The organism is Amycolatopsis sp. NPDC004747 (assembly GCF_053601335.1).
The window spans coordinates 110,298-167,968 of record NZ_JBSGBQ010000011.1; the positions used below are offsets into that span (position 1 = coordinate 110,298).

Here is a 57,671-nt window from a genome sequence, read left to right on the forward strand (position 1 = left end):
GCGTGCGCGGTACGACCGTGTCATCGGCCGCGGCGATCAGGGCCGTGATCGCCGGATCCCAGCCGGCCAGGAGCTCGATCACGCGCGCCCGGGCGGCGGGCGGGTCGTCGAAGTCGATCCCGCCGGCGGCGAACCAGTCCTCGCCCGTGTTGTAGAAGCTGACGCCGATGCGGACGCTGCCGTCACCGTTGCGTTGGGCGGACAGGGATTTACCCTCGCCGAAGACCCAGTAGTTGCCGCGGCCGACCATGGCCGCGAGGTCCGGGTGGGCGCGGTCGATGTCGGAGATCGCGAGTTCGACGGCGTTCTGGCCGAGGTGGGCCGGGCGGGCGTCGGTGAGCAGGGCGCGGACCCGGGAGTTCGCGCCGTCGGCGCCGACCAGCAGGTCGTACCGCGCGCTGCCGCCGTCCGCGAAATGCAGGACGCCCTCTTCGGCGCGCTCGAACGCTCGCCCCCAGCGGACCGTTCCGGAGGGGAGCGAGCCGAGCAGCAGGTCGCGCAGGTCGGTGCGGTCGATCTCCGGCCGCGCCATCGGCGCGTCCTCGGGCGTGTCCTCCTGCAGCAGGAGGGTGCCGTCCGGCTCCAGGAGGCGCATGTCCTGCCCTTCGCGACGGGCCATCGACAGGAACTCCTCGAGCAGGCCGGCCTCGCGCAGCGCCCGCTGCCCGGAATGGATGTCGAGCATGCCGCCCTGGCGGCGGGCGCCGCGCGAAGCGTCGCGCTCGTACACCACGGCCTCGATGCCCTTCACGTGCAGGACCCGGGCAAGCGCCAGCCCGCCCATGCCGGCTCCCACGATGGCGATGCGCATGCTTCCCCTTCCGATACGCCGTACGTCTCGATACACTGTATCGCAGCAGCCGATGTATTGTCACCCCATGTTGGTGTGGGAGCGGCCGGAGCCCGAAACCCGGCCGGCGCCGGCCCCGCTGAGCCGGGACCTGATCGTCCGGACCGCGGTCGAGTTGGCCGATCAAGCCGGCCTGGAAGCCGTTTCGCTGCGCAAGATCGCCGCCGCGCTGGACGTCGGGCCGATGCGGCTGTACGGCTACATCGACACCAAGGACGAGCTGCTCGACCTGATGGTCGACGCGGTCCACGCCGAGATCCGGCCGGCCGGGTCCGGGTGGCGGGAAGTGCTGACCTCGGCGGCCGAAGCCACCCGGCAGGCCGTGCACCGGCACGAGTGGTTCGCCGACCTGGCGGGCGGACGGCCCCAGCTCGGCCCGAACGCGCTGGCCAGGGGCGAGGCGGTGCTGGCCGCGCTGGACGGCGTCGACGTGGACGTGGTGATGCCGATGGTCGCCGCCGTCGACTCCTACGTGATCGGCGCGGTCCGCCGCGAGATCGCCGAGCGGCGGGCCGAACGCGCCAGCGGGATGGACCAGCGGCAGTGGCAGGCCACCCTGGGGCCCTACCTGGTGCGGATGTTCGCCACCGGCCGCTTCCCCGCGCTGGAGACGGTCGTGCGCGACGCCGCCCACCTCGACGCCGACGAGACCTTCCGCATCGGCCTGAACTTCCTGCTCGACGGCATCGGAGCGGGCATCGGCGCCGGGTAGCTACGCCCCGGCCAGCAGGGCGACCATGCCGCGCGGGGCGTCGTCGCCGAACATGATCGCGTAGATGTCTTCGTCCGCCGCCTCCGCGGCCGCCCGCGCGAACATGGCTTCCTCGTATTCGGCGAGCGCCCGCTCCACGTCGCCGGGGTGGGCCGCGAGCGCCTCGCCGAGTTCGGCGCCGTCCAGCATGGCCAGGTTGGCGCCTTCGCCGTTCGGGGGCATCAGGTGGGCCGCGTCGCCGAGCAGCGTCACCCCCGGGACGCGGTCCCAGCGGTGCCCGGCCGGCAGCGTGCAGAGCCGGCGCAGCACCGGCGGCGTGTCGCTTTCGGTGATCAGGGCGGTCAGCTCGGGCGCCCAGCCGTCGAACTCTTCGGCGACCCGGGCCGTCACGGTCTCGGGGCCGGCCCCTTCGAGCCAGTCCTGCGGTTTGAACAGCTGCGCGTACGTGTGCAGGGTCCCGCCGCCTTCGCGGTGCGCGACGAGGCCCTTCCCCGGCGCCAACGCGTAAAGCGCCCCCGCGCCGACGGCCTTCGCCGCGGCGGGATGCCGGGTGTCGCCGTCGAAGAGGAAGGTCTCGGCGACCGTGACGCCGACGTACTCCGGAGTGGCACCGGAAAGCAGCGGGCGGACCTTCGACCAGGCGCCGTCCGCGCCGACCAGCAGGCTCGTGACGAAGCTGCCGCCGTCGGCCAGGCGCACCTCGTGGCGGCCGTCGCCGAGTGCGCGCGCCCCGGCGACCTTGTGTCCCCAGTGGACGGTGCCGGGCGGCAGCGAGCCGAGCAGCAGCTGCCGCAGCTCGCCGCGCTGCACTTCGGGGCGTTCGCCGGTGCCGTCGTCAGGCCGGTCGAGCAGCACGGTGCCGCCCGAGTCGACGACGCGGGAGGACTCGCGGCCGGGCAGGACCAGCTCCCGGAACCCCTCGGTCAGCCCGGCCGCTTCGAGCGCCCGCTGGCCGTTCCAGGGGTGGATGTCGAGCATCCCGCCCTGCCGGCGCGCGGCCGGGGACGCTTCGGCCTCGTAGACCTCGACCGGAATGCCGTGCCGGTGCAGGACGCGGGCCAGGACGAGCCCGCCGAGGCCGGCTCCGATGATCGTGACAGTCATGGTCACCTCCGATTGGATTGCCGTTCCAATCGCCACCGTAGCACGAGTTTGGATCGCCGTTCCAACCATGCGATGATCGGCCCATGGCGAAACGGCGCACGGACGGGCTGTCCAAGGAAGTGATCGTGCAGGCGGCGGCCGCGATCCTGGACGACGGCGGCGAAGCCGCATTGACCTTCCGCGCGCTCACCGCGCGCCTCTCGACCGGCTACGGCGCCATCTACCACCACGTCGCGAACAAGAGCGACCTCCTCGCGGCGGCGACCGACGCCGTCATCGCGCGCGTCGTAGACGGCGCCACGGCCGGCGCCACGGCCGGCGCCACGGACGGCGGCGAGCCGCGGGAAGCCCTGCGCACCGTGTCACTGGGCCTGTTCGACGCGATCGACGCTCACCCCTGGGTCGGCGCCCAGCTGTCCCGGGAACCCTGGCGGCCCGCGCTGATGGAGATCTACGAGCGCATCGGGAGGCTGCTCGAAGCGCTCGAGGTCCCCGCGGAAGCCCTGTTCGACGCCGCGGGCGCGCTGGTCAACTACGTCCTCGGCGTCGCCGGTCAGAACGCCGCGAACGCCCGGCTGCTCGCCGCCGACGAGGCGGACCGCTCGGCGTTCCTCGCCACCGTGTCGGCGAAATGGGCTGCCCTCGACCCGGACGAGTACCCGTTCGTCCACAAGGCCGCGGCGCACCTGCGGGAGCACGACGACCGCGAGCAGTTCCTCGCGGGCGTCGACATCTTCCTGGCCGGGATCGCGACCCTGCGTTAACGGACGGCCGTGGGCGCCCAGGCCGCGAGCTCCGCGCGGACCGCCGCCAGCTGGGCCGCGGTCGGCGCCGACGCCGGTTCCGCGATCAGCGCGTAGTGCAGGCCGGGGGTGGCCGGGAGACGCAGGCGGTCGCCCACCCGGGTGACCGAAGCGACGTCCGTGACCACCGTCGGGGTCAGCCCCGCCGGGACGTGCAGCTCGGTCGGCGCCCCCGCGTCCGTCCCCTGCCACACCAGAACGCCGTAGCGCCCGGCGCCGGTCAGTGCCGCCGTCGCCGGCATCGTCGACGGGATCCGGTTCCACGTCAGCGTCTGGCTGCCGTCGCGCGAGCGGTCCTCGTAGGTGAACGCCAGCGTGTGCCCGGCCACCGCGGCCGGGTAGAGGCGGTCGAGCAGCCGCGCGTCCTGGCGGAGCTGGACGGTTCCGTCGTCCGCCGTGCGGGCCGAGGAGAAGTCCTCGCCGTTCCAGGCGTCGCCGTCGGTCTTGACCTTGTCCGGGTTGTCGTTCATCAGCTCGTGGTGGCGGCCGCTGTAGATGTCCCACTGCCACTGCGTCGCCGACAGCACCGGGCCCGACTGCGCCGGGGTGCGCCACCAGTTCGCGCCGGACACCCGCGAGTCGAGGGCCTGGTACATCGCCTTGTCCACGGTCGGGGTCTTGTCCGAGGTGTACCCGGTCATCGGGTGCCCGAACTCGGTGACGATCGCCGTCGTGCCCAGTGCGGCCGCGCGGTCCCGGACCGTGCCGAAGGCGCCGCTGTACTGGCCGTCGCCCGCCTTGCCCGGCATGAACACCCCGGACTGGGCGAGCTGGTCGTAGAAGTGCGTGTTGAACACGTACCGCGGGCCCATGACGCCGGTGTCCTGGAAGCCGCCGGGGTGGAGCTGGAAGGAGATGTTGGCGTTCCAGAACATGTTCGGCTCGACGAACGCGGGCTTGTCCTGCCAGCCGGCGGAATCCATCGCGTCGCGGAAGCGCTCGAAGAACGGCCACAGCACGTTCTGCTCCCACGCCTTGCTGTCCTGGCCCTGGTCGTACCGCCCGGCGAAGGGCTCGTTGTACGGGTCCATCCCGGCGATGCCCGCGAACTGGGCGGCACTGAGGTTCCCCTTCAGGTACGCCATCGTCTGCACGGCCTGGCCGACGAACTCGTCCTGGACGCCGCGGGCGTTGTGCCAGAAGTCCTTCGTGGCGTCCTGGACCGCGCCGTTCTGGGTGATGTTCTGGCCCCAGTGCGCGCAGATGCCGCAGCTTTCCGCGGGGTAGCCGCCGAGGTCGACGACCCACTTCGGCGCGCCGTCGCCGGTGTACCAGCTGCCGCGGTTGAACAGGTAGCGGGAGAACAGGTCCTGGTGGAAGTCCGGCAGCACGGTGAAACCCTCGTCCAGGAACGCCTTCATCTGGTCGGCCAGCGCGCCCAGGTACTGCGTGTTCACCGGCCCGCGCACCGGCTGCGTCCCGGCCCACGCGATCGGGATCCGCACGGCGTTCGCGCCGGTGAGCGCCCGCATCGACTGGGCCGAGCGGCGCGCGTCGGCCGCGTTGGCGAAGGGCAGGAAACCGTTTTCAGCGAGCTTCGTCTCGCCCGAGACGTTGAAGCCGCGCAACACCACTTCGCGGCCGTACTCGTCGACGAAAGCCGAACCGCGCACGGTCAGCCGGTGCGCGGGAACGCCTTCGGCACCGGCGGAGGCGACGACGCCGGAGGTCATCGCCACGGCGGTGAGCAAAGCCACGAGCATGCGCATGATGGCGGCCCCAAACATGAAGGAGTTTCGCAAAAAGCTAGCCACCGGGGCGCGGGCCCGTCAAGGGCCGGGGTGAACAATCCGTCGAAAGTGCGCAGTCACCGGCGGTTGTTTGTCACGAACGGGAAATCGAGTCGATCAAGCGAACCGGATTCGTGTTCCGGCCGTATCTCCCGGTAGGACGGTGGACGACGGAGGGACAGCGACGTGACGCGCGAAGGGACACTGATCGGTGACCGGTACCGGCTGCTCGGCCCCGCGGGGTCGGGGACGCCGGTCTGGCACGCCCAGGACGAGCGGCTCGACCGGCTCGTCGCCGTCAAGCCGCTGTTCGACGAGCCGCCCGTGGCGCCCACCATCCCCGCGCCGCGGGCGGCCATCTGCGACGTCGTCGACGAGGACAGCACCACCTACCTCGTGCTCGAGTACCCCGGATCGCGGACGCTGACCGAGCTGCTCGGCGAGCACGGTTCGCTCGCACCCGGGCTCGTCGCCCGGTTCGGCGCGCAGCTGGCCGCCTCGCTGGCCGCGGCGCACGACGAAGGCGTCCTGCACGCCGCCGTCGACCCGGATCACGTCGTCGTCTCCGCCGCGGGGCACGCCGCGATCGCGAGCGGCGGACGGCCCCTGCGCGCCTTCCTCGCCCCCGAGGTGCTCGACGGCGGCTTCCCCGACTTCCCCGCCGAGGTGTACTCCCTCGGCGCCACCCTCTACGCCGCCGTGGGCAGTGAAACGTGCAGTGAGATGGGCGGTGGAGCGGGTACTGCGCAGCGCCACCCGCTCACCGAAGCCGTGCTGCCGCTGCTCCACCCCGATCCCAACGCCCGGCCCACCATGGCCGTGGCCGAAGAGCTGCTGAACAGCGTGACGCCCCGCCGTCCGGGGGTGCCGGACCGCGGGGCGCCGAGGGGCGCCGCCGGCGACTACCGCTGCGTGTAGACGAAGCCCACCTTGTCGACCTCGTTGCCGGTCCGCCCGTGGAAGCCGGCGATCTGCCAGCCGTCCGGGGCGGTCCGGGTCACGCAGTCGCCGGTCGTCGAGCCGCCGGCGAGGACGCGGCCGAGGTTGGTGGCGAACCGGGCCGAGAAGATCCGGGTCGTGCCGCTGTACTTGCCCTGGCACAGGGTCGCCGTCGTGACGTACTCGCCGGTGCCGAGGGTCAGCGACGCCGCCGTCCCGCCCGTGCCGCCGTGGGTCAGCGTGGTCCCGTTCTCCAGGGTCAGCCCGACCTGGTCGACGCGGTTGCCGCCGCGCAGGGAAAGCGTGCGCACCCGGGCGCCCGCGGGCACCGCGGGGACGTCGGTGAAGTAGTCGCCGTGCGGGCCGCCGTACTGCTCCGACAGCTGCAGCGCCGGGTTGCGGGTCCAGGTGAACCGCACGGTGATCGGGTCGTGGTCGGACAGCATCTTGCCCGAGGCGTCGTCGAGGAACTTGGCGTGCTCGTTGTTGTAGAAGGTCGCGTCGAGCGAGACGAGCTTGCTGCCGCGGTAGAGCACCTTGTCGACGACCTCGCAGTCGTTGGTGGGCGCCTGCTGGTTGCACACGAGGTCGGGGCTGCCCGGCGCCGGCGCGACACCGCCGCGCACGAGCTTCACCCACGCGTCGGTCAGGCCGTTGTCCGCCCCGAACTGGGCGATCGTGTCGGCCGCGCGGGTGTAGCGCGTGTTGGTGTCGCCCATGACGACCACCGCATTGCCCGCCGAGTGCGAGCGGATGAAGGCGGTCAGCTGCGCCAGGTTCGACGCGCGCGAGGCCTCGTCGCCGTCGTTCGTCCCGGCGTTGGTGTGGGCGTTGTAGAAGTCGACGTACACGCCTTCGGCCAGCCGCACCCGCATGAAGGTGAAGCCCTTCGGGGTCAGGCAGTCGCCGGAGTCGAGCTGGCAGGACGTCCAGCGGACGCGCTCGAAGTCGTCGACGTCGTAGGGCAGCGAGGACAGCGTGTTCAGCCCGCTGCCGATGCCCGCGCCGCCGCTGGTGGGCGTGCGGTACGGGTGGTTGTCGGCGGCGTAGAGCTTCGCGTGGTAGTTGAAGTCCTCCTCGACGTGCACGACGTCGTACGGGCCGAGCCGCTGCCCGATCGCCGTCGTCGCGGGGTCACGCGGGGTCGGTGCGCTCGAGATGCTCTCGGGCAGGCCGGCGACGTTGTAGGCCAGGACCGAGAAGCTGCCGCCGCCGGCGTCGGCGTGCGCGGCGGCCGGACTGACCACTGTGGACACCGTGACGGCGAGGGCCAACGCGGCGATGCGTTTTCTCACTGGTACTCCCGCAGGATTCGGACGGACAAACCGGTGGGCGTGTATCGCGGAACCACCCGGTACCCCGGGCGGTCGGTCCGGACGGCGGCGAACCGCCCGCGCAGCCGCCGCGCGCAGAGCACGTCGACCTCGTGCCACGGGCAGGAGCCGTCGATCCGCAGCTCCAGGACGCTGCCGCGCTCCAGGGTGGCCTCGCCGCGCACGACCAGCGCCGGTCCGGCGGCGACGGACAGCGTGCCGCCGGTCTGGTGGTAGCCGCCGATCCGGAGCCCGGACGCGCGCAGGGTGCCGCCGGCGAGTTCGACGTCGCCGGTGCCCAGTGCGCCCGGCGTCGCGGCGACCAGGGTGCCCGCCTCGACGCGGGTGCCGCCGCGGTAGCTGTTGGCCCCGGCGAGCGTCAGGGTCCCGGTGCCCGCCTTGACGAGGCCGCCGTCGCCGCCGATGTCGTTGCGCCAGCTGTCGTTCGCGCCGAACCCGCCGCGCGCGGCGTCCATCGTGACCCGGACGCTCGTGTCGAACGCGCCGAAGCCGTCGGCCGCCGCGAAGAGGTTCAGCCGTCCCCAGAGCTCGGGGCCGTCGAGCAGCGGGTGCCCGCCCGGGAACGCCGTCGTGCGCAGGACTTCCCGCCGCTGCGCGGCATCCAGGTACGGCAGGCGGGTCTCGAGGAGCACCTCGGCGCCCTTGGGGACGCGCATCGCGGTGCGCGCGCCGCGGTCCGGCAGGCCGTAGGTCGCCCCGCGCGCGACCATCGCGGCGTTGGCCCGGCGGTCGCCGTATTCGTCGGCGCCGGTGTGGGCGCGGGCGAACAGCGTGTCCGGCGTCGTGCCGGTCTTCGCGGTGAAGTACTTCAGGGCCTGTTCGCGCGCTGCCGCCTTGAGCGGAGCGTTCTCCGGGTCGGCGAGCGTCGCCGCGGTGAGCGCGGTGGCCAGGGTGCGGCCGCCGATCACGTCCACCGGCGAGTGCATCCCGGCGACGATCCGCGTGTCGGACAGGTCGTAGGCCCGCGCCACCAGCTCCTGGAACCGCTCCGGGACCGCGTAGGCCAGCGCGAGGCAGGCCAGGTGGAACGCGTTGGTGTGGCCGCTGGGGAAGCCGCCGTCTTCGGCCGGGGTGGTGCTGCGCTGCCGCAGCAGCTGCGGCGCGACGACCACGTCGGACCGGTAGACCGGGAACCCGAGCGCGTCGACCCGGCCGGTGTCCTCGACCCGGCTGTCCGCGGTCAGCCGCCACGGCCGCGGGTACTGGTAGGCGTTCTTGCTCGGGTTGCCCGAGGCCCAGGTGCCGCGGACGGTGTCCACGAGCGTGGCCACCAGGCCGAGCTCCGAGTCGTGCGCACCGGCGCCGAGCGCCGAGCCCGCCGGGGCGTTCGCCGGGACGGCGTCGTCGATCTTCGCCGCCGGCGTGCCCTCGGGCGCGGAGGTGATGCTCGTGACGGCTTTGGCGCCGCTGCGGTAGAGCTCGGCGAGCGGGCCGAGGCCGCCGATGGCGGCGTAGGACTGGTGCTGGCGGTCGTGGACGAACGCCCGCTTGGCTTCGGCGTCGGTGCGGGCGCGGGTGACGGTGACGCAGTGGCGGACGTTCGCGCGCAGCACCGCCGCGTCGAGCACGACGCCACTGTCCCATGTGGACCCGGTGCGCCAGAGCGCCTGCATCCCGCTCAGGATCCGCACCGCCGCGTTGGTCTCCGCGGTGTGGTTGGCCGGAACGTTGGTGCGGTAGGAGTCGACGAACGCCGCCGTCTCCTCCGCCCATGCGGGCACGCCGAGCACGGCGGGCAGGGCGGCGACGGTGGGGACGAGTGCGGACCAGCGCAGGAAGGTCCGCCGGTCCAAGGGCGCGAGGCTCACTGGGTTCTCCTGTTGAGGCGCCGGAAAAGCGCACGGGGAATCGCTGCGGGAATGATCAGCGCCGGGCCGATCCGGGTCAAGGAGCGTCCGGAGTAATTCGCCCGGCAGTAACCTGATCTTTTGCGGAGGTACCGCGAATTCGACGAATTCACTCGATCCGGACTTCGACGGCGGGGCTGTACCCGAGCCGGCCGTGCGCGGCCACCCGGACCAAGACCCACCAGTGCGCCCCGCGCCGGGCCGTGTGCCCGGCGCGGACGGTGATCGGCACCACCGCTTTCTCACCCGCGGCGAGCCGGAACGGCTGGGCCCGCGGGCCGATCGTCACCTCGGTGCCCCAGGTGCCGAACGGGCTGATCGCCGCGATTCCGCCCCGGATCTCGCTCTGGGCCAGGTTTTCCAGCGTCACCGGCAGCTCGGCCTGCCCGCCCGGTGCCACGACGACCGCCTCCGCGAGGCCGACCGCGACCAGGTCGTCACCCGGCAGTGGGGTCCCGACCAGGATTTCGGCGGTGTCTTCGAGGAGCTGCCCGCGATCGTCGGTGATCCGGGCGGCGAGCAGGTACCGGCCGGGCGATTCCGGCCCCCGCGCCTCGACCGTGGTTTTCGCGTACTCCCCCGGCTCGAGGTCGTAACCGAGGTCCGGGGTCCGTTCCGTGCGCCACCCCGGTGGCAGCTCGAGCTCGACGCGGCCGCGGGCCGGGCGCCCGCTGCAGCTGACCGTGACGTCGAACCGGACCCGCCCGTCGGCCGGGCTCAGCCGGGTCGGCGTCACGTGCACGCTCACCGGCAGGTTGCCCACCGGCGCCGGGCCTTCGTTGTGCAGCCAGTACCGCGTGTGGACCGGCTGCACCGGTTCCGTGGCGACGTCCCGGCCGGTTCCCAGGCGGGCGACGGGTTCCAGCCGGAGGGTCGCCACGTCCGCGGCACCCAGTTCGACGCGCGCGCGTCCGTCGTCGACGGCGAGCGGCTCGCCGCGTTCTTCGAGCGGATCGGTGCGCCAAGCCGAACGGATTCCCCCGTGCACCGCGATCGACGCCGTGGCCGGAGCCCCGGTCGATTCGTACACCCGCAGCGTGAGCGCGTCCGCGGGAAGGACCGGCGAGCCCGAGGCCAGGGGGTTGCCCGCGGGTTTCGCCGCGGTCAGCACGACTTCGGCCGGGTCGACGGCGATCAGGCCCAGGGTGGCCGGGAGCGTGCCCGCGGCAGACGGCACCGGGCGGGCCCGGAGCGGGTGCGCGGCTTCCTGGGCGCGACGCGGGAAGCCGGCGTCGCGCCAGTCCCCTTCCCCGGCGACGATCGCGAAGTCGAACGTGTGGGTCCAGTGCTGCCAAGCGAAACTGGAGCCATCGGGCGCGGTCCGGCGCTCACCGTCGATCCACACGCCGCTGGGCCAGCCGCTGCACGAGCGCATCAGCGACAGGTGCAGGGTGCCGCCCGGATCGACGACGAACCCGGGGGTGCCGTGGTTGACGACCGCGACGGAGTAGCTGTCGGCCGGTTCGGCGGTCCCGGCCGTCCCGTCGGGAACCCGCACGTCGAGGGTGGCTTCCGCGCGCAGTTCGGCGATGGCGGCCCGGATGTCGTCGATGATCACGACGGGCAGGTCCCGGGGGCCGCGCAGGTCGGCGTCGGGGATCCAGGCTTCGCGCCGGGTCCGGGTGGCCGGGACGAACACGCGGCCGTGGCGTTCGAGGGTGTCCCGGTAGCGGGGCTCGGCGGCGAGGACTTCGGCGGCGTACGGGTTGTCCGCGCCGACGACGATCCGGACGTCGGGCAGGTTCGAGTCGGCGTCGAGTGCGCCGTAACGCGGACCGCCGGGGCGGGTGCAGGTCGCCGTCACGCCCTTCGCGGCCAGCGCCGCCACCAACCCCCGGACCTCCAGCCCGGGCGTGAGGGGTTCGACCACTTCGGCGACGCCGATCGCGTGCAGGACACGGGTGCCGTCGTCGTGGCCGAGCGCGATGCGGGCGGTCGCCGACAGCCCGGCCCAGGTGTGGGCCGGCGTGTCGAGCGTCCAGAGGTGTTCGGCCGCGTCGACGTCCGGGAAGCCGAACGAGCGGCCGATCGCGCCGAAGCCGACCTCGGCCACCGGAAGCGCGCCGGGGACGGCGAAGCCGAAACCGGCCCGCAGGAGCCGGTCCTGCCCCAGCGACCCGTCGACGTGCGCGCGGACGTCCACTCGGGACACTCCGCGCCACAGCGTCGTGCGCTGGGTGATCCGCAGGTCGTCCAGCGTCGTGGTGGCGACGAGCCGCTCCCCCACCGGGCTGGTCTCGACGACCACCTCGGCCGCACCCGGGCCGTGGCCGGGTCCCTTCGGCAGCAGGTGCCACGGACCTTCGCCCCACACCGGGTGCTCGGCGTGCTCGTCCTGCACGACCAGCGCGGCGGCGAGCCCGCCGTCCCGCAGCAGTTCCCGGTCGCTGCGCCGGTCGCGGACGCGCTTGAGCGCACCGCCGCGCGCCGGGTCGGCTTCGACCTCGAAGACGTCGTTCTCGATCGACGGCGGCCCCGGCCGGACCGTCCAGCCGGGCGGCACGGTGTCCGCGTCGAGCACCCGGTAGACCCGGTAGCCCAGCGCAGGCACGGCCGTGGCCAGGAACGTCAGCGTGATCTCCGCCAGGGAACCGTCAAGGTCCCGCACTACGGCGTCGGTGACGGCGGGGACCGGACGGCCGTCCGGATCGACCACCCGTGCGCCGGTGGTCCCCGGAGCCACGGTCACCGACGTGATCGCGTCCCGGGGCCAGGACAGCGTGTTGAGCACGAAGACGGCCACGCCGTCCCCGGCCGTGTCGGCGTGGTGGGCCAGCTCGGCGATCGCGCCGTCGAGGACCTCGCCGCCGCGGTCGGCCGCTTCGCGCCAGCCGGTGAGCAGGTCGAGGTAGACCTGGTCGGACTCGGTGCCGGTGACGGCGTCGTGGTGGGCGCCGTAGACCAGCTGCCGCCAGGCCTTGTCGAGAGCTTCGTGGGGGTACGGCGCCCCGAGCAGGGTGGCGAGGGTGGCCGCCCGCTCGCCGTCGAGCACCGCCACCTCGGCCGCGCGCTGGGCCTGCTTGGTGTCGATGTAGGAGACGTCCTTGCCGGTGTAGACCGGGTTCATGTCCCGGGTCTGCACGCTGATCGCCGTGCCGCGCGCCGCCGCGTCCGCGCGGACCGCGGCGAAGAAGTCGCGAGGCAGGCCGACGACGAACCGCGGCCAGGCGTACCGGGCGTTCCAGGCGCGGTGGATCTCGGTGCAGAACCGCGAGGGGATGTTGTGGTCGTGCCCGACCGGCAGCAGCACGTTGCGCGTGGCGGCGACCTGCCGCAGCGTGCTGAACTGCCGGTAGGCCTCCGCCATGGCCTCTTCGAGGGTGTCCTGGCGCTCGATGCCCCAGCCGGCGACGTAGTGGTCGGCCATGTAGGCGGTGAGCAGGCCCCGACCGCTGGGCGAGAGCCACTCGAACTCCGACGGGAACTGCATCCGGCCGATGTCGCCGGTGTGCCGCTTCGCCCCGACGTGGTGCCAGGGCCCGCGCGCCCAGGCGCTCGACTCCAGGCCCGCGTCGGCCATCAGCCCCGGGTAGGCCGGGTCGTGGCCGAAGACGTCGAGCATCCACGCCGAGCGCGGGTCGCCGCCGAGGACGTCCCGCTGGTAACCGACGCCGTAGACGGCGTTGCGGATGGTCGACTCCGGGTGGGTGAGGTTCGTGTCGGCCTCGTTGTAGTTGCCGCCGACCAGCTCGATCCGGCCGTCGCGGAGGAACCGGCGCAGGTCGTGGCGGTCGCCGGGGAAGGCGTCCCAGTGCGGTTTGAGGTAGTCGACCTCGGCCAGCACGAACCGGTAGTCCTCGTCGTCGCGGGCGGCTTCCAGGTGCGCGCGGACGAGGTCGAACGCCGAGCGCTGGAAGTGCATCCGCTTTTCCTGCGCGAGCGGCAGGTCGAGCCAGGTGTCGGTGAAGCCGGCCTGGGTGTTCCACCACACCGGGTCGTAGTGGAAGTGCGAGACCATCCACATGGTCCAGCCGGTCTCGGCGACGACGAGGTCCGCCTCCGCCGTGACGCGCCGGCCGGCCGACTCCGCGACCACGGTGACCCGGTGTTCGGAGCCTTCCGGTGCCTGGAAGACCACGCCGACTTCCACGGTGACACCGTCCGGGTGCACGTCGGCCGTGACGGGCTCCGGTGTGGACACCCGCTTGCCCTCGACGCGGATCCGCACCGGGCCCCGCGGCCCGCTCAAGGTCACCCGGACCACTTGGCGGGCCGCGGCGGCGGTGCCGACGAACAGGTCGGTGCCCCGCACGGCGTCGATGCGCACAGTTCTCCTACTTGGCGTTGGCGAGGGCGTTTTTGGCGTCGCTGAAGAACTGGGTCACGCCGGCCGCGATCGACATCTTGCCGAACGCGATCTGCTTGGCCGCCGAGTCGAGCGCGGTCTTGACGTCGCCGTAGCCCGGCGGGGCGGTCGGCGCGGTGGGCAGGCCGTCCTTGGCGACCTCCGCGGCCACGTACTCGCCGAAGTCCATGTCGGCCTTCTCGGGGGCGGAGGCGGTCGGCGCGAGCAGGTTCTTCGCCTTGTCCGACGGCGGCAGCCCGCGCTGCAGCTTCATCGTCTTGATCGCGTCGTCGTCGTTGAGGAAGAAGTTGATCAGCTTGGCCGCGCCCTCGGCGTTCTTGCTCTTCACCGGGATGCACAGCAGGACGCCGCCGGACAGCGCCTGGCCGGTCTTGCCGTTCGCCCGCGGCACGACGACGAGCTTGAGCTCGTGCTGGGTCAGCGGCTGCATCTGGGCCAGGCCCCAGCCGGTGGTCATCGCGATCTGGCCGGTGATCAGCGGGTGGGTGCCGGTCGCCGCGTCGGTGTTGCTCAGCAGTGTCGGCGGGCAGACCGCGCCGGACTTGCGCAGGCCGTCCCAGAAGGTGAACCACTCGGTCAGGTCCTCGGGCCCGAAGCCGAGGGTCTGGTCGGGGGTGTAGAGGTCCTTGCCGCGCTGGCGCAGCCACGGCTGCAGCGCGCCCGAATCGTCCTTCGACGCGTCCAGCGCGCCGTACTTGTCCGGGCCCCAGGCCTTGGAGATCTCGCCGGCGATGGTGCCGAAGTCCTCCCACGTCCAGTCGTTGGTCGGCGCGGAGATCTTGAGCTGGTCGAGAACGGTCTTGTCGTAGAGCACGGGAGCGTTGCCGGAGCCGGAGGGGACGCCGTAGGTCTTGCCCTTGACGGCACCCGCCATGCGCAGCGGCGCGTAGAGGGTGTCCAGCCCGATCGTGGCGGGGATGTAGGTACCCAGGTCGGTGAGCGTGTTCCGGCCGGCGTAGGTGCTGATGAGCGCGGTGTCCATCTGGAAGATGTCCGGCGGGTTGCCGCCGGCGAACTCGGTGTTCAGCTTGTCGAAGTACCCGTCGTAGCCGGAGTACTGCGTGGTGACGGCGATCCCGGTCTTGTCGGTGAAGATCTTCACCGCCTTCTGGTAGGCGTCGTTGCGGGCGTTGCCGCCCCACCAGCGGAAGGTCAGGGCGTTGTTCCCGCCCCCGGACCCGCCGGTGCTGGGCGGCGCGAAACCGCACCCGGCGAGCGCGGCCGAGGCCACCCCCGCCCCGGCGATCCCGAGGAACCCCCTCCTGGACAGGTGCTGTGCCATCGCGGTCTCACTTTCTGCTGTTGGGGTTCAGCCTTTGATGCCGGTGTTGGCGACGCCGTCGACCAGCCGTTTCTGGCAGATCAGGAACACCGCGACCGTCGGGACGAGGGTGACCACCGACATCGCGAGCATCCCGCCGTAGCTGGACCCGCTCGCCCGGTCGATGAAGGAGTTGAGGCCCAGCGGGACCGTGTACCGGGACTTGTCGGAGAGGTAGACCAGCTGGCGCAGGAAGTCGTTGAACGTCCAGATGAACGTCAGGACCCCGGTGGTCAGCAGGGCCGGGCGCAGGAGCGGCAGGATGACCGAGAAGAAGACGCGGGCGTGCCCCGCGCCGTCGATGGCCGCCGCTTCGTCCAGTTCGCGGGGAATGCCCCGGATGAACTGGACCATGAGGAAGATGAAGAAACTGTCGCAGGCGAGCAGCTGCGGCACCACCAGCGGCAGGAACGTGTTGATCCAGTCGAGTTTGTAGAAGATCGTGTACTGCGGGATCATGGTGGCCTGGAACGGCAGCATCAGCGTCCCGAGCATCAGCCCGAACCAGATCCTGCGGAAGGCGAAGTCGAGCCGGGCGAACGCGTAGGCCGCGAGCGAGCAGGACGCGATGTTGCCGATCACCACGCAGAGCGCGATGGTCGCGGAGTTCGCGAGGTAGCCGGTGAACGACGTCCCGGTCGCCGTCCAGCCGCTCAGGTAGTTGTCGAAGGTGAAGTGCCACGGGATCGGGTCGAGCGTGCTGAAGATCCGGTTCTCCGGCTTGAACGACGCCCCGACCAGCCACACCAGCGGGTAGATCATCACGACGACCGCGGCGAGCAGCACCCCGTGCGCGCGCCAGTGGGTCTTCGCCGGTGCCTTGAGGTTGACGGCCATTTCGGTCCTTTCAGTCCGCGTAGGTGACCCAGCGCCGTGAAGACGCGAAGTAGAGCGCGGTGAAGAGCCCGATCACCACGAACAGGACCCACGCCATCGCCGAGGCGTAGCCCATCTGCAGGCTGGAGAAGCCCTTGCGGTAGAGGTAAAGCGTGTACAGCATGGTCGAGTCGATCGGCCCGCCCTGCCCGCCGCTGACGACGTAGGCCGGGGTGAACGTCTGGAACGCGTTGATCGTCTCCAGGACCAGGTTGAAGAAGATCACCGGCGACAGCATCGGCACGGTGATCCGGAAGAACATCCGGATCCGGCCGGCGCCGTCGAGCTCCGCGGCTTCGTAGAGTTCCCGGGGGATCTGCTTGAGCCCGGCGAGGAAGATCAGCATCGGGGTGCCGAACTGCCAGCCCGACAGCAGCACCAGCGTCCACAGCGCGAACCGCGGGTCGCCGATCCAGTCCGCGCCCCGGACGCCGAAGATGCCGAGCACCTGGTTCAGCAGGCCCTGCTGCGAAAAGATCTGGCGCCACATCACCGACACCGCGACGCTCGCGCCGAGCAGCGAGGGCAGGTAGAAGACCGAGCGGTAGAACCCCAGCGCGCGCAGGCCCCGGTTCAGCACCGCGGCGACGACGAGCGCGGCCGCGAGCTTGAGCGGCACCGAGGCGGCGACGTAGGTGAGCGTGACCTTGACCGAGTGGAGGAACTTCTCGTCCTGCCACAGCGCCAGGTAGTTGTCGAAGCCCACCCACTGCGGCGAGCTCAGCAGGTCGAACTTCGTCAGCGACAAGTACAGCGAGTAGCCCATCGGCAGCAGGACGAACCCGAAGATCCCGAGGAACCACGGCATCAGGAAGGCGTACGCGGCCCAGTTGTCCTTGTGCCGTTTCCGGCGGCGGCGGCGGACGGGCGCGGGTTTCGCCGGCGGCGCGCTCCCGGCTTCGATCGGGTGCGTTGCTGCTTCGGCTGACATCGGCTGCTCCCGGGACTCCAGCGTGGACCGGCGGCTCCGCGAAACGGGGCGGCCGCCGTGGCACTTCTTCCGACGCACGCGGTTCCAGTGGTTCCGTCCCAGGGAGCTGGAAGCGCTTTCTCGGCACTCTAGGCAGGGCGCTCAGCCGCTGTCAACGGCCAGTCGTTCACCCCTCGGCCAGCACCGCACGGATCCCCCTCTCCCTGGCCAGGTGCGCCGCCCCGAGCACGGTGGCGCGGGCGCCCAGCTCGCTCACCACGACGTCGGCGGGCCAGCTCAGCCGCTCGACGGCGGCGACGACACCGGGCCGCAGCAGCTTGTTGCGGCCCACCCCGCCGCCCAGCACGACCAGGCCGGGGTCGACGACCGCGCAGATCGACGCGGCCAGGTTCCCGACGGCTTCGGCGTGTTCCGCGACGATCTCGAGCGCGACGGCGTCACCCTTCTCGGCCAGCGCGAACAGCGCGGCGGCCGTGCGCGGCGCCGGGTCCGGACGGCCCGCCCAGCGCCCGCGGGCGCGCCGCAGCAGCGCCCGCGAACCGAGCCGCGCTTCCAGGGCGTCGCGGACCGGCGGCCGGTCGTCCGCCCAGGGGTAGGCCAGCCGCGCGACCTCCCCCGCCGCGCCGCTCGCCCCGCGCACCAGCCGGCGCCCGAGCACCACCCCCGCCCCGATCGCCACGCCGACCTGCAGGAACACGAAGCTGTCGCGGGCGCGGCCCGCCCCTTCGGCCAGTTCGGCGATGGCCGCGCAGTTGACGTTGTTCTCCGTGTGCACGGGCGCGCCACCGGGCAGCCCGAGCGAGGCCACCGCGTCGCGGACCCTGGCCATGGTCGCCGGCTCGCCGCGGCCGGGCGGGGAGACCACATCGGACACCGCGACCACCACGGCCCGGAGCGGACCGCGCCCGTTCCCGCGGCGCAGCACGGCTTTCACCATGGCTTCCGCGGCGGCCGGCCGCGCCGTCTGGTCCTCGTCGAGCAGCTCGCCGTCGAGCCGGGTCGCCCGCAGCGCCACCTGGGTGGATCCGCGGTCCACCGCCAGCACGTACCCGGCCCGGGGGCCCAGCCGGTAGATCGCCGCGGTCCGCCCGGTGGTCCCCGACGAGCTGCCGCTGCGCTCGGCGAGCCCCGCGGCTTCCAGCTCGGCCACCACCAGGGAGACCGTCGGCTTCGACAGCCCGCAGGCCACCGCGAGCTGCGGCCGGGTGGCCTGCCCGGCGGCGGCCAGCGCGGCGAAGACCTCGCCGGCACGGTCACCGATGCCCGATTTCGCCATCTGTACCTGCTTTCCCCGCAGTGAAACTGTCGAACGAACCCCGCCGCTCCCCCGGCACGTTGACAACGTAACGGTTCGTTTGTTTACTACCTAACCAAGTGCGGGTCCCAGCCGCATCCCCCGGTTTTTCCGCTCCCCTCGAGGCAAGGGGTTTGGGAAAGCGCTTTCCCGACCACGTCGACCGGTCCGGTGCCCAGGACGGCAGGGAGGCCGCGAAGCAGATGGATCCGATCCTGCTGCCGAGCCAGCACGCCAGCTCGCACGACCTGCCCGACGATCCCGCCCACCTCGACGCCGTCCTGGCCGCCGCGGTCACCGACGCGCTCGCCGCGCAGCAACACGACGGCAACTTCGAGGACCCCGCGGCCGACGACGACATCGGCGACATGGGCCTCGGTGTCATCTCCCTCCTCTGCCTGGCGGCGCGGCGCGGCGTTGCCGACGACCCGGAGCTCACCGACGCGGTGCGCCGGGGCTTGGACTTCTTCCTGGCGCACCGGGTGTTCCGGACGGACAACCCCGGTGAGCCGTTCCTGCGCGTCCGCCACAGCGGCCTGCCGTACGCGCGGTATATGCCCGGAGAAGGCGAACACCCCTTCGGCGACTGGCCGAGCACGGTGTGGGCGATGCTGCACGCGGTCAACGTCCTGGACCTCGGCGAAGGCCTGCTCACCGGCGACCGGTACGCCGAGGTGACCGAGCTGGCGCTCGGGTACTGGCGCTGGCTGACCGAAGCGAGCGTGTTCAACCCCCAGCAGACGGGCAACCAGGCCCTCGGCGCGGTCGTCGCGGGCCTGATGCTCGGCCGCCACCTCGACCGGGTGTCCCGTGACCGCGAAGGCCACCGCGTCACCACCGCCGCCATGCGGCTGTACACGGACGTGATCCGGCCGTCCCGGGTGACCGACCGCGGCTTCGCGCTGCCGGCCGAGCACGGCGCCGGCCACGACCAGAACTACCTGCCGATCTCGCTGTCCTTCCTGGCCCAGGCCCACCGGGTCACGGCCGACCGGCTGTTCCTCGACGACGGCGCGGAGCTCGCCCGCCACCTCGACTGCCGCCTGTCGGCCCGCGGCTTCGACTACGGCGGGCCCCGCTACAGCGAGCAGCACTGCGGCGCCGAAGGCCTGCTCGGCCTCCGCTACTTCGGCGCGCACCTGGCCACCGACCTCGGCCGGTACCTGTCCGACCGCCGCGTCGCCTACTACCCGCAGGCCCGGACGGGCGCGCCGAGCGGGCACTTCGCGTTCACCACGGTCTGGCTGTACCAGGACGACAGCAAGTGGCACCGGGCGCCCGCGTTCCCGGTCACGACCCCGTATTCGCTGCGCCACCGAGCCGCGTCGGTGTCGTTGACGGGCAGCCACACGCCGTACCTGATCGACGCCGGCCGCGCGGTGGTGATCGAGCCGGTGCTGGCGGGCCAGCACGGCATCGGCCCGGTACTGGGGCGCACGCTGCTCACCCGCGCGCTCGGCCCGCTGCGCAGCCGCGACGCCCGGGACGGCGACGTCGCCGCCCGGCTGGTGACCAAGGCGGTGGTCACCCGGGAGCAGGTGATGCTGAGCGTCCAGCAGGTGTTCGTGGTGGAGGAGCACCGGACGACGCTGCTGGCGGTGGTCCCGGTGGCCGGGTGCGAGTTCCTGGCCGGGTTGCCGTACGTCGAGGAAACCCCCGAGGGCCAACGCAAGATCGTCACGGTGGCGGCGCCGGATGGAGAGCCGTTCCCGCTGGAAACGCCCGGCGCGGTGTTGGAGACGGACGGCACGCTCCTCGCGGGAAGCCTGGCCATCACGTCGGGCGCGTCGCTGAGGGTGGTGAACCCGCCGGCGGGCGAGACGAACTTCAACAGCCCGGAGACGATCGGCCTGACGCAGGAGCAGCTGGCGTTCTCCCTGGCCGACGACCCCCGCGGGTACGGGAATCCGGACGAGGGCTGGCACCGGGTGACGGACACGAACCACGTCCTGGCCGGCCCGCTGCCGGGTTCGCCGCCGGGATCGTCGGTCTTCGCGGTCCGGTACGGCCCGCATGAGGACGTCCCGTTCACGGCCGGGGTGCGGGTGTCCCCGGACGGGCTGGTGGTCGAGACACCGGGCTTCTCCGTCGTGATCGGCGATCCCGCGGGCGACGCGGCGGGGGCACCGACCCTGCGGGTGACCCGGCCCTAAGCCCGGTCGGCGGCCCGGTACCGCTGCATCTTCTCGCGGCTCCCGCACGCGCCCATCGAGCACCAGCGCCGCCCACCGGCCCGCGAAGTGTCGAGGAACAGCAGCGAGCACTCGGGATTCGCACACTCCCGGACCCGGGCGGCGGCCTCACCGCCGAGGACCGCGACCGCGTCCGCGGCGAGCAACCCCAGCAACGACGGCACCGTCGCCGACACCAGCCGCGTCCGCAGCCCGGCCGGCGTGGGGTGCAGGGCAGTCACCGGCGGTGGCTGCGCCGCCCAGCGGTTCACCGTGGCCAGGTCCTCTTCGGACAGCCGGCCCCGCATCAAGCGGTAGACGGCCTCCCGCAGCTCGCGCGCCGCCGCGAGGTCGGCCGCCGTGCAGGGCGGGTCAGCCGGCGTCAGGCCCGCTTCGGTGAACCAGCGGCCCAGCGCCGCGGGATCGGGCAGGCGCTCGAAACCGCCGTCGCGCCACCGCATGCCGACCGTGGCCGTGAAGTCCACCGACGGACGGCCGCCGTGGAAGCGGAACGCCTGCTTGTCGCCCACGCCGCCGAGGCTACCGTGTTACCCCTTGAACCGGTAACGTGAGTCCGGTGAAATTCGCGATCATCGGCGCGGGCGGCCTGGGCGGGTTCTTCGGGGCCCGGCTCGCCGCCGCCGGACACGACGTCTCCTTCCTGGCCCGCGGCGAGCACCTCACGGCGTTGCGCGAGCGCGGCCTCACCGTGGCCGGCCCGGACGGGACGGCCACGACCCGGCGGGTGCACGCCACCGGCGACCCCGCGGAGCTCGGCGCCGCCGACGCCGTCCTCCTGGCGGTCAAGACGCGGCAGCTCGACGACGCCGTGGCCGCGCTGCCGTCGGGCACGGAGGCGGTGATCACCCTGCAGAACGGGGTCGACGCGCCGGCGCAGGCCGCCCGGACGCTGGGCAAGGACGCCGTCCTCCCCGGCGTGGCGAAGGTGATCGCCGCCCTCGACGGACCCGGCGTGATCCGGCACGTCGGCGGCCCGGGCTCGCTCGACTTCGCCGAATGGGACAACCGGCCGAGCGAGCGGGCCGAGCGGATCCGCGCCGCGTTCGCCGCCGCCGGAATCCCCTCCGCGGTCCCGGCGGACATCTGGGCCGAGCTGTGGGCGAAGTTCCTGTTCATCGCCCCGGCCGGTGGGCTGGGCGCGGTCACCGGCGCGACGTTCGGCGAGCTGCGCGAGCACCCCGAAACCCGGCGGACGCTGCAGGCCGCGATGGCGGAGGTCGAACGCCTGGCCCGCGCCGCCGGCGTCGCCCTGCCCGCCGACGTCGTGGCCACCACCATGGCGTTCGTCGACCGGCAGCCGGCCGAGGGCACGACGTCGATGCAGCGCGACATCGCCGCCGGTCGTCCGTCCGAATTGGACGCTTGGACCGGTTCCGTGGTGCGGCTCGGCCGGGAGGCCGGCGTCCCGACGCCGGTCAACGACGTCCTCTACGCGGTGTTGCGGCTGCGCGAAGGCCGGTGAGGTGCCCGGCGGGCCCGGGATCTGGCACGATCAGGCCGTGACCAGCAGCAGGCGCACGCGCGGGCTCGCGATCGCGGCCGTCCTCCTGCTGGTGCTCACCGCCTGCACCAGCGGCTTCGGCGGGCTGAAGCTGCGAATCGCCGCGGGCAACCCCAGCGGCGTCTACTACAAGCTCGCCCAGACCCTCGCCACCGCTTGGCAGACCGGCCTGGGCATCGACCGGCCCGCGGTGCTGCAGACCCAAGGCTCGCCCGACAACATCAAGAAGGTGCTCGCCCACCAGGCCGACGTCGCCTTCGTCGCGGCCGACGTCGCCGCGGACCGGTACCGGGCCCACCCCGAACTCGCCGCGCTCGCCCGGATCCACGACGACTACCTGCACATCGTCGTCCGGGCCGACTCCGACATCCGGTCGGTGTCCCAGCTGAGCGGCCACCGGATCGCGATCGGCTCACCGCAGTCCGGTGTCGAGTACATCGCCGACTGGCTGCTCGGGCTGCTCGGGCTGCGGGACTCGGTCAGCACGACCACCCTCGGCCTCGACGATTCCGTCCTCGCGCTGCGCAACCACGAGGTCGACGCGTTCTTCTGGTCCGGCGGCCTGCCCACGCCGAAGCTGCTGGAACCGGAGAACCGGGGCAAGCTGCACCTGCTCGACCTCGCCGACGTGATGCCGAGGGTGCAGGCGAGCAGCCAGGTCTACAGCACCGCGACGATCCCGGCGAGCACGTACAACCAGGGCTTCCCGGTGACGACGCTGGTGGTGCCGAACTTCCTGGTGGTCCCGGCGTCGATGCCCGACGACGTGGCGGAAGCCCTGGTCCGCGGCCTCTTCGACGCACGCGGAGCGCTGGCGAGCGCCAACTCGGCGGCGCTGTCGATCGACGTCCACCCGGGCATCGAGACCCAGCCGATCCCGCTCCACCCGGGCGCGCTGCGGTACTACCGGTCCCAGAAGACCTAAGCCACCGGGAACACCATCGAGATCCGCAGCCCGCCGCCCTCGGGCAGCTCCAGCTCCAGCTCCCCGTCCGAATGCGCGACGATCTCGCTGACGATCGCCAGGCCCAGCCCCGACCCCGGCACGTTCTGGTGCGCCGGGCTCCGCCAGAACCGGTCCAGCGCCCGGTCGAGCTCGTCCGGCCGCAGTCCCGGCCCGTGATCGCGCACCGACAGCCGCACCCGGTCGTTCTCCCGGTGGACCGCGACGAGGATCTCCGTACCGGACGCGGTGAACTTCAGCGCGTTGTCCAGCAGCGCGTCCAGGATCGTCTCCGCGCCCCGCGGCGGCATGCACACCCGGGCACCGTCGCCGGAGGTCTCCACGACCAGGCGGACGTCACGGGCCTCGCCGACCACCGACCAGTCCGCGACCCGGTCCGCCACCGCCTCGTCCAGCACCACCGGGTCCAGCTCGCCGCCCGACGCCTCCGCGCGGGCCATCGACAGCAGCCCGTCCAGGATCTGGTGCAGCCGTCCGGCGTCGACCCTGGCCGCCTCCAGGTCGGCGGCCGCCGGCTCGTCGTCGACGTGGCCTTCGAGGTTGCCCAGCCGGATCTTCAACGCCGTCAGCGGGTTGCGCAGCTGGTGGGAGGCGTCGGCGACGAACGCGCGCTGCGCCGCCAGCGCGCCCGACACGCTCGACGCCATCCGGTCGAAGGACCGGCCGAGCTGCCGCAGCTCCGGCGGTCCGCCGCTCTCCCCCACCGGTTCGGCCTCCCGGCCGCTGACCACCGACGCCACCAGCGCGCCCGTCGCGTCGTCGAGCCGGTGCACCGGCCGCAGGATCCAGCGGACCACCGGGATCGCCACGGCCAGCGCGAGGGTGAAGGCGAGGATCCCGCCCGCGGCGAGCAGCAGCCACCACCACAGCACGTCCGCCCGCTCGGAGCCGGTGTCGGACACCGTCAGCACCGCGCCGTGCACCTCACCGTCGGCGAGCACCGGCTCGGCCAGCACCAGCGGCGTCGAATCCCACGGCATCAGCACGCCGGCCGGCTGCGACCGGCGGCCGGCGAGCGCCTCGTGGACCGGGCCGCTGAGCCGTTCGGCCTTGAGGTCGATCCACGGCCCGGCCGACGAGGCGAACAGCTTGCCGTCCTGGTCGACGACCGCCGCCCGGACGCCGTAGACCTCGTTGTAGCGGGTCAGGTCCGGCTCGATCAGCCCCGGTTTGTTGTCGAGCAGCGGCCGCTGGGCCAGCGACGCGAACCGGGCCGTGTCGGTCAGCCGGTCGAGGAACAGGTCCTGCTGCGCGCCGGCCGCGATGCTCGCGGCCAGCGGGATGCCCAGGCCGAACACCAGCAACGCCACCAGCGTCAGCACGATGCCCTGCAGCCGGACGCGCACGCTCAGCTCCGGGCGACCTGGCCGCCGAGCCGGTACCCGACCCCGCGGACGGTCTCGATCAGCGCCGGGCGGCCCAGCTTCGTCCGCAGCGTCGCGACGTGGACGTCCAGCGACCGGCTCTCCGCCGGGCCGCGGTGGCCCCACACCTCGGTGAGCACGTGCTCGCGCGAGCAGACCGCGCCGCGCGCGCCCGCCACCAGCGCCAGCACCTGGAACTCCTTGCGGGACAGCGCCACGGCCTTGCCGTCGACCAGCACCTCGTGCCGGGAGACGTCGACCGTGACGTCCCCGACCCGGATCACCACCGGCTCGGCGGCCGGGTGCTCCCCGCGGCGGCGGCGCACGGCCTCGACCCGCGCCAGCAGCTCCTCGACGTCGTAGGGCTTGACCAGGTAGTCGTCGGCGCCCGCGCGCAGGCCCTGGATCCGGTCGTCGACCTCGCCGCGTGCCGAGACGACGATGATCGCGACGTCGCTGACCGCGCGGATCTGGCGGCACAGCGTCACGCCGTCGATGTCGGGCAGGCCGAGGTCGAGCAGGATGACGTCGACCTCGTGCACCCGGTCGAGCACACCGGCGCCGGTGGCGAGCCGGGCGATCGCCAGGCCGCGGCGGGTCAGCGCCGGGATGAGCGCACCCGCGACCCGGTCGTCGTCCTCCACCAGCAGCACCCGCACCCGTCCGCCTCCCATGGTGACCTGCTTCACCGGCCGGTACGGCGAACTCTAGGACGTCCGGGCGGCCCCCGCACCGGCCACCCGGACGGTCACACTCCGTGACCCCGGGTGGACACCCCCCAAAATGGACATCGATACTCAGTTGAAACCCTAAGTATTGCTCAAGCGGCCTTGCCAGCCGGTACGACAACGGTAGGTTCTCGCCCATCGCGTGGTGACCCATGCCCGAATTGCACGAACGACCCGGGAGGCCAGATGACCGCGGAGGTGGCGGCGCCGATGATCAAGGCGTCCGCCGTGAACAAGTACTTCGGCGACCTGCACGTGCTCAGGGAGATCACGCTCGAGGTGCCTCGCGGCCAGGTCGTCGTGGTGCTCGGCCCGTCGGGCTCGGGCAAGTCGACCCTGTGCCGGGCGATCAACCGGCTGGAGCCGATCAACTCGGGCGAGATCGCCGTCGACGGCGTCCCGCTGCCCGCCGAGGGCAAGGCACTGGCCGCGCTGCGGGCCGACGTCGGCATGGTGTTCCAGTCGTTCAACCTGTTCGCGCACAAGACCATCGTCGAGAACGTGATGCTCGCGCCGGTGAAGGTCCGCAAGACCTCGCAGGCCGACGCCCGCAAGACGGCGATGGAGCTGCTGGAACGCGTCGGCATCGCCAACCAGGCCGACAAGTACCCGGCGCAGCTTTCCGGTGGCCAGCAGCAGCGCGTCGCCATCGCGCGGGCGCTGGCCATGCGGCCCAAGGTCATGCTGTTCGACGAGCCGACCTCGGCGCTGGACCCGGAGATGGTCCAGGAGGTCCTCGACGTGATGACGGGCCTGGCCAAGGACGGCATGACGATGCTCGTCGTCACCCACGAGATGGGCTTCGCCCGGCGGGCAGCCGATCGGGTGATCTTCATGGCCGATGGCGAGATCGTCGAGGACACGACGCCGGAAGAGTTCTTCACCGCGCCGAAGAGCGAGCGCGCGAAGGACTTCCTCGGCAAGATCCTGACCCACTGAGATCGAACGTTCCGCGGCGCCGTCGGCGTCCGGGTGACGACACACAGGAGAGATTCACATGAGGATCCGCACCCTCGCGGTGGGACTGCTCGCCGGTGGCCTGGCGCTGACCACGCTGACCGCCTGCGGCAAGGAAGGCACGCCGACCACGCCGGGCTCGGGCGAGCAGAGCGGCACCAACGCCCCGGCCGCGCTGAGCTACCCGGTGGCGACCGGCGTCGACCTGGCCGGCTCCCCGGTGTTCGCCAAGATGAAGTCGGCGGGCGCGCTGACCGTCGGCGCCAAGGACGACCAGCCGGGCCTCGGCCTGAAGGACCCGACGACCGGCAAGTTCGGCGGCTTCGACATCGAGATCGCGAAGCTCGTCTCGGCCGGCCTCGGCTTCGACCCGGAGAAGATCACCTTCCGCACGGTCGACTCGGGTGCCCGTGAGCAGACGATCGCGAACGGCGACGTGAACTACTACGTCGGCACCTACTCGATCACCGACAAGCGCAAGGCGCTCGTCTCCTTCGCCGGCCCGTACTTCATCGCCGGCCAGGACCTGCTGGTGCGCAAGGACGACAGCTCGATCACCGGCAAGGACACCCTCAAGGGCAAGAAGGTCTGCTCGGTCACCGGCTCGACCCCGATCCAGAAGGTCCGCTCGGAGAACCTGACCGAGCCGGCCAACATCGTCGAGTTCCAGAAGTACTCGCAGTGCGTCGAGAAGCTGCTGTCGAAGGACGTCGACGCGGTCACCACCGACGACGCGATCCTCAAGGGCTACGCGTCGCAGGACCCGGACAGCCTGAAGGTCGTGGGCCAGACGTTCTCCACGGAGAAGTACGGCATCGGCCTGAACAAGGACGACAAGGTCCTGCGCGACAAGGTCAACGACATCCTGCAGAAGGCGCTGGACGACGGCACCTGGCAGAAGATCTACGACGCGACGCTCGGCAAGTCGGGTTCGGCCGCCAAGAAGCCGACCCTCGAAAAGTACTGACGCTCGCGTGACGGCCGGTGGATCGGGCTTCCCGGTCCACCGGCCTTCTCCATCCACCCCTTGACCACGGACGCGGGGAAGGCTCCATGGACGTCCTGCTCAACAACCTGGACCTGTTCGGTCCGTTCTTCCTCACCACGATCGAGCTGTTCCTGCTCTCGGCCGTCGGCAGCCTGATCTGGGGCACGGTCCTGGCCATGCTGCGGGTGAGCCCGGTCCCCGTCTTCCGCGCCGTCGGCACGGCGTACGTGACGGTCGCCCGGAACACGCCGCTCACCCTGGTGTTCGCGTTCTTCGTGTTCGCCTACCCGCTGCTGGACATCGTCAAGCTCGACTACTTCCCGGCCGCCGTGACCGCCCTGACCGTGTACACCTCGGCGTTCATCTGCGAGGTCGTGCGCTCGGGCATCAACACCGTGCCGGTCGGCCAGGCCGAGGCCGGCCGCGCGCTGGGGCTGACCTTCGGCCAGATCCTCGGCCAGGTCGTGCTCCCGCAGGCGCTGCGCTCGGTCGTCCCGCCGCTGATCAGCACCCTCATCGCGCTGCTGAAGAACACCACCATCGCCGCCGGTTTCTCGGTCGCCGAGGCGGGCGCGATCCGCTCGTACCTGTCCGAGCGCGGCGAGAACCAGCTGATCGGCCTGCTGTGGGTCGCGCTCGGCTTCATCATCCTGGTCGCCGTGCTGTCGTTCGTCCAACGCAGCCTGGAGAAGCGCTGGAGCGTGGCCCGATGAGCAACGTGTTGTTCGACGTCCCGGGGCCGAAGGCGCGGCTGCGGTACCGCACGTACGCGGTCGTCGGCTCGCTCGTGGTCGTCGCGTTCGTCGCCTACATCGGGTGGCGGTTCTACGACAGCGGCCAGTTCACCGCCCGCAAGTGGGAGTGGCTGCAGTACGCGCAGGTGCAGCGCGACCTGGGCAACGCGGTGCTGTCGACGGTCGAGGCGTTCGCCGCCGCCGCGGTGCTCGCGCTGATCTTCGGCGCGATCTTCGCGGCGGGCCGGCTGTCCGACCACGTGTGGATCCGCCGGGTCGCCGGGTTCGTCGTGGAGTTCTTCCGCGCCATCCCGGCGCTGATCCTGATGTTCCTGTTCTACTTCGGTCTGCCGACCGTCGGCGTGCCGACGAGCCCGTTCCTCGGCGTGGTCCTCGGCCTCACGCTGTACAACGGCTCGGTGCTCGCCGAGGTGTTCCGCGCGGGCATCCAGTCGCTGCCGAAAGGCCAGAGCGAAGCCGCGTACGCGCTGGGCATGCGCAAGACCCAGGTGATGTTCCTGGTCCTGCTGCCGCAGGCGATCCGGGCGATGCTGCCGACGATCATCAGCCAGCTCGTCGTGCTGCTGAAGGACACCGCACTCGGCTTCATCATCACCTACCAGGAGCTGCTGTACTACGCGCGCTACATCGGTTCGCAGGGCACGTTCGGGCGGCCGATCGTGCCGTCGACGATCGTGGCGACCGCGATCTACGTCGTGATGTGCCTGCTGCTCACGGCGCTGGCGACGTACCTGGAGCGGCGCAACCGCCGCAACAAGAAGATCGTGGCGGCACCCCCGGCCACGGGCGAGGCAGCTCTCGTCTCCGCCGGCACCTGAGTCACCCGTTCGAGGCCCCCGGGACACGTCCCGGGGGCCTTGTCGTGTCCCCGGGTGTCCCCTAGCGTCGGGCGCATGGGTGTCGCACTGGTGACCGGCAGTTCCCGCGGGCTCGGCCGGGTGATCGCTCGCCGGCTGGCCCGCGACGGGTTCGCCGTCGCGGTCAACGGCCGCCACGACAACGCCGACCTCAAGACGGCGGTGGAGAGCATCCTCGCCGAGGGCGGCCGCGCGGCGGCGTTCGCCGCGGACGTCACGGACCGGCGCCAGGCCGGCGACCTGGTCGACGCGGTGACGGCGCTGCTGGGCCCGATCGGGGTGCTGGTGCTGAACGCGACCGGCCCCCAGCCGGAGGCGCCGGTGTCGTCGGTCGACTGGCCGGATCACCTGGCCCAGCTGGACTTCTTCGTGCGGTCCCCGGTGCTGCTGGGCCACGCGGTGCTGCCGGGGATGCGCGCCCGCGGCCACGGTCGCATCGTGCACGTCGACTCGGAGGTGGCGGACCGCCCGCCACCCGGCCGCTCGGCCTACGCGACGGCCAAGAGCGCCCAGATCGGCCTGGCCAGGGCCTGGGCCCGCGAACTGGCCCCGGACGGCATCACGGTCAACACGGTGGCGCCCGGGTTCATCCCGGTGGAGCGCCACGCGGAGGTCCCGGAGGCCGAGCGGGAGGAGTACCGGGCGTCGGTGCCGGCGGGCCGGTTGGGCACCCCGGAGGAAGTGGCCGCGGCGGTGAGCTTCTTCGCCTCCGAGGAGGCGGGCTTCGTCACCGGCCAGCGCCTCCTCGTCGACGGCGGCCGCGCACTGGGCTCTTGATTCGCCGGCCGGCGTTGTGGGGTTCGGCGTGTCCTTGGATCAGCTGGACAAAGCCTCCGGTAGACCGATCGACGACACCGGAGACCTCGCGCCCGGCGTGGCGGCGGCGAGCCGATCCGACCGACGCGCAGTGGGCGATCCTGGCACCGCTGCTGCCCGTCGGCGAGAAGCCCGGCCGCCCGCCACTGTGGACTGAACGCCGGCTCGCGGACGGCATCCGCCGGCGCGGCCGGATTGAACCGGGCCCTAATCCACGGCCAGCGCGAGGATCCCGTCCGCGTCGCGGGCGAGGAAGTCACCGAACGGGACCAGGCTCCGCGGCTCGAAGTGCCGGCGGGCGATCTCCGGCCGCAGCACCATCAGTTCCGGGGTCACGGTGACCGGCGTCGGGCCGCCGGTCACGATGTCGTCGAGGTCGGTGTCCAGCGCCGGCCCCCAGCGGTCGACGACCAGCCCGACCGCGGCCGGCCCGGTCGCCCGGAACTCCGCCAGCAAGGGGCGGATCACCGTGTCCTGCCCCTTCCGGTACACCGGGCCGCCGAAGCCGTCGAGGTCGTAGTCCTCGACCACCACTTCGCCGAGCCGCGTCAGCGTGCAGGTGACGTCGGCGTCCTCGTCGTCGGCCATCCAGTACTGGAAGGTGAACGACTTCTTCAGCCCGATCATGGCGGCGAGCAGGCCTTCCCGGTCCATCTCGACCTGCTCGCCGCAGGTTTCCCACTCGCCGCTGAGCGCGGTGATCCGCCCGGTGCGGACGTGCCCCAGCACCATCCCGGCCGCCGCGAGCGAGTCCACCCGGCGGTGCACCTGCTCCGGTGACCAGTCCCGCCGGTACATCCGCACGCTTCCGTAGGTCATCCCTGCTCCCCCTCGAAGTAGCCGAGAACTCCTTTGTAGCCGCGAAACCGTCCGCTAACGAACGATTTTCCGCGACAGCACGGCCAGCACCCCGAGGACCAGCACCAGCGCCACCGCCAGCGCGGCCCACATCGCGACGTGCAGCTGCAGCAGCCCGCCCGCGAAGGCCCCGGCGAGCATCGCACCGACGGCGGCGACCTTCCGCAGCGGGTGCGACCCCGGCCCGCCGGCGGCCTTCGAGTCGGCCGCGAAGCCGGTCAACGTCATCGTCAGCACCGTCGTCGTCAGGTCGGGCGCGCCGATGCGGCGGACGGCCGCGTTCTGCAGGCCCATCGCCAGCCCGAGCACGACGATCAGCAGCTCGCTGCCCAGCCGGCCGGCGCCGCCCAGGGTCGCCGACAGCACGACGGCGACCGCGATCAGCGCCGCCTGCACCGCGGTCGCCTGCCGCAGGGCGTCGTGGTCGTCGTCGCGCCGGGCCAGCCGCCCACCGGCGAGCGCACCGGCCAGGAACGCGAGCACGGCGGTCAGCGACGCGAGCACCGACAGCGTCGTCTCCCCCGCCGCCGCGAAGCCGAAGAACACGACGTTGCCGGTCATGTTGGCGACGAAGACCCGCCCCAGCCCGAGGAAGCTGACGGCGTCGACCACCCCGGTGACGACGGTCAGCGTCAGCAGCAGGGCGGACAGGTCCCGCGGTTTCGGTTCAGCCATGACTGCATTCAACACCGGCCGCCCGTCGATTCCAAATGGTCATTTCGTATATCGCTTAAGAAAGCGCGAAGCAGCTTCACTCGCGAAGCTGCTTCGCGGCGCTTCGCGGGCCGCTTCCATTGTCACACAGGCGGAACAGCGACCTCCTTGCGGTGAATCCGCGCGCGGCGAGCGGCGTTTTGTCGGAGGTCCCCTCTACCGTCCGTGGCATGACCGAAAAGAGCACGGTACGCACCCGGGAAATGGCCTGCGAACTCAAGACCCAGCGCGAACTGAAACGGATGACCCTGCGCGAGCTGGCCCGCCGCGCGGACTGGTCGGCGTCCAAGGTGTCGGCCTGGGAGAACGGCCGGCGCATCTCCCCGATCGACGCCGCCATCTACCTCGCCAACTGCGGCACGAAGGCGGCCGAACGCGCGCGGCTGATCGAGCTGGCCAAGCCGCCCGGTGACCTGTACTGGGTGCGCCCCTACTTCGACAAGCTCGTCGACCCGATGAAGTCCCTCATCATCCAGGAAAACCTCGCGCGTTCGATGGTCTACTACAGCCCGGCCGCCATCCCCGGGATGCTGCAGACGGAGGAGTACGTCCGCACGTGTTTCGAACTCACCGGGCGCTACACCTCCGGCAGGCTCGGCGTGCTCACGCGGGCCCGCGTCGACCGGCAGCAGCTGCTGCAGCGCCACACCCCTCCGACCTGCACCTTTTTCGTGCACGAGCGCGCTCTGCGCTCGGTCGTCGGAAGTCCGGCGCTCATGCACGAACAGCTGCAGAACCTCGTGCTGACCGCGAACCTCCCGCACTGCGTCATCCGGGTGGTGCCCGAGTCCGATCCCACGTTCCGCGTGCTGAGCACGACCTTCACGGTCATGGAGTTCCCCGAGCACGCACCGGTGGTCTACGAAGAGACCTACACCGCCGGATTGTTCGTAGACGACCGCATCGCGGTGGAGGCGTTCTACATTCTCCTCACGCGGCTGGAACAAGTGGCCCTTTCCGAGGGACAATCGCGAGAGTGGCTCGTCCGGTTCGCGGACGAGTACGAACGCCTGAGGGAGTGATCGAGGGTGGCCCGCGAGCGGACTTGGTTCAAGAGCAGCCACAGTGAAGGCCAGGAACACCAGACCTGCGTGGAGGTGGCCCTGACTCCGGAGACCACCGCGGTCCGCGACTCGAAGGCGCCCACCGCCGGGCACCTCACGGTCCCCAGCCCCGCTTGGAACGCCCTGCTCAGCTCACTGCGCTGACCCGCTCCCCGTCGTGCCAGACCGCCCGGATCCGTCCGGGCAGGTCGGTCACGTCGAGCTCCGTGCCGTCCAGCAGCACGAGGTCGGCACGCAAGCCCGGCTCGACGCGGCCGCGGTCGTCGTCGAGCCGGAGCAGCCGGGCCGCTTCGGAGGTGGCCGCCTTCAGGGCGGCCGCCTCGCCGAGCACCGCGGCCAGCAACCGCAGCTCGGTCGCCAAGTCGACATGGGGACGCGGGGCGAGGTCCGAACCGGCGGCCACGCGGACACCGGCTTCCACCGCGAGCCGGAGCGAGCGGCGGTGCGTCTCGGCGAACTCGCTGTCGCTGATCGGGGCCAGCGTCGGCACGTACCAGGCGTTCTCGAGCGCGGCCACGGCGTCGTCGTCGAGGAAGGTGCCGTGCTCGATGCTGCGCGCCCCGGCCCGGGCGGCCGAAACGACGGCGGCGCCGGTGTGCGCGTGCGCCAGCACGTCCCGGCCGGCACGGCGCGCTTCGTCGACCAGTGCGGCGAGCTCGTCGTCGGTCGGCCGGACGTCGGCTCCCGAGCGCACCGCCCGCAGCGCACCGCTCGCGCCGACCTTGATCCAGTCGGCACCCGCGCGCACCATCCGGCGGACGGCCGCGCGCGCCGCGTCCGGCCCGTCGAACAGCGGGTCGGGCAGCGACGGGTCACCGTAGGGGTCGACCGCGCCGGTGGGCGGCTCCCACTCGTCGCCGAGCCCGCCGGTCGGCGACAGCTGACGCAGGCTGATCAGCAGGTCGGGCCCGGCGATCCACCCTTCCCGCAGGGCGTGCTTGAGCCCGGCGTCGGCACCCCAGGCGTCCCGGACGGTGGTGATCCCCCGCGTCAGCAGCCTCCGCAGCACCGGCACGGCTTCGAGGATCCGCGCACTGCGCGGCAACGGCTCGGGCCGCGGGAAAGCCACGTGCACGTGGCAGTCGATGAGCCCGGGGATCAGCAATCCCCCGGAGCAGTCGACGCGCGGGCCGTCCAGCCCCCGGCCCACCTCGGCGATCCGGTCGCCGTCCAGCCGCACGTCCGCACGGGTGCTTTCCCCGGTTTCGGGATCGAACACCCGCGCCCCGGCGAGCACCGTCACGCGAGCTCCTTGCGGTAGACGAGGAAATCGCACGGCGTGGCCAGCGAAGGCGCCAGGTGCGGATAGTCTTCGGAGAGGTCGGCGCGGTGCGTCACGCGGTAGCCGAGCCGGCCGTACCACTCGGCGAGGAACTGCTTCGACGGGTGCGTCCACTCCCGCGGCACGAGCAGTTCTAGCTGCATCTCCCGGCACCCGGCCGCCCGGCACGCCCGCTCGGCGAACCGCACGAGCTCCCGCCCCACCCCGGTCCCCCGCCGCGCCGGGTCGGCGGCGAGCATGCCGAACTCGCCGGTGACGTCGTCGAGCCGCTGAATCCGCACGGCCCCGGCGAGGTCACCGTCGAGGAAGGCACCGGCGATCTCCCCCGCGGCCACGAGCCCGGCCACCTCGCCGGCCGACGTCCGATCGGTGCTCTCCCGCCAGAGCCCCTTCTCGGCCTCGGCGTAGACCTGGTTGACGAGGGCGGTGATCCGGGCGATCACCGCCCCGTCGTCCGCCGCGGACGGCGGCAGCAGCGCGATTTCCATGCCTCCACCATGCCAGGTGGCGGTGGATCACTTGTCCCGGCGGAAGAGCTTGTTGCCCAGCCACACGATCGGGTCGTACTTGCGGTCCGCGACGCGCTCCTTCATCGGGATCAGCGCGTTGTCGGTGATGTGGATCCCCTCCGGGCACACCTCCGAGCAGCACTTCGTGATGTTGCAGTACCCCAACCCGTGCTCGTCCTGGGCCGCGTCCCGGCGGTCCGCGACGTCCAGCGGGTGCATCTCCAGTTCGGCGATGCGCATCAGGTACCGCGGCCCGGCGAAGGCCTCCTTGTTCTCCTCGTGGTCGCGCACCACGTGGCAGGTGTTCTGGCACAGGAAGCACTCGATGCACTTGCGGAACTCCTGCGAGCGCTCGACGTCCACCTGCTGCATCCGGTACTCACCCGGCTTCAGGTCCGCCGGCGGGGTGAACGACGGGATCTCACGCGCCTTCGTGTAGTTGAACGACACGTCGGTGACGAGGTCGCGGATCACCGGGAACGTCCGCATCGGCGTCACCGTGATCACCTCGTCCTCGGTGAACGTCGACATCCGCGTCATGCACAGCAGGCGCGGGCGGCCGTTGATCTCCGCCGAGCACGAGCCGCACTTGCCCGCCTTGCAGTTCCAGCGCACGGCGAGGTCCGCGGCCTGCGTGGCCTGCAGCCGGTGGATGATGTCGAGGACGACCTCGCCCTCGTTCACCTCCACCGTGAAGTCCTGCAGCCCGCCGCCGTCGGCGTCGCCGCGCCAGACCCGGAAACTCGCCTTGTAACTCATGCCTTGCTCCCGGGGTGCGTCTCGAGCTCCGCATCGGTGTAGTACTTCCCGAGTTCGCCGAACTCGAACAGCTCCAGCAGGTCCTGCCGCAGCGGCACCTGCTCCTTCACCTCGACGTCGATGTCCGGCACCACCGGGTTGTCGCCGTCGGACGCCGAGCACACGAGCAGCTTGTTGCGCCAGTTCGCTTCCATGGCCGGGAAGTCGTCGCGCGTGTGCCCGCCCCGGCTTTCGGTCCGCGTCAGCGCCGCCTTGGCGACGCACTCGCTGACCATCAGCATGTTGCGCAGGTCGATCGCGAGGTGCCAGCCGGGGTTGAACTGCCGGTGCCCTTCGACGGTGACGCGCAGGATCCGCTCCCGCAGCTCGGCGAGCTTCACCAGCGCCTGCTCGATCTCGCCCGCCTTGCGGATGATGCCGACCAGGTCGTTCATCGACTGCTGCAGCTCGGTGTGCAGGGTGTAGGGGTTCTCGGCCGAGGCACCGGCAGGCGGGTCGAACGGCGCGAGCGCCATCTTCGCCGCGGCGTCCACATCGGACTCGAGCACGGCCGGCCTGCCCTCGAGACCGGAAACGTACTCGGCCGCGCCCAGCCCGGCGCGGCGGCCGAACACCAGCAGGTCGGACAGCGAGTTGCCGCCGAGCCGGTTGGAGCCGTGCATGCCGCCCGAGCACTCGCCGGCCGCGAACAGGCCGGGCACGCTCGCCCCGGCCGTGTCCGGGTCGACCTCGATGCCGCCCATCACGTAGTGGCAGGTCGGGCCGACCTCCATCGGCTCCGCGGTGATGTCGACGTCCGCCAGCTCCTTGAACTGGTGGTACATCGACGGCAGCCGCTTGCGGATCTCCTCGGCCGGCAGCCGGCTGGCGATGTCGAGGAAGACACCGCCGTGCGGGGAGCCGCGGCCCTCCTTGACCTCGGAGTTGATCGCGCGGGCCACCTCGTCGCGCGGCAGCAGGTCCGGTGTGCGCCGGTTGCTCTCCTGGTCGGTGTACCAGCGGTCGGCTTCTTCTTCACTCTCGGCGTACTGGCCCTTGAAGACGTCGGGCACGTACTCGAACATGAACCGCTTGCCGTCGGAGTTCTTGAGCACGCCGCCGTCACCGCGCACGCCCTCGGTGACCAGGATGCCCTTGACGCTCGGCGGCCAGACCATCCCGGTCGGGTGGAACTGGACGAACTCCATGTTGATCAGCTTCGCGCCCGCCCGCAGGGCCAGCGCGTGGCCGTCGCCGGTGTACTCCCACGAGTTCGACGTCACCTTGAACGACTTGCCGATGCCGCCGGTGGCGAGCACGACCGCGGGTGCCTCGAAGAGGATGAACCGGCCGCTCTCGCGCCAGTAGCCGAACGCACCGGCGATCTTGCCGTCGGTGGTGAGCAGCTCGGTGACCGTGCACTCGGCGAAGACCTTGATCTTGGCCTCGTAGTCCCCGGTCTCGGCGAAGTCCTCCTGCTGCAGCGAAACGATCTTCTGCTGCATCGTGCGGATGAGCTCGAGGCCGGTGCGGTCACCGACGTGCGCCAGCCGCGGGTAGGTGTGCCCGCCGAAGTTGCGCTGGCTGATCCGGCCGTCGGCGGTGCGGTCGAACAACGCGCCGTACGTCTCGAGCTCCCAGACGCGGTCCGGCGCCTCCTTGGCGTGCAGCTCGGCCATCCGCCAGTTGTTGAGGAACTTCCCGCCGCGCATGGTGTCGCGGAAGTGGACCTGCCAGTTGTCGTTCGAGTTCGCGTTGCCCATGGACGCCGCGCACCCGCCCTCGGCCATCACCGTGTGCGCCTTGCCGAACAGGGACTTGCACACGACGGCGACGCGGAAGCCGCGTTCACGGGCTTCGATCACGGCGCGCAGACCGGCGCCACCGGCACCGATCACCACCACGTCGTAGCTGTGCCGTTCGACCTCGGTCATGTAGGGATTCCACCTCGGAACTGGGGACGTCTGTTGTCGAGAGAACTAGTTCACGAACCGCAGGTCCGCGATCGCGCCGCTGGCCACGAGCATGACGTAGAAGTCGGTCAGCACGAGCGTGCCGAGCGTCGTCCAGGCCAGCGCCATGTGGCGGGTGTTGAGCTTCGAGACCTTGGTCCAGATCCAGTAGCGCACCGGGTGTTTGGAGAAGTGCTTCAGCCGGCCGCCGGTCACGTGCCGGCACGAATGGCAGGAAAGCGTGTACGCCCAGAGCAGGACCACGTTGCCGAGCAGGATGATGTTGCCCAGCCCGAACCCGAAGCCGCCGGTCTTGCCGTGGAACGCCGTGATCGCGTCGTAGGTGTTGATCAGCGAGACGATCAGCGCGACGTAGAAGAAGTAGCGGTGGACGTTCTGGATGATCAGCGGCAGCCGCGTCTCGCCGGTGTACTTGGCGTGCGGTTCCGCGACGGCGCAGGCGGGCGGGGAGAACCACACCGACCGGTAGTAGGCCTTGCGGTAGTAGTAGCAGGTCAGGCGGAACCCGAGCAGGAACGGCAGCACGACGAAGCCGAGCGGGATGAACCCGGGCAGGTCGCCGAACCAGTGGCCGAAGTGGCTCGAGCCCTCGACGCAGGAGGTGGACAGGCACGGCGAGTAGAACGGCGTCAGGTAGTGGTAGTCGGGCACCCAGTAGGCGGTGCGCACGAACGACCGGACCGTCGCGTAGACGATGAACGCCGACAGTCCGAGCACGGTCAGCAGCGGCTGCAGCCACCACCGGTCCGTGCGGAGGGTGCGCTCGGCGATCCGGGCCCGCTTGGGGGCCCGGACGCCGGTGCCGACGCCGTTGTCAGCGGGAGCGCTCACCGCTGGTCGCGCTTGTAGCCGCCGACGCCTTCGTCATCGGCGCCGTGCCAGAGCGCCGGATCGTAAGGGGTGTCGGGGACGGGGACGCGCTCCGCGGCCTTCGCCTGCGCGGGCACCGCGAGGGGCACGCCGTCGAGGTCCGCGGTGTCGATGTCGAGGCGCTCGACGTCGTTGGCGAGCCGGCGCACCGCCGACGCGTCGCCGTAGCGGGAGCGCAGTGCGCCGACGCACTGCCGGAGCTGGCCGATGGTTCGCCGCAGCTCGGCGATTTCGGAGGTGGACATCATGCCTCCCGGGTCGGTGGGGCGGGCGGGGCCGGACGGCGATCACTCGCCAGTACCGACTCTGCCGCTCGTCGTGCAGTGTGACAAGTAGCACATTAGCCAAGGAGAAGTGTGGCCGGGCTCACGGGGGACGATCTTCTGAATCGATTTTGATTCGCGGTTCGCGGCAGGTAGTGTGGCCAGAGTCACGACCCAGAGGCGCCAGCGCTGCCGTCCCGCGGACCACCCCACACCAGTGATCCGGAGCCGGACATGAGCCCCACCCCCGCCACCCCGCTGCACCCGGTCGTCGCCGAAGTCACCGCGCGGATCGCCGCGCGCAGCACCGCGACCCGCACCGCCTACCTCGACCGCACGGCCGCAGCGTATGCCGAAGGCCCGGTGCGCCGCGGCCTGGCCTGCAGCAACCTCGCCCACGGGTTCGCCGCGATGGACGGCGTCGACAAGGAGGCGCTGCGGGCCGCGCGCGCTCCCGGCGTCGCGATCGTGTCGTCCTACAACGACCTGCTTTCGGCGCACCAGCCGATGCAGGAGTACCCGGCGTGGCTGAAGAAGTCCGTGCGCTCCGCCGGGGGTGTCGCCCAGTTCGCCGGCGGTGTCCCGGCCATGTGCGACGGCATCACGCAGGGGCGCGCGGGCATGGAGCTGTCGCTGTTCAGCCGCGAGGTCATCGCGATGTCGACGGCGATCGCGCTGTCGCACGACATGTTCGACGCCTCGCTGCTGCTGGGCGTCTGCGACAAGATCGTGCCCGGCCTGCTGATCGGGGCGCTGTCGTTCGGGCACCTGCCGGCGATCCTCGTGCCCGCCGGCCCGATGAACTCCGGGCTGCCGAACAAGGAGAAGGCCCGCGTCCGGCAGCTGTACGCCGAGGGCCTCGCGACCCGCGAAGACCTCCTCGACGCCGAAGCGGCGTCGTACCACTCCGCCGGCACCTGCACCTTCTACGGCACGGCCAACTCCAACCAGATGGTCGTCGAGGTGATGGGCCTGCACCTGCCCGGCGCCAGCTTCGTCCAGCCGGGTTCTTCGCTGCGCCGGGCGCTGACCGAAGAGGCCGGGCGGCGGGTCGTGGCGATTTCGCGCGGCGAGGAGTACACGCCGGTTTCGCGGATCCTCGACGAGAAGGCGTTCGTCAACGGCGTCATCGCGCTGCTGGCCACCGGCGGCTCGACCAACCACACGATGCACCTGGTCGCGATCGCCGCCGCCGCGGGCATCCAGCTGACCTGGGACGACTTCTCCGACCTCTCGGCGGTCGTGCCGCTGCTGGCGCGGGTCTACCCGAACGGCAGCGCCGACATCAACCACTTCCACGCCGCCGGCGGCATCCAGTTCCTGGTCGGCACGCTGCTCGACGCCGGGTTGCTGCACGAAGACGTGCACACGGTGGCCGGGTTCGGGCTGCACCGCTACCGCGCCGAGCCGATCCTGTCCGAGGGCGAGCTGGTCTGGCGCGACGTGCCCACCCGCAGCCTCGACGAAGAGGTCCTGCGCCCGGCGTGGCGCCCGTTCGCCGCGGACGGCGGGCTGCGGATGGTCGAGGGCAACCTCGGCCGCGCGGTGATCAAGGTGTCCGCCGTGGCGCCCGAGCACCGCGTCGTCCAGGCGCCGGCCCGGGTGTTCACCACGCAGGAGGACTTCAAGACCGCGTTCGAGGCCGGCGAGCTGGACCGGGACGTCGTCGTGGTGGTCCGGCAGCAGGGCCCGCGCGCCAACGGCATGCCGGAGCTGCACGGCCTGACCCCGGCGCTGGGCGTGCTCATGGACCGCGGGCACGCCGTGGCGTTGCTCACCGACGGCCGGATGTCGGGCGCGTCGGGCAAGATCCCGGCGGCCATCCAGGTGACACCGGAAGCCGCGGCGGGCGGCCTGATCGCCCGCGTCGCGGACGGCGACGTCATCCGCCTCGACGCCGCTTCGGGCTCGCTCGACGTGCTCGTCGGTGACGAAGAACTCGCCCGGCGCGAGCTTGTGGACTCGCCGCCGTCGGAAGCATCCTGGACCGGCACCGGCCGAGAGCTGTTCGCCGCGTTGCGCCGTGCCGTCGGCCCCGCTGACCAGGGCGCATCGGTGTTCGGCGGCTTGACGCCGGAGCACTTCGGAACGCCCGCTTTCACAACACAGGAGGTCGGTCAGTGACCACCGGTCAGGACCTGCTCGAGCTGTCCCCCGTGATGCCCGTGGTGGTGATCGAAGACGCCGCCGACGCGGTGCCCACGGCCCGGGCCCTGCTCGCCGGCGGGATCGGGGTCATCGAGCTGACCCTGCGCACCCCGGCCGCGTTGTCCGCGATCGAGCGCGTCGCCGCGGAGGTGCCGGAGATCGTCATCGGCGCCGGCACCGTCACCGCGCCCGAACACGCGAAGCAGGCGGCCGACGCGGGTGCGAAGTTCCTCGTGACGCCGGGCTGCACGGACTCGGTCGTCGACTCGTGCTTCGAGTCCGGGCTGCCGTTCCTGCCCGGCGCGAGCACGGTGTCGGAGGCGATGCGGCTGGCCGAGCGCGGGCTGACGGCGTTGAAGTTCTTCCCGGCGGAGGCGTCCGGCGGCGTCGCGTACCTGAAGTCGATCGCGGGTCCGTTGCCGTCCTTGCGCTTCTGCCCCACCGGCGGGATCACGGTGGCCTCGGCGCCGTCGTACCTGGCGCTGCCGAACGTCGGCTGCATCGGCGGCTCGTGGCTGACGGCGTCCCTCGACCCCGCGACGATCGAGAAGCTGGCCGCGGAGGCCGCCGCGCTGTAGCGGAAATCACTCCGCGTCACCGCCGTACCCGAACGGCGGAATACACGTCCGCATTCCGGGAGCACCGTTCCAGCGCGCTGGAACGGTGCTCCGAGCGGGTGTGGCGCCGGTCTCGAAAAACCGGGGTGTTCCGCTGAATGGCGCATTCACCGCACTGGTGGGACATTTACCGAGCTGTTATCGTTTCTCTTCGCTATTTCCAGCGAGGAGAATCCGTGTCCCTGACCAGCGTGGTCGCGCCCAGTCCTGCCCCCGAGGCCGTCGCCGCCCTTGTCGGCGAACGCCTTTCGGTGTCCGCACTTCACCAGCTCGGCGGCACTCTCGGCGGCTATTCCTTCGTCAAGGTCGTGGTCGACCGCGAGCAGGCGAAGATCCACTTTCTGAACAACGCGCGACATTCCTTTCACGCGATCTATATCGGGGAAGAGATCCTCGGCGTCGGCGAAGAACGCGTGCGCGCCGAGATCGACTCGTACAACGAGGCCTTCTACCACGCGCCGGACCGGCGGTTCCTGCTCGGCATTCTCGCGCTGCACCCGCAGATGCTTTCGCTGGAGACGGTCGAGGTCGACACCATGCCGGCCGCGCTGATCCGGGAATTCCACGCCTTCGTCGCCCAGTACGTGGACCCGTCGCTCCCGCTGCTGTTCAAGCCGGCCAACCAGCTGCAGGAGCGGATCGTCCGGGAGATCCCGGCGGGCGAGCTGCCGCGCGTCTTCGCGCACGAGCTGTTCTCCACGGCGCCGTTCGTGCCGCTGAACCCGGGCACGGCGGTCGGGCGGCTGCGCGCGTTCCGCAGCGAGGCCGAGTACCGGGCCGCGACGCTGGACTGGACCGACATCATCGTGATGGACCGCGTGCCCGACGACATCCCGCGGCTGGCGGGGATCCTCAACGCCCGGCACACGACGCCGTTGTCGCACACCAACGTCCTCGCCACCGGCTGGCAGATCCCCAACGCCGTCCAGCTCGGCGCGCTGGCCGAGGTCGAACGCCGCGGGCTCGACGGCAAGTGGGTCGAGTACACAGTGGACGCGCAGGCTCTGTCGCTGCGCGAGGTCGACGAGCCGGCCGACGCGGCGCCGCCGTCCTGGTACGCCCAGCGCGTCACCCTGGAGCAGCCGGAAGCCGAGCACAGCCCGATCGTGAACCTCGCCCGGCTGCGCGCGGCCGACCGGCACCGCTACGGCACCAAGGCGGCCAACCTCGGCGAGCTGCACCACGTGCTGGCGCACGGATCGCAGCGGCTGCTCGGCTTCTACCGGGTGCCGCGGCCGCCGCGGGACAACCTGCTGCCGTACCTGGCCCGGCTGCTGGACGTCCCGCTCGACGCCGACCTTGCGGCGGCGGTCCGCCGGCTGCTCGACGAGCACGTCCGCGTGCCGCGCGGGATCGCGCTGCCGTTCTCGCTGCAGCGGCGGTTCCTGGAGTCGTCGCCGCGGATCCAGCAGGCCATCGGCAAGCTGAAGATGGCCCTCGAGCTGGACGCACGCGAGATCGAGCCGCTGTGCGTCGAGCTGCAGGGCCTGATCCGGTCGGCACGCCTGCCGGGCGCGCTCGCCGGGGAGATCGACTCCGCGCTGGTGTCGCAGTTGGCCGGGGTGCGGGCGTTCGTCGTGCGCAGTTCGTCGAACGCCGAGGACCTCGCCGGGTTCTCGGCCGCCGGGATCTACGAGTCGCACAACCACGTCACGACGGCCGAGCGGATTTTCGCCAGTGTCAAGGAGGTCTGGGCGTCGCTGGTGTCGGTGCGCAGCGTCCGGCTGCGGCAGCAGGCCGGGATCTCCCTCGACGAGTGCTACATGGGTGTGGTGATCCAGGAGCAGGTCGCGGCGGACTTCGGCGGGGTGCTGGTGACGACGAACCCGATGAACCGCGCGGACTTCCGCACGGTGTACGTCAACGTGTCGCCGCGCGTGACGGACGTCGTCGACGGTTCGGCCCTGCCGATGCAGTACCTGTACTCGACGGTCGAGGGCGGCGGCCGCACGCTGTCACTGGGCGACGCGCCCACGGACCTCGACGCGCGGGCCCACGACCAGCTGCAACGGCTGGCGATCGCCGGCCGCCTGCTGCAGGGCCATTTTTCGCCCGACTACACGTTCGACGCACCGGTGGACATCGAGTGGCTCGCCGACGGCGAGCACCTCCACCTCGTGCAGCTGCGCCCCTATTCGGCCTGACTTCCCGGGAGACACGATCATGCTGGGCCTCCGTCTGCCCGCGAAACCCGCCGTTCAGCGCGCCGTCCGGCTGACCTACGGGTTCCAGTTCTTCTTCGGCCTGCTGCTGTGGGTACCGATCTTCTACTCGTACCAGAAGCTCATCGGCCTGTCCGACGGCGAGATCTTCGGCATCCAGAGCATTTATTACGTCGTGTTCTGCCTGCTGGAGATCCCGACCGGCCTGCTCGCCGACCGCTTCGACTACCGCACGTCCCTGACGGCGGGCGCCGGCGTGCTGGTGGCGGCGAACCTGGTGCCGGTGTTCCTGGGCTCGTACACCGGGTTCCTGGTGCACTTCGTCCTGATCGCCCTGGCCCGCTCGCTGGTGTCCGGAGCGCAGAGCGCGTACCTGTACGAGTACCTGCACGCGTCCGGCGAGGGAGAGCACTACCTGCGTGTGGAGGGCGTCGGCCGCGCGTACAGCCTGGTCGGCAAGATCGTGTTCTGGCCGGTGATCGGCCTGCTGATGTCCTGGAGCCTCCCCTCGCCGTACTGGCTGACGGCGATCAACGCGGCCATCGCCCTCGTCTTCGCACTCAAGCTCCCCCCGATCCCGGGCGGCCGCCGAGTGACGGGCAAGACGGCATCCCTGGTCGCCGGAGTCGGCGGCGCGCTGTCCGCGCTGAGGTCGTCCCGCTGGCTGGTGCTGCTGATGGTGCAGGGCGTCGCGATGTTCACGTTGGTGCGCATCTGCCAGGTGAACCTGTTCCAGCCGATCCTGGAGTCGAAGACGGTACCGGTGAACTGGTACGGCGCGGTCCTGGCCGCGATGACGGTCTTCGAGGCCCTGGGAGCGGCCCGCCCCCACCGGCTCCGCCGCGCAATCGGCCCGGTGGGCTCGGTGTTCACGCTGACGATGGTGATGGCGCTGTGCCTCGGAGCAATCGTGTTCGCCGGTTCCTTCCCGGCGGTGGTGCTGCTGTGCGTCTTCGCGGTGGCGACGGGGATCGCGTTCCCGGTCCAGAAGCAGTTGCTGAACGACTCCATCCCGGATTCCCGCTACCGTGCGACGCTCCTGTCCATGGAGTCCATTGTGGACCGAGCGGTGTGCGCCCTGGTCGCGGTGGCGCTGGGCGCGTACTTGGCGGCCGGGCAGCTGAACGAGTTCCTGCTGCTGACGGCGGTGGTGACGTGCATCGCGATGGCGCTGCTCGCGTTGCTGCTGCTGGCGGTCCGCAAGCACCGCTCGGACAGGAGGGTGCCGTCGGCCCGCCGTCCGGACCAGACCGGCGAGAACCAAGTTTCCTTTGCCACCAAGGAATTCGGAGCGCGCCAGAGGGGCGAAGTCCGCCACTGACCAACCGGCCCCGGACGCTGGTGCTCGGCGGCCGCTGCCCAGCACCAGCACTCGCACACCTCACGGCCGCCGCCCGGCCGCAGCGTCAGGCCAACCGCCCGAACCGCTCCACCAGGCCGGTGGTCGCACACCGGCCCGGGCGTCACCGCGACCGTGGCCACCGCGAAGCCGGCCGCGCCGCTCGAGCCGCCCGCCTGCCGCCGCACAGCCGCAGCGTCAGGCCGGGCATGACCAACCGCCCGAACCGCTCCCGCACGCCGCCAGGCCGGTTCACACACCGGCCTGGGCGTCACCCGCGACCGTGGCCGCCACAAAGCCGGCCGCGCCACACCATCCAAGCCACCAGCCCACCCCGCCAATCCGGGGCCGCAACCACCGAGCCGCCGCCGGTGCGGTCAGTCGATGACCGCGTCGTCGAGCAGGGTGGACTCCGCGCCGTACGCGCGGAGTTCCTCCCTGATCACGGTGTAGGCCAGCCCCTGCGGGTAACCCTTGCGCGCGAGGAAGCCGAGCAGCCGCCGCAGGGCGGTCTGTTCGTCGACGTTGCCGAGCGAGCCGAGGCGCTTGCGGACCAGTTCCCTGGCCATCTGCTCCTCGGACTCGCGATCGACCTCGCCGGCCGCCTGCGCGGCGACCTCGCCGTCGACGCCCTTGCGCCGCAGCTCGGCCACCAGCGCGGTGCGGGACAGGCCTTGGTTCGCGTGCCGGGACTTCACCCACAGCTGGGCGAACTCCTCGTCGTTGACCAACCCCGCGCGGTCGAGCTTGCCGAGCAGGGTTTCGCAGGTCTGTTCGTCGAACCCCTTGCGGTGCAACGCCTGCCGCAGTTCTTCCTGGGTCCGCGGCCGAGCGGCCAGGAGATCGAAGCAGATCTCCTTGGCCTTCTTGTACCGCTCCTCAGGAGGAAGCTCGGCCGGCGGCACCTTGGGCGCCCTGACCACCTCGATCACTCCTCGTCTTCACGCCCACCGCGGACCGCGACCGCGGCGGGCTTTCCGCACCGCGCGCTCAGAAGTCGACCGGCGCCGGAACCGCCTCGACAGCGGCCGCGTCGAGCTGCGGGCCGATGCCGAGCTTCTCCTTGATCCGCTTCTCGATCTCGTTGGCGATGTCCGGGTTGTCGCGCAGGAACCGGCGCGCGTTCTCCTTGCCCTGGCCGAGCTGGTCGCCCTCGTAGGTGTACCAGGCACCGGACTTGCGCAGGATGGACTGGTCGACACCCATGTCGATGAGCGAACCCTCGCGGGAGATGCCCTGGCCGTACAGGATGTCGAACTCGGCCTGCTTGAAGGGCGGGGCCACCTTGTTCTTGACGACCTTGACGCGGGTGCGGTTACCGACCGCCTCGCCGCCGTCCTTCATCGTCTCGATGCGGCGCACGTCCAGCCGGACCGACGCGTAGAACTTCAGCGCCTTACCACCGGTGGTCGTCTCCGGGGAGCCGAACATGACGCCGACCTTCTCGCGGAGCTGGTTGATGAAGATCGCCGTGGTGCCCGAGTTGGACAGCGCACCGGTGATCTTCCGCAGCGCCTGGCTCATCAGGCGGGCCTGGAGGCCGACGTGCGAGTCACCCATCTCGCCTTCGATTTCCGCGCGCGGCACGAGCGCGGCCACGGAGTCGATGACCAGGATGTCGAGCGCGCCGGAGCGGATCAGCATGTCCGCGATCTCCAGCGCCTGCTCACCGGTGTCCGGCTGGGAGACCAGCAGCGCGTCGGTGTCGACGCCGAGGGCCTTGGCGTACTCCGGGTCGAGTGCGTGCTCCGCGTCGATGAACGCCGCGATGCCGCCGGCGCGCTGCGCGTTCGCCACCGCGTGCAGGGCGACCGTCGTCTTACCGGAGGATTCCGGGCCGTAGATCTCGACGACCCGGCCGCGGGGCAGCCCGCCGATGCCGAGGGCGACGTCGAGGGCGATCGAGCCGGTGGGGATCACGGCGATGGGCGGCCGGGTGTCCTCGCCGAGGCGCATCACCGAGCCCTTGCCGTACTGCTTGTCGATCTGCGCGAGCGCGAGCTCGAGCGCCTTGTCCTTGTCGGGTGCTGCAGGCATGGAAGTCCACCTCGCTGGTCGAAGCCCCGTCTCTCGGGGGCTCTGTGTCGGTTCTTCAGCTGTCCGGTCCGACGCTAGCGGCGGGGACCGACAATTCCAGGCGCGGCGCCCAATCTGTGGATCGCTGGACCCGATGTGGACAACACCTTAGACGAACACCTGTTCGAGGTCGGCAGCGACACACCCTTGCGCCGGGATTTTCGCCCGCCCGGGTCGCCGCTGCCCGGACAGTCCCAGGTCAGCGCCGTTCGGCCGGGACGTCGAAGGCGTCGCAGACCTCGCGCCAGATCTCCTTCGCCGGGACTCCGGCGGTCAGCGCCTGGTCGACGGTGCGCCCGCCGAGCCCGCTCAGGACGTGGTCCCTGGCCAGCACCTGGGCCCGCCCGGGCCCGAACTCCTCGGCCATCAGCCGCCGGAAAACCGTGATCCGCATCGGGCCCACTCTAACCGGCGGTCGCGAACGGCTACCGGCCCGGCTGGACGCTCGCTTCGAAGTAGTCGGCCAGCGTGCCGGGCGTGGTCGCCGCCGCCTGGTCGCTCGTGTTCAGCTGGTAGATGAACCCGGCCAGCGGCCGGTCCGAAACCGTGAACACGAGCACCGCCGACGCCTTCCCCGCGGCCGACGAGTAGTGCCCCTTGAGCCCGTTGCCGCCCCAGTCGGCCTCGGTGCGGTCGCCGCCCGCCGAGGCGAGCAGGCCGTCGGTGTACTGCTTGAGCGCGTCGGCGCTGTCGCCGTGGACGTAGGTCACCTGCGTGCCCGCGCGGCCCGGCGCGGAGCAGGTCGAGGCAGCCCCCAGGCTCTTCGCCGGCGCCGCCGGGCCGTTGCCCATGCCCTGCTTGCAGTCGCCGGTGTCGGCGATCTTCCCGGCGAGCTGGCGCAGGCACCCCGTGAAGCCCTTGTCGTCCGGCCGGCCCGGCGTCTTGCACTGGTCCGCGGTGTAGGTCGTCACCGAGGACGACGACGTGAGGAACAACGTCACCCCCACCGCGAGCGCCACGACGACCGCGGCCGCGATCCCGATCAGCAGCTTCTTCTTCCCGCCGGGCTTCGGCTCGGCCTTCTCCGGCGCGGGCGAGTACGCCGGGAAGTTCGACGGCACCGGCTGCGGGCCGCTGGGCGGGAAGTTCGACGGCGCGTAACCGGGGTACTGCGGTGGCGGAGGCGGCGGCGCGTACTGCGAGCGGTGCGGCGGCGCACCCGCGGCCACCGCCCCTTCGACGTTCTGGGTGCGCACGGACAGCCCGTCGCGGGCCACGTGCTGCGCACCGAGCGCGACGGCGGTCTCCGGCTGGTCGAGGCTGCCCGGCACGACGCCGAGCTTCTCCGCGATCATGGCGCCGACCAGCGGAAGGCGGCTCGACCCGCCGACGAGGTAGATGCCGGCCAGCCGGTCCGGGGTCAGCCCCGACGACCGCAGCGTCCGCGACAGCAGTTCGACGCTGCGCAGCATCGCCGGGCGGACCAGGCCTTCCAGCTCGCCGCGCGTGACGAGGACGTCCTTGAACGGCTCGGGCATCGGCACCTCGGTCTGCGGGTGCCGCGACAGCGCCTCCTTGGCCGCCTTGACGTCCTCCTGCAGCGCGCGCCGGGTGCGCCGGTCGGCGGTGGACTCCGGGCGCAGCAGCCGCTGCCAGCGCTGCGGGTCGGAGTGCGACACCTCGCGCCCGACGTGCACCATCAGCGCCTGGTCGACGTCGAGGCCGCCGAGGTCGGGCAGGCCGTCCTCGGCGAGCACGGTGAACCCGTTCTGCGTGGCGCCGACGACCGCGACGTCGAAGGTGCCCGCGCCGAGGTCGTAGACGGCGAGCGCCTGCCCGGGCGCCAGCGACTTGCCGGGGAACGACGCGAAGTGCGCCGCGGCGGCGACCGGCTCGGGCACCAGCAGGATGTTCGGGCCCATCCCGGCGAGCCGGGCGGCGGACATCAGCACGTTGCGGCGCGTCTGCCCCCACTGCGCGGGGTGGGTCAGCCGGACCTCGTCGGGCTGCTCGCCGCCGAGCTGGCGGGAGGTCTCTTCGAGCACGCGGCGCAGGATGGCGGCCAGCGCGTCGGTCACCGGGACGACGTCGGTGCCGAGCAGCAGGGTCTGCTCGTCGATGCGGCGCTTCGGGTTCGGCTCGAAGCGCGTCGGATCGAGGCGGGCGCGGCGCTCGGCGTCGCGGCCGACCATGATCGTGCCCTCTTCGGTGGCGAACACCGCCGACGGCATGTTGGCCGAGCCGTCCACTTCGACGACCCGGGGCGGCATGCCGTGCGCCGAAAGCACGGCGACGGTGTTGGACGTCCCGAGGTCCACCGACAGGATCCGCACAGCACTCCCCTTCGCGAAGAACACGCCCCCACGGCGCCCGCGTGATGCTGCCATGTGCGCGGTCACCGTGCGTGCGGACCCGGGAAAGTCACTGCTCCTTGACGCGGACGGCGATCAAGGTGCACGATAGTTGCACGGTTCGGTCAGTATAGTTGACCGGAATGCGCAGGACAGGAGGTCAAAGGTGATCACGGATACCCGGCGAGGCGCGCCGCCACACACTGCTGCGGCGGACGAACTTCCGACCGTCGAGCACCGTGTTCCGGGCAGGAGGACACCCCTGGAACTCCGCGATCACGTCCTGGCCACCGGAAGGAAAAACCCGTGAGCGACCTCCCCGTCCTCGCCGTCACCCTCGGCGACCCCGTCGGCATCGGCCCGGAAATCACCTTGAAGACCCTCGCCGAGCCCGAGGCCCTCCAGCTGGCCCACGGGGTGGCGGTGGGTGACGCGTTCGTGCTGGAACGCCTGGTCCGGCACCTGGGCCTGCACCTGGAGATCAACCCGATCGCCACCGTCGCCGACGCGCGGTTCACCACCGGCGTGATCGACGTGCTCAACCTCGGCGTCGTCACCGAAGACCTGCCGTGGGGTGAAGTGAACGCCACGGCGGGCGCGGCGGCGGTCGCGGCGATCGAGGTCGCGACCGGGCTTGCACTGAAGGGCGAGGTCGACGCGGTCGTGACCGCGCCGATCAACAAGGAGGCCATCTGGGCGGCGGGCTCGCGGCACCTCGGGCACACCGAGATGCTCGGCGAGCTGACCGGCTCGACCCGGTTCAACACCATGTTCTGGGTCTCCGGGCTGAAGATCTTCTTCGCCACACGGCACCTCTCCCTGCGCGAAGCGATCACCCGGATCACCCGGGAGAACATCGAGCACGCGATCCGCGAGGCGTACACGGCGCTGGAAGTCTTCGGCACGGAGAAACCGAGGCTGGCGGTGGCGGCGTTGAACCCGCACGGCGGGGAGAACGGCAAGTTCGGCGACGAGGAGATCATCGCGATCGCCCCGGCGGTCGCCGCCGCACGGGTCGCCGGGCTCGACGTGGTCGGCCCGATCCCCGCGGATTCCGTGTTCCACCAAGGGATCCAGGGCCGGTTCGACGGCGTGCTCTCGCTCTACCACGACCAGGGGCACATCGCGGCGAAGACGTTCGACTTCGACGGCACCGTGTCGGTGACGGTCGGCCTGCCGATCCTGCGCACCTCGGTCGACCACGGCACGGCGTTCGACATCGCCGGCACCGGCCGGGCGTCGCACGGCACCATGCGGGCGGCGTTCAAGGCCGCGGCGACACTGGCGCCGTACGCGCGGAAGCTGCCCGTCAGCTACCCGCCGGGCCTCCGGTGATCCCCCGCAAGCGCTGGGCGTACGTCATCCCGGTCGCGGTGGTCATGTACATGCTGGCCTACCTCGACCGCACGAACGTCGCGGTGATCCTGCCCTACATCGGCGGCGACTTCCCGTTGTCGGCCAGTGCGAAGGGGCTCGCGAGCGGCATCTTCTTCGTCGGCTACCTCGTGCTGCAGATCCCCGCGGCGGTGCTGGCGGCGAAGTGGAGCGCGCGCAAGACCGTGCTGCTGCTGATGATCGCGTGGTCGGTCGCGGCGGTGCTGTGCGGGCTGGTGCAGAACGAAACGCAGCTGCACCTGGCCCGGCTGCTGCTCGGGCTGTTCGAGGGCGGCGTGTGGCCGGCGGTGCTGATCCTGCTGGCGTCCTGGTTCCCGCAGGCGGAGCGGGCGCGGGCGAACGCGCTGTGGATGACGTGCCTGCCGATCTCGGCGATCCTCATGTCGCCGCTGTCCGGGTTCATGCTCGACCACCTGTCCTGGCGCTGGGTGTTCGTCCTGCAGGGGCTGCCGCCGCTGGTGTGGGCGCTCGTCTGGTGGTTCGCGGTGGCCGACCGGCCGGCGCGGGCCCGGTGGATCTCCCCGGCGGAACGCGAGTACCTGGAAGCCACCTTGAAGGCGGAAGAAGACGCCAAACCGGCGTTCGCGAAGCAGGGCTACCGGCAAGCGCTGGCGAATCGCCAGGTGCTCTTGCTGGTCGGCGTCTACTTCTTCTGGATCACCGGGTTCTACGGCTTCTCGCTGTGGCTGCCGTCGGTGGTGAAGACGATGACCGGCGGCTCGGCCACCGCCGTCGGCTTCCTTTCGGCCGTGCCGTACGTGCTGGCGCTGGCCGGGATGGTCGCGTGCGCCCACTGGTCGGACCGCACGGGCAACCGGCGGCTCGCGGTCACGGTGCCGCTGCTCGTCGCGATCGCCGGGCTGCTGCTGGGCAACCTCGGGCATTGGCCGGCGGCCGTGCAGCTGGTGCTGCTCTGCGTGGTGGCGACCGGCGTCTACATGCCGTACGGGCCGTTCTGGGCCATTCCCAGCCGGGTCCTCGGCCTCGAGGTGGTCGCCGTGGCGATGGGCCTGATCAACGCGCTGGGCAACCTCGGCGGGTTCACCGGGCCCTACCTGGTCGGCTGGCTCACCGACGTCACCGGCACCATGACCACCGGTTTCGTCGTACTGGCCGCGTTCCTCGCCGTGGCCGCCGGGCTGGCGTTCTTCGGGCTGAAACCCTCGACTGTGGAAGAGTCGGCGCATGTCCCAGCCGCGACCAGGCACCCGTGACCGGCGCGCGATGCTGCTGGAGGCCGTCCGCGACGGCTCCGGCGGCATCGCGGAGCTGGCCGCGGAGTTCGGCGTCTCCGAGTCGACGATCCGCCGCGACCTCGCTTCGCTCGCCGGCGCCGGGCACGTCGTCCGCACCTACGGCGGCGCGCTCGACACCGAACGCAGCCCCCGCGAGAAGGACCGGGAGCACGCGGCGGCCAAGGACGCCATCGCCCGGGAGGCCGCCGCGCTCGTCCAGGGGGGCGAGGTGGTGCTGCTCGACGCCGGCACGACCACCGGCAGGCTCGCCCACCACCTGGCCCACCGCGAGGGACTGACGGTGGTGACCAACGGCGTCACCGCGATCCGCGAGCTCGCCGGCTTCTCCGGGATCGACCTCGTCGTGCTCGGCGGCCGGCTGCGGCACTCCGACGAAGCCGTCCTCGGTGAGAGCGTGCTGGCGCAGCTGCGGCACATCTCACCCGATCGGGTGTTCTTGGGCGCGGACGGCGTGGTCGCCGACCGGGGGCTGTGCTGCCCGTCACTTGAGCAGTCGGTCGTCAAGCACGCGATGCTCCACGCGGGCGGCGAAGCGTACGTGCTGGCCGACCACTCCAAGCTGGACCAGGCCCCTTTTTCGTACTGGACGCCGCTCGACCGCGAGTACCGGCTGATCACCGACGAGCCGCGGGTGGACGTGATCTTCCCGCAGTTCGCCCAGAGCGTGATCCTGGCCGGACCGTCCGAAACTGTCGGTGGTACCGCGCATCATGAATGACGTGGCTACCGACGTGCTCGACCTCTTCTCGCCCGCGACCCGGGACTGGTTCGCGGGGGCCTTCGCCGCGCCCACCGCGGCGCAGGAAGGGGCCTGGCGAGCCGCGCACGCGGGTGAGCACGCCCTCGTCGTCGCGCCCACCGGGTCCGGCAAGACACTGTCCGCCTTCCTCTGGGCGCTGGACCGGCTCTCGGTGGAACCGCCACCGGCGGAAGCGACGAAACGCTGCCGGATCCTGTACGTCTCGCCGCTGAAGGCACTGGCGGTCGACGTCCAGCGGAACCTGCGGGCCCCGCTGGCCGGCATCTCGCAGGCCAGCCGCCGGCTCGGGCTGCCGGTGCCCGGGATCGAAGTGGGCATGCGCACCGGCGACACCACGGCGGCCGAGCGCCGCACGTTCGCCAAGACCCCGCCGGACGTGCTGGTGACCACGCCGGAGTCGCTCTTCCTCATCCTCACGTCGTCGGCCCGGGAGTCGCTGCGCGGCGTGGAGACCGTGATCGTCGACGAGGTGCACGCGGTCGCCGGCGGCAAGCGCGGTGCGCACCTGGCGCTCTCGCTGGAGCGGCTCGACGCGCTGCTGCCGAAGCCGGCGCAGCGGATCGGCCTGTCGGCGACGGTCCGCCCGATCGACGAGGTGAGCGCGTTCCTGGCCGGCGGCCGTCCGGTGCGGGTGGTCCAGCCGAAGCTGGCGAAGACCATCGAGGTCCGCGTCGAGGTCCCGGTCGAGGACATGAGCAACCTCGACGCGCCGCGCAGCGGGCCGGCGCCGAGCCCGCTCGACGCGCTGGAGTCCCTGGATTCGCTGGAGTCGCTGACCGAGGCCTTCCCGCCCGGGGACATCGCTCCGGGCGGGCTGGGCACGCTGGAGGAGATGGCCGGCAACCCCGTGCAGCGACCGTCGATCTGGCCGGCGGTCGAGGAGCGGGTGCTGAGCCTGATCCGCGCGCACCGCTCGACGATCGTCTTCGCGAACTCGCGCCGGCTCACCGAGCGGCTCACCGCCCGGCTGAACGAGCTGGCCGCCGAGCAGACCGAGCCGGCCCCGGCCGGCGCGTTCCCGGCGGAAGCCGTGGGGCAGTCCGGCGTGAGCACCGGTGCGCCGCCGGTGATCGCCCGCGCCCACCACGGGTCGATGTCGCGGGAACAGCGCACGCACGTCGAAGAGTCGCTCAAGTCCGGGCAGCTGCCGTGCGTGGTGGCGACGTCGTCGCTGGAGCTGGGCATCGACATGGGCGCGGTCGACCTGGTGGTGCAGATCGAGGCGCCGCCGACGGTGGCGTCCGGGCTGCAGCGCGTCGGCCGCGCCGGGCACCAGGTCGGCGCGGTGTCGTCCGGCGTGATGTTCCCAAAGTTCCGCGGCGACCTCGTCTCCTGCGCGGTCGTCGCCGAGCGGATGGCGAGCGGCGCGATCGAGGCGGTCCGCTACCCGCGCAACCCCTTGGACGTGCTGGCGCAGCACGTCGTCGCCATGGTGGCGCTGGAGCCGTGGACGGTGCCGGACCTGGCGTCGCTGGTCCGGCGGGCGGCCCCGTTCGCCGCACTGCCGGACGATGCCCTGCACGCGGTGCTCGACATGCTCGCCGGCCGCTACCCGAGCGAGGAGTTCGGCGAGCTGCGGGCGCGGATCACCTGGGACCGCATCGGCGGCGAGCTGCGCGGGCGGCCCGGCGCGCAGCGGCTGGCCGTCACTTCGGGCGGCACCATCCCGGACCGCGGCCTGTTCACCGTCATGACGCCGGGCGGGGACGACAAGCCGGGGTCGCGGGTCGGCGAGTTCGACGAGGAAATGGTGTACGAGTCGCGCGTCGGCGACACCATCCTGCTGGGCACGTCGTCGTGGCGGATCACCGACATCACGCACGACCGCGTCATCGTGGTGCCGGCGCCGGGCGAACCGGCGCGGATGCCGTTCTGGAAGGGTGACGCGCCGGGCCGCCCGCTGGAACTGGGCCGGGCGCTGGGGAAGTTCGTCCGCGAGCTGTCCACTTCGGACGAAAAGAAGGCGCGCGAGCGGGCGGAGGCGGCGGGGCTGGACGAGCGGGCGTGCGACAACCTGCTCGCCTACCTGGCCGAGCAGAAGGCCGCCACCCGGCACGTCCCGAACGACCGGACGATCCTCTTGGAGCGCTACCGCGACGAGCTCGGCGACTGGCGGATCGTCGTGCACTCGCCGTTCGGCGCGCAGGTGAACGCACCGTGGGCGCTGGCGATCGCCGCGCGGCTGCGGGAAAACCGCGGGGTGGACGCGCAGGTGGCGCACTCCGACGACGGCATCGTCCTGCGGCTGCCGGACGCGCTGGACGCCGAGGGCGGCGAGGTCACCATCGGCGCGGACGACGTGCTGCTCGACCCCGAGGAGGTCGAGCAGCTGATCGTCGCCGAGGTCGGCGGCTCGGCCGTGTTCGCCGCACGGTTCCGGGAGTGCGCGGCCCGGTCGCTGCTGCTGCCCCGCCGCGACCCGCGGCGGCGGACTCCGTTGTGGCAGCAGCGGCAGCGCGCGTCGCAGCTGCTCTCGGTCGCGGCGAAGTACGAGCGGTTCCCGGTCGTGCTGGAGGCGATGCGGGAGGTCCTGCAGGACGTCTACGACGTCGGCGGCCTGCGCGAGCTGATGGCCGACGTCCGGTCCCGCAAGGTCCGGCTGGTGGAGGTCGAAACGCCGGCCGCGTCGCCGTTCGCGCGCAGCCTGCTCTTCGGCTACATCGGGATGTTCCTGTACGAGACGGACGCACCGCTGGCCGAGCGGCGGGCGGCGGCGCTGTCGCTGGATTCGGCGCTGCTGGCCGAGCTCCTGGGCACCGAGGCGATCCGGGAGCTGCTGGATCCCGAAGCCGTCGCCGAAGTGGAACGGTCGCTGCAGCGGCTCGACCCGGAACGGCACGCGCGCTCGGCCGAGGACGCCGCCGATCTGCTGCGGTTCCTCGGCGACCTGACCGTCGAGGAGGCCGCGGAGCGCGGGATCGAGGCCGGGTGGCTCACCGAACTCGAAGCGGCGCGGCGGGCGATCCGGGTGCGGATCGGCGGCGCGGAACGGTTCCTGGCGATCGAGGACGCCGGCCGGGTGCGTGACGCGTTGGGCACCGCCCTGCCGGTGGGCGTGCCGGAGGCGTTCACCGAACCGGTGGCGGATCCGCTCGGGGACCTGCTGTCGCGCTACGCCCGGAGCCGGGGTCCGTTCGCGGCGGCGGACGCGGCCGCGCGGTTCGGGCTCGGCACCGCGGTCGTCACCGGGGTGCTCGACCGGATGACCGGCGAAGGCCGCCTGGTGCGCGGCGAGCTGAGCCCGGTCGGGCACCCGGAGACCCACGGCGTCGGCGTCGAGTACTGCGATGCGGCGGTGCTGCGCCGGTTGCGCCGGGCGTCGCTGGCGAAGCTGCGCGCCGAAGTCGAGCCGGTCGAGCCGGCGGCGCTGGGCCGGTTCCTGCCAGCGTGGCACGGGTTCGGCGGCCGCGTCCGGGCGGCCCCGACCGCGGACGACGTGCTGTCGGTGGTGGAGCAGCTCGCCGGGGCACCGTTGCCGGCGAGCGCGGTGGAGTCGCTGATCCTGCCCGGTCGGCTGCCGGGCTACTCCCCCGCGTTGCTGGACGAGCTGACGACGGCGGGCGAGGTCACGTGGGCGGGCTGCGGCGCGCTGTCCGGCGGTGACGGCTGGATCGCCCTCGCCCCGACGGACGTCGCCGACCTCCTGCTGCCCGAAGTCGTCGAGGACATCCCGACCGGTCCGCTGCACGACGCCATCGTGTCCACTTTGGAGGGTGGCGCGCTGTTCTTCCGCCAGCTGGTGGACCGCGCGACGGTGCTGGTGGACAAGGCCCCGAACGACGCCGAGGTGGTGGCGGCGCTGTGGGACCTGGTCTGGGCCGGGCTGGTCACCGGCGACACCCTGGGCCCGCTGCGGGCCCAGGTCGCCGGGCACGGCGCGCACAAGCCCCGGCGCCAGGCACCCCGCGGCCGGTACGCCCGGCTGCGGGCGGGGCGGCCGCAGATGCCGTCGCGGTCCGGACCCCCGACGGTCGCGGGCCGGTGGGCGCTGACCCCGCCCCGCGAAACCGACGCAACCCGGCGCGCCCACGCGCGCACAGAAGCATTCCTGGAGCGCCACGGAGTCCTGACCCGCGGCGCGCTCGACACCGAACGCGTGACGGGCGGGTTCTCCGGGATCTACAAGGTCCTGCGGGGCATGGAGGACACGGGCCAGGTGATCCGCGGATACGTCGTGGAGGGCCTCGGCGCGGCCCAGTTCGCGGCGAAGGGCGCGGTGGACCGCTTGCGGGCGCTGTCGGGCCCGGGCCGCCCGGCACCGGGCCGTCCGGTGGTCCTCGCGGCGGCGGACCCGGCCCAGCCGTACGGCGCCGCCCTCCCCTGGCCGGCGGCAACGGGCGACACGAAGCACCGCCCCGCCCGCAAGGCGGGCGCGCTGGCGGTGCTGGTGGACGGGGTCCCGGCGCTGTACGTGGAGAGAGGAGGCCGGTCCCTGCTGAGTTTCACGGAGGAGCGCCAGCCGTTGTCGGAGGCGGCCCAGGCCTTGTCGGCCGCGGTCCGCGAGGGCTGGCTGGGCCAGCTGTCGGTCCAGCGCGCGGACGGCGAGCAGGCGCTGACGTCGGAGCTGGCGGAGGTGCTCCAGGAGGCAGGCTTCCGGGCCACCCCCTCCGGCCTGCGGCTGCGCGCCTGAGAAGGCACCTCCCGGCAGCCGGGGCCGCACGCCGGAAGCCGGCCGACCGCTGAGAGCCGAGCCGCGCGCCGGAACTCCTGGTCGGAGCCGGTCGGCGATTGCCGCGCGACCGCGCTCCGCGCTGCCCTAAGCTGCCAGTCCGACACGCACGAAGGATGTTCTGCTCATGGCGATGCGCGAACTGCGCTATTTCGGGGACCCGATCCTCAAGTCCGTCTGCGATCCGGTCACCGTGTTCGACGAGAAGCTCGAAGCGCTCGTGCGCGATCTGGTCGACTCCGTCAAGCCCGCCGGGCGGGCCGGGCTGGCGGCGCCGCAGATCGGCGTCGGGCTTCGCGTTTTCAGCTATGACGTTGCCGGGCTGACCGGGTACGTCGTCAATCCCGAGATCGTCGAACTGTCCGAGGAAACGCACGAGATCAACGAAGGCTGCCTGTCGGTGCCGGAGCTGTGGTTCCCCACCAAACGGGCGAAGCACGCGAAGGTCCGCGGCGTCGACGTCCACAACGAACCCGTCGAGGTCGAAGGCGAAGACGTGCTGGCCCAATGCCTGCAGCACGAGACCGATCACCTCGACGGCATTCTCTACCTGGACAGGCTCACCGCCGAGCGCAAGAAGTCCGCCATGCGTGAAGCGCGCGACAAAGACTGGTTCTGGAAGCGCTGAACCTCAGGCCGGCAGGAACATCCGCAGCCGGGCGCCGTCCTCGGTGCTGCGTTCCGTGCGCAGGCCGGCCCGGGCCGCCGTGCGGGGCAGGATGTCGTCGCCCACCAGGGAGTCCGCGGACAGCTCCGTGATGCCCTGGGCCTCGGCCAGCACCGCGAGCCGGGCCAGGAGGGCCGTGCCGATTCCCTGCCGCTGCCAGTCGTCCTCCACCAGGAGGGAAATCTCGGCGCCTCCCGTGACCATCGGGATGAGCTGGGCCAGGCCGATCACCTCGCGGCCGAAGACGGCGAGCACGCTCGTGCCGCGCGGGGGCACCAGCAGCCGGTGCAGGCGGCGGCGCGGCACCGTGCGCACTCCCGTGTGGTAGCGCCGGAACAGCGTGGCCATCGAGCAGCGGCGGTGCAGTTCGGCCACCGCGTCGGCGTCGCCGGGAACGCCCTTGCGCAGGACGATCGCCGCGCCGTCCGGGCGGTCGAGGACCACCGGGCCGGCCGCGTTCCGGGCCGCCGCCGCGAGCAGCTTCACCAGCGCTTCGGCGCGGGTCAGCTCGAGCTGCACGAACGGCGCCCACTGGCGGCGCGCCACCAGCGAGCTACCCCCGGCCAGCGCGAACACGGCCCGGTGCCCGCTCTCCGTGCGCGCCGGGTTGGCCTCGGCGGCGGGGACGAGCGTGACGACGTCCGCGGCCAGGACGTCCTTCAGCACTTCGGCGAGGCGGGTGGGGTCGTCGATCGCGCGGCGGGCCGCGAGCAGCGTCGACGCGGAGGGGTCGACCAGGTCGTGGACGTCGGCGTCGATGATCGCCGTGCACTCGCAGCCCTCGGCGCGGATGGCGTCGACCAGGTGCCGCCGGGGCAGGCCGGTCGCCGGGCGCAGCACGATCTCGTCGA

At 71.8% G+C, this 57,671-nt stretch carries 48 protein-coding genes (2 of these 48 cut by a window edge); 22 read left to right on the top strand and 26 right to left on the bottom strand.

The genetic code is table 11. From position 1 onward, the window contains the following. Positions 1-811 carry the 5' portion of an FAD-dependent oxidoreductase gene (locus ACWEGE_RS19555; protein ID WP_449661860.1) on the bottom strand. 299 nt of this gene lie to the left of the window's left edge, so the window shows 811 of its 1,110 coding nt (coding positions 1-811); its start codon is at positions 809-811; the stop codon falls past the left edge of the window. Positions 812-878: 67 nt separating this feature from the next. On the opposite strand from ACWEGE_RS19555, the gene ACWEGE_RS19560 reads away from it, so the two are divergent. Then, entirely contained in the window at positions 879-1,562 is a 684-nt protein-coding gene (locus tag ACWEGE_RS19560) for a TetR/AcrR family transcriptional regulator (protein WP_449661861.1), read from the top strand. Here ACWEGE_RS19560 and ACWEGE_RS19565 read toward each other — a convergent pair whose 3' ends face one another. Next, positions 1,563-2,666, bottom strand: coding sequence for an FAD-dependent oxidoreductase (locus tag ACWEGE_RS19565; RefSeq protein WP_449661862.1), 1,104 nt, complete (start codon positions 2,664-2,666; stop codon positions 1,563-1,565). Between the two features lie 83 nt (positions 2,667-2,749). Here ACWEGE_RS19565 and ACWEGE_RS19570 point away from each other — a divergent pair, with 83 nt between their 5' ends. Beyond that, complete coding sequence (locus ACWEGE_RS19570) at positions 2,750-3,430, top strand: TetR/AcrR family transcriptional regulator (protein WP_449661863.1); 681 nt, start codon at positions 2,750-2,752, stop codon at positions 3,428-3,430. On the opposite strand, the gene ACWEGE_RS19575 is transcribed toward ACWEGE_RS19570, so the two are convergent. Beyond that, the gene (locus ACWEGE_RS19575) at positions 3,427-5,178 is read right to left on the bottom strand and encodes a cellulase family glycosylhydrolase (protein WP_449661864.1); all 1,752 of its coding nucleotides are present in this window, start codon (positions 5,176-5,178) and stop codon (positions 3,427-3,429) included. The two genes, ACWEGE_RS19570 and ACWEGE_RS19575, sit on opposite strands and share 4 nt — an antisense overlap. A 207-nt stretch (positions 5,179-5,385) precedes the next feature. Between ACWEGE_RS19575 and ACWEGE_RS19580 the strand changes: the two genes are divergently transcribed. Next, complete coding sequence (locus tag ACWEGE_RS19580; protein WP_449661865.1) at positions 5,386-6,117, top strand: protein kinase domain-containing protein; 732 nt, start codon at positions 5,386-5,388, stop codon at positions 6,115-6,117. On the opposite strand, the gene ACWEGE_RS19585 is transcribed toward ACWEGE_RS19580, so the two are convergent. The 7 genes from ACWEGE_RS19585 to ACWEGE_RS19615 all read right to left on the bottom strand — a co-directional run bounded on the left by ACWEGE_RS19585 (position 6,102) and on the right by ACWEGE_RS19615 (position 18,029). Further along, on the bottom strand, positions 6,102-7,433 hold the full coding sequence (locus ACWEGE_RS19585) for a jacalin-like lectin (RefSeq protein ID WP_449661866.1): 1,332 nt from the start codon (positions 7,431-7,433) through the stop codon (positions 6,102-6,104). The genes ACWEGE_RS19580 and ACWEGE_RS19585 overlap by 16 nt on opposite strands. Then, positions 7,430-9,280 (bottom strand): phosphatase PAP2 family protein, encoded by a 1,851-nt coding sequence (locus ACWEGE_RS19590; RefSeq protein ID WP_449661867.1) that lies wholly within the window; start codon positions 9,278-9,280, stop codon positions 7,430-7,432. Before ACWEGE_RS19590 ends, ACWEGE_RS19585 begins: the two co-directional genes overlap by 4 nt. A 148-nt stretch (positions 9,281-9,428) precedes the next feature. Continuing rightward, positions 9,429-13,586, bottom strand: coding sequence for a glycoside hydrolase family 38 N-terminal domain-containing protein (locus tag ACWEGE_RS19595; protein WP_449661868.1), 4,158 nt, complete (start codon positions 13,584-13,586; stop codon positions 9,429-9,431). Positions 13,587-13,593: 7 nt separating this feature from the next. Then, positions 13,594-14,907, bottom strand: coding sequence for an ABC transporter substrate-binding protein (locus tag ACWEGE_RS19600; RefSeq protein ID WP_449661869.1), 1,314 nt, complete (start codon positions 14,905-14,907; stop codon positions 13,594-13,596). Positions 14,908-14,934: 27 nt separating this feature from the next. Further along, on the bottom strand, positions 14,935-15,783 hold the full coding sequence (locus ACWEGE_RS19605; RefSeq protein ID WP_449661870.1) for a carbohydrate ABC transporter permease: 849 nt from the start codon (positions 15,781-15,783) through the stop codon (positions 14,935-14,937). 10 nt (positions 15,784-15,793) lie between these two features. Continuing rightward, complete coding sequence (locus tag ACWEGE_RS19610) at positions 15,794-16,753, bottom strand: carbohydrate ABC transporter permease (protein ID WP_449661871.1); 960 nt, start codon at positions 16,751-16,753, stop codon at positions 15,794-15,796. A 166-nt stretch (positions 16,754-16,919) separates the two neighbouring features. Continuing rightward, positions 16,920-18,029 (bottom strand): ROK family protein, encoded by a 1,110-nt coding sequence (locus ACWEGE_RS19615; protein WP_449661872.1) that lies wholly within the window; start codon positions 18,027-18,029, stop codon positions 16,920-16,922. A 221-nt stretch (positions 18,030-18,250) separates the two neighbouring features. On the opposite strand from ACWEGE_RS19615, the gene ACWEGE_RS19620 reads away from it, so the two are divergent. Further along, a complete protein-coding gene (locus tag ACWEGE_RS19620; RefSeq protein WP_449661873.1) occupies positions 18,251-20,200 on the top strand; it encodes a hypothetical protein in 1,950 nt (649 codons plus the stop codon). On the opposite strand, the gene ACWEGE_RS19625 is transcribed toward ACWEGE_RS19620, so the two are convergent. After that, a complete protein-coding gene (locus ACWEGE_RS19625; RefSeq protein WP_449661874.1) occupies positions 20,197-20,748 on the bottom strand; it encodes a CGNR zinc finger domain-containing protein in 552 nt (183 codons plus the stop codon). The genes ACWEGE_RS19620 and ACWEGE_RS19625 overlap by 4 nt on opposite strands. A 47-nt stretch (positions 20,749-20,795) precedes the next feature. Here ACWEGE_RS19625 and ACWEGE_RS19630 point away from each other — a divergent pair, with 47 nt between their 5' ends. Next, a complete protein-coding gene (locus ACWEGE_RS19630) occupies positions 20,796-21,701 on the top strand; it encodes a 2-dehydropantoate 2-reductase (RefSeq protein WP_449661875.1) in 906 nt (301 codons plus the stop codon). 37 nt (positions 21,702-21,738) lie between these two features. Next, the gene (locus ACWEGE_RS19635) at positions 21,739-22,665 is read left to right on the top strand and encodes a TAXI family TRAP transporter solute-binding subunit (protein WP_449661876.1); all 927 of its coding nucleotides are present in this window, start codon (positions 21,739-21,741) and stop codon (positions 22,663-22,665) included. Here ACWEGE_RS19635 and ACWEGE_RS19640 read toward each other — a convergent pair. Then, a complete protein-coding gene (locus ACWEGE_RS19640) occupies positions 22,662-24,050 on the bottom strand; it encodes a sensor histidine kinase (protein ID WP_449661877.1) in 1,389 nt (462 codons plus the stop codon). The two genes, ACWEGE_RS19635 and ACWEGE_RS19640, sit on opposite strands and share 4 nt — an antisense overlap. 2 nt (positions 24,051-24,052) lie before the next feature. After that, on the bottom strand, positions 24,053-24,727 hold the full coding sequence (locus ACWEGE_RS19645; RefSeq protein WP_449662021.1) for a response regulator transcription factor: 675 nt from the start codon (positions 24,725-24,727) through the stop codon (positions 24,053-24,055). Positions 24,728-25,006: 279 nt separating this feature from the next. Between ACWEGE_RS19645 and ACWEGE_RS19650 the strand changes: the two genes are divergently transcribed. The 5 genes from ACWEGE_RS19650 (at position 25,007) to ACWEGE_RS19670 (ending at position 29,130) form a co-directional block, all read left to right on the top strand. Beyond that, positions 25,007-25,735, top strand: a complete 729-nt coding sequence (locus tag ACWEGE_RS19650; RefSeq protein WP_449662022.1) for an amino acid ABC transporter ATP-binding protein — start codon at positions 25,007-25,009, stop codon at positions 25,733-25,735. A gap of 58 nt (positions 25,736-25,793) precedes the next feature. Continuing rightward, positions 25,794-26,720: a glutamate ABC transporter substrate-binding protein gene (locus tag ACWEGE_RS19655; protein WP_449661878.1), complete on the top strand. Its 927-nt coding sequence runs from the start codon at positions 25,794-25,796 to the stop codon at positions 26,718-26,720. Between the two features lie 86 nt (positions 26,721-26,806). Beyond that, positions 26,807-27,454 carry an amino acid ABC transporter permease gene (locus tag ACWEGE_RS19660; RefSeq protein WP_449661879.1) on the top strand — a complete coding sequence of 216 codons (648 nt, stop codon included), beginning with the start codon at positions 26,807-26,809 and terminating at the stop codon, positions 27,452-27,454. Continuing rightward, positions 27,451-28,314, top strand: coding sequence for an amino acid ABC transporter permease (locus ACWEGE_RS19665; protein WP_449661880.1), 864 nt, complete (start codon positions 27,451-27,453; stop codon positions 28,312-28,314). Before ACWEGE_RS19660 ends, ACWEGE_RS19665 begins: the two co-directional genes overlap by 4 nt. A gap of 75 nt (positions 28,315-28,389) precedes the next feature. Then, positions 28,390-29,130: an SDR family NAD(P)-dependent oxidoreductase gene (locus ACWEGE_RS19670; RefSeq protein WP_449661881.1), complete on the top strand. Its 741-nt coding sequence runs from the start codon at positions 28,390-28,392 to the stop codon at positions 29,128-29,130. A 246-nt stretch (positions 29,131-29,376) separates the two neighbouring features. Here ACWEGE_RS19670 and ACWEGE_RS19675 read toward each other — a convergent pair whose 3' ends face one another. After that, the gene (locus ACWEGE_RS19675) at positions 29,377-29,988 is read right to left on the bottom strand and encodes a hypothetical protein (RefSeq protein ID WP_449661882.1); all 612 of its coding nucleotides are present in this window, start codon (positions 29,986-29,988) and stop codon (positions 29,377-29,379) included. A 54-nt stretch (positions 29,989-30,042) separates the two neighbouring features. Continuing rightward, positions 30,043-30,702: a YoaK family protein gene (locus tag ACWEGE_RS19680; RefSeq protein WP_449661883.1), complete on the bottom strand. Its 660-nt coding sequence runs from the start codon at positions 30,700-30,702 to the stop codon at positions 30,043-30,045. Between the two features lie 209 nt (positions 30,703-30,911). Between ACWEGE_RS19680 and ACWEGE_RS19685 the strand changes: the two genes are divergently transcribed. Continuing rightward, positions 30,912-31,763, top strand: a complete 852-nt coding sequence (locus ACWEGE_RS19685; RefSeq protein WP_449661884.1) for a helix-turn-helix domain-containing protein — start codon at positions 30,912-30,914, stop codon at positions 31,761-31,763. A gap of 75 nt (positions 31,764-31,838) precedes the next feature. After that, complete coding sequence (locus ACWEGE_RS19690; RefSeq protein ID WP_449662023.1) at positions 31,839-31,949, top strand: DUF397 domain-containing protein; 111 nt, start codon at positions 31,839-31,841, stop codon at positions 31,947-31,949. Here ACWEGE_RS19690 and ACWEGE_RS19695 read toward each other — a convergent pair. The 6 genes from ACWEGE_RS19695 to ACWEGE_RS19720 are packed head-to-tail and all read right to left on the bottom strand — an operon-like array spanning position 31,933 to position 37,422. Beyond that, positions 31,933-33,048, bottom strand: coding sequence for an amidohydrolase family protein (locus ACWEGE_RS19695; protein WP_449661885.1), 1,116 nt, complete (start codon positions 33,046-33,048; stop codon positions 31,933-31,935). The genes ACWEGE_RS19690 and ACWEGE_RS19695 overlap by 17 nt on opposite strands. Beyond that, a complete protein-coding gene (locus tag ACWEGE_RS19700; RefSeq protein WP_449661886.1) occupies positions 33,045-33,575 on the bottom strand; it encodes a GNAT family N-acetyltransferase in 531 nt (176 codons plus the stop codon). Before ACWEGE_RS19700 ends, ACWEGE_RS19695 begins: the two co-directional genes overlap by 4 nt. 27 nt (positions 33,576-33,602) lie before the next feature. Beyond that, positions 33,603-34,355, bottom strand: coding sequence for a succinate dehydrogenase/fumarate reductase iron-sulfur subunit (locus tag ACWEGE_RS19705; protein ID WP_043783250.1), 753 nt, complete (start codon positions 34,353-34,355; stop codon positions 33,603-33,605). After that, positions 34,352-36,268 carry a fumarate reductase/succinate dehydrogenase flavoprotein subunit gene (locus tag ACWEGE_RS19710; RefSeq protein ID WP_449661887.1) on the bottom strand — a complete coding sequence of 639 codons (1,917 nt, stop codon included), beginning with the start codon at positions 36,266-36,268 and terminating at the stop codon, positions 34,352-34,354. Before ACWEGE_RS19710 ends, ACWEGE_RS19705 begins: the two co-directional genes overlap by 4 nt. 45 nt (positions 36,269-36,313) lie before the next feature. Continuing rightward, positions 36,314-37,138: a hypothetical protein gene (locus tag ACWEGE_RS19715; protein ID WP_449661888.1), complete on the bottom strand. Its 825-nt coding sequence runs from the start codon at positions 37,136-37,138 to the stop codon at positions 36,314-36,316. Further along, a complete protein-coding gene (locus ACWEGE_RS19720) occupies positions 37,135-37,422 on the bottom strand; it encodes a hypothetical protein (protein ID WP_003054488.1) in 288 nt (95 codons plus the stop codon). The genes ACWEGE_RS19715 and ACWEGE_RS19720 overlap by 4 nt, the downstream gene beginning before the upstream one ends. Positions 37,423-37,674: 252 nt before the next feature. Between ACWEGE_RS19720 and edd the strand changes: the two genes are divergently transcribed. The 4 genes from edd to ACWEGE_RS19740 all read left to right on the top strand — a co-directional run bounded on the left by edd (position 37,675) and on the right by ACWEGE_RS19740 (position 43,688). Beyond that, positions 37,675-39,564, top strand: coding sequence for a phosphogluconate dehydratase (gene edd / locus ACWEGE_RS19725; RefSeq protein WP_449661889.1), 1,890 nt, complete (start codon positions 37,675-37,677; stop codon positions 39,562-39,564). Then, entirely contained in the window at positions 39,561-40,166 is a 606-nt protein-coding gene (gene eda, locus ACWEGE_RS19730) for a bifunctional 4-hydroxy-2-oxoglutarate aldolase/2-dehydro-3-deoxy-phosphogluconate aldolase (protein WP_449661890.1), read from the top strand. Before edd ends, eda begins: the two co-directional genes overlap by 4 nt. Before the next feature lie 215 nt (positions 40,167-40,381). Next, on the top strand, positions 40,382-42,349 hold the full coding sequence (locus ACWEGE_RS19735) for a PEP/pyruvate-binding domain-containing protein (RefSeq protein ID WP_449661891.1): 1,968 nt from the start codon (positions 40,382-40,384) through the stop codon (positions 42,347-42,349). Positions 42,350-42,368: 19 nt separating this feature from the next. Further along, positions 42,369-43,688 (top strand): MFS transporter, encoded by a 1,320-nt coding sequence (locus ACWEGE_RS19740; protein ID WP_449661892.1) that lies wholly within the window; start codon positions 42,369-42,371, stop codon positions 43,686-43,688. Positions 43,689-44,083: 395 nt separating this feature from the next. On the opposite strand, the gene ACWEGE_RS19745 is transcribed toward ACWEGE_RS19740, so the two are convergent. The 4 genes from ACWEGE_RS19745 to ACWEGE_RS19760 all read right to left on the bottom strand — a co-directional run bounded on the left by ACWEGE_RS19745 (position 44,084) and on the right by ACWEGE_RS19760 (position 48,055). Further along, the gene (locus ACWEGE_RS19745; protein WP_449662024.1) at positions 44,084-44,611 is read right to left on the bottom strand and encodes a regulatory protein RecX; all 528 of its coding nucleotides are present in this window, start codon (positions 44,609-44,611) and stop codon (positions 44,084-44,086) included. Positions 44,612-44,696: 85 nt separating this feature from the next. Further along, complete coding sequence (gene recA / locus ACWEGE_RS19750) at positions 44,697-45,743, bottom strand: recombinase RecA (protein ID WP_086845885.1); 1,047 nt, start codon at positions 45,741-45,743, stop codon at positions 44,697-44,699. 238 nt (positions 45,744-45,981) lie between these two features. Continuing rightward, entirely contained in the window at positions 45,982-46,176 is a 195-nt protein-coding gene (locus ACWEGE_RS19755; RefSeq protein WP_449661893.1) for a DUF3046 domain-containing protein, read from the bottom strand. Between the two features lie 31 nt (positions 46,177-46,207). Then, positions 46,208-48,055, bottom strand: a complete 1,848-nt coding sequence (locus ACWEGE_RS19760) for an Hsp70 family protein (protein ID WP_449661894.1) — start codon at positions 48,053-48,055, stop codon at positions 46,208-46,210. A 324-nt stretch (positions 48,056-48,379) separates the two neighbouring features. Here ACWEGE_RS19760 and pdxA point away from each other — a divergent pair, with 324 nt between their 5' ends. The 5 genes from pdxA to def all read left to right on the top strand — a co-directional run bounded on the left by pdxA (position 48,380) and on the right by def (position 56,781). Next, a complete protein-coding gene (pdxA, locus tag ACWEGE_RS19765) occupies positions 48,380-49,408 on the top strand; it encodes a 4-hydroxythreonine-4-phosphate dehydrogenase PdxA (RefSeq protein WP_449661895.1) in 1,029 nt (342 codons plus the stop codon). Further along, positions 49,405-50,682: an MFS transporter gene (locus tag ACWEGE_RS19770; protein ID WP_449661896.1), complete on the top strand. Its 1,278-nt coding sequence runs from the start codon at positions 49,405-49,407 to the stop codon at positions 50,680-50,682. The genes pdxA and ACWEGE_RS19770 overlap by 4 nt, the downstream gene beginning before the upstream one ends. Beyond that, a complete protein-coding gene (locus ACWEGE_RS19775) occupies positions 50,654-51,442 on the top strand; it encodes a DeoR/GlpR family DNA-binding transcription regulator (protein WP_449661897.1) in 789 nt (262 codons plus the stop codon). The genes ACWEGE_RS19770 and ACWEGE_RS19775 overlap by 29 nt, the downstream gene beginning before the upstream one ends. Then, the gene (locus tag ACWEGE_RS19780; protein ID WP_449661898.1) at positions 51,435-56,114 is read left to right on the top strand and encodes a DEAD/DEAH box helicase; all 4,680 of its coding nucleotides are present in this window, start codon (positions 51,435-51,437) and stop codon (positions 56,112-56,114) included. Before ACWEGE_RS19775 ends, ACWEGE_RS19780 begins: the two co-directional genes overlap by 8 nt. Before the next feature lie 166 nt (positions 56,115-56,280). Continuing rightward, positions 56,281-56,781: a peptide deformylase gene (def, locus tag ACWEGE_RS19785; RefSeq protein WP_449661899.1), complete on the top strand. Its 501-nt coding sequence runs from the start codon at positions 56,281-56,283 to the stop codon at positions 56,779-56,781. 3 nt (positions 56,782-56,784) lie between these two features. Here the strand turns inward: def and ACWEGE_RS19790 are convergent, their stop codons facing one another. Continuing rightward, positions 56,785-57,671, bottom strand: the 3' portion of a protein-coding gene (locus ACWEGE_RS19790; RefSeq protein ID WP_449662025.1) for a GNAT family N-acetyltransferase. It continues 175 nt past the right edge of the window; the window shows 887 of its 1,062 coding nt (coding positions 176-1,062); the start codon falls outside the window, past its right edge; it ends in the stop codon at positions 56,785-56,787.

Bases quoted from the DNA above. Each gene is read 5' to 3' on its own strand.
- ACWEGE_RS19570 (WP_449661863.1), top strand. From the start codon at position 2,750: ATGGCGAAACGGCGCACGGACGGGCTGTCCAAGGAAGTGATCGTGCAG.
- ACWEGE_RS19720 (WP_003054488.1), bottom strand. From the start codon at position 37,422: ATGTCCACCTCCGAAATCGCCGAGCTGCGGCGAACCATCGGCCAGCTC.
- ACWEGE_RS19655 (WP_449661878.1), top strand. From the start codon at position 25,794: ATGAGGATCCGCACCCTCGCGGTGGGACTGCTCGCCGGTGGCCTGGCG.
- ACWEGE_RS19670 (WP_449661881.1), top strand. From the start codon at position 28,390: ATGGGTGTCGCACTGGTGACCGGCAGTTCCCGCGGGCTCGGCCGGGTG.
- ACWEGE_RS19605 (WP_449661870.1), bottom strand. From the start codon at position 15,783: ATGGCCGTCAACCTCAAGGCACCGGCGAAGACCCACTGGCGCGCGCAC.
- ACWEGE_RS19650 (WP_449662022.1), top strand. From the start codon at position 25,007: ATGATCAAGGCGTCCGCCGTGAACAAGTACTTCGGCGACCTGCACGTG.
- ACWEGE_RS19610 (WP_449661871.1), bottom strand. From the start codon at position 16,753: ATGTCAGCCGAAGCAGCAACGCACCCGATCGAAGCCGGGAGCGCGCCG.
- ACWEGE_RS19565 (WP_449661862.1), bottom strand. From the start codon at position 2,666: ATGACTGTCACGATCATCGGAGCCGGCCTCGGCGGGCTCGTCCTGGCC.
- ACWEGE_RS19665 (WP_449661880.1), top strand. From the start codon at position 27,451: ATGAGCAACGTGTTGTTCGACGTCCCGGGGCCGAAGGCGCGGCTGCGG.
- ACWEGE_RS19600 (WP_449661869.1), bottom strand. From the start codon at position 14,907: ATGGCACAGCACCTGTCCAGGAGGGGGTTCCTCGGGATCGCCGGGGCG.
- ACWEGE_RS19740 (WP_449661892.1), top strand. From the start codon at position 42,369: ATGCTGGGCCTCCGTCTGCCCGCGAAACCCGCCGTTCAGCGCGCCGTC.
- ACWEGE_RS19710 (WP_449661887.1), bottom strand. From the start codon at position 36,268: ATGACCGAGGTCGAACGGCACAGCTACGACGTGGTGGTGATCGGTGCC.
- ACWEGE_RS19700 (WP_449661886.1), bottom strand. From the start codon at position 33,575: ATGGAAATCGCGCTGCTGCCGCCGTCCGCGGCGGACGACGGGGCGGTG.
- recA (WP_086845885.1), bottom strand. From the start codon at position 45,743: ATGCCTGCAGCACCCGACAAGGACAAGGCGCTCGAGCTCGCGCTCGCG.
- ACWEGE_RS19705 (WP_043783250.1), bottom strand. From the start codon at position 34,355: ATGAGTTACAAGGCGAGTTTCCGGGTCTGGCGCGGCGACGCCGACGGC.
- ACWEGE_RS19755 (WP_449661893.1), bottom strand. From the start codon at position 46,176: ATGCGGATCACGGTTTTCCGGCGGCTGATGGCCGAGGAGTTCGGGCCC.
- ACWEGE_RS19620 (WP_449661873.1), top strand. From the start codon at position 18,251: ATGGATCCGATCCTGCTGCCGAGCCAGCACGCCAGCTCGCACGACCTG.
- ACWEGE_RS19680 (WP_449661883.1), bottom strand. From the start codon at position 30,702: ATGGCTGAACCGAAACCGCGGGACCTGTCCGCCCTGCTGCTGACGCTG.
- ACWEGE_RS19575 (WP_449661864.1), bottom strand. From the start codon at position 5,178: ATGCGCATGCTCGTGGCTTTGCTCACCGCCGTGGCGATGACCTCCGGC.
- def (WP_449661899.1), top strand. From the start codon at position 56,281: ATGGCGATGCGCGAACTGCGCTATTTCGGGGACCCGATCCTCAAGTCC.
- ACWEGE_RS19560 (WP_449661861.1), top strand. From the start codon at position 879: ATGTTGGTGTGGGAGCGGCCGGAGCCCGAAACCCGGCCGGCGCCGGCC.
- edd (WP_449661889.1), top strand. From the start codon at position 37,675: ATGAGCCCCACCCCCGCCACCCCGCTGCACCCGGTCGTCGCCGAAGTC.
- ACWEGE_RS19685 (WP_449661884.1), top strand. From the start codon at position 30,912: ATGACCGAAAAGAGCACGGTACGCACCCGGGAAATGGCCTGCGAACTC.
- ACWEGE_RS19660 (WP_449661879.1), top strand. From the start codon at position 26,807: ATGGACGTCCTGCTCAACAACCTGGACCTGTTCGGTCCGTTCTTCCTC.
- ACWEGE_RS19780 (WP_449661898.1), top strand. From the start codon at position 51,435: ATGAATGACGTGGCTACCGACGTGCTCGACCTCTTCTCGCCCGCGACC.
- ACWEGE_RS19615 (WP_449661872.1), bottom strand. From the start codon at position 18,029: ATGGCGAAATCGGGCATCGGTGACCGTGCCGGCGAGGTCTTCGCCGCG.
- ACWEGE_RS19775 (WP_449661897.1), top strand. From the start codon at position 50,654: ATGTCCCAGCCGCGACCAGGCACCCGTGACCGGCGCGCGATGCTGCTG.
- ACWEGE_RS19675 (WP_449661882.1), bottom strand. From the start codon at position 29,988: ATGACCTACGGAAGCGTGCGGATGTACCGGCGGGACTGGTCACCGGAG.